52 protein-coding genes and 1 pseudogene (2 of these 53 only partly in view) are annotated in these 57,346 nt (G+C 67.2%); 27 read left to right on the top strand and 26 right to left on the bottom strand.

Annotation, left to right across the window (positions count from 1 at the left end; translation table 11 throughout):
* Window positions 1–320 carry the 3' end of an SDR family NAD(P)-dependent oxidoreductase gene (locus tag NNX37_RS09475; protein ID WP_255792237.1) on the top strand. Its footprint begins 430 nt before the window's first position, so 320 of the gene's 750 nt are visible here — the last part of the coding sequence; its start codon lies beyond the left edge, outside the window; it ends in the stop codon at window positions 318–320.
* A gap of 11 nt (window positions 321–331) precedes the next feature.
* On the opposite strand, the gene NNX37_RS09480 is transcribed toward NNX37_RS09475, so the two are convergent.
* The 4 genes from NNX37_RS09480 to NNX37_RS09495 form a co-directional block, all read right to left on the bottom strand.
* Window positions 332–1,669, bottom strand: a complete 1,338-nt coding sequence (locus tag NNX37_RS09480) for an alpha-amylase family glycosyl hydrolase (protein ID WP_255792238.1) — start codon at window positions 1,667–1,669, stop codon at window positions 332–334.
* Window positions 1,670–1,770: 101 nt separating this feature from the next.
* Window positions 1,771–3,861, bottom strand: coding sequence for a transglycosylase domain-containing protein (locus NNX37_RS09485; protein ID WP_255792239.1), 2,091 nt, complete (start codon window positions 3,859–3,861; stop codon window positions 1,771–1,773).
* A gap of 287 nt (window positions 3,862–4,148) precedes the next feature.
* Window positions 4,149–5,780: a ribonuclease J gene (locus tag NNX37_RS09490; protein ID WP_255792830.1), complete on the bottom strand. Its 1,632-nt coding sequence runs from the start codon at window positions 5,778–5,780 to the stop codon at window positions 4,149–4,151.
* 300 nt (window positions 5,781–6,080) lie between these two features.
* Window positions 6,081–6,314, bottom strand: coding sequence for a zinc-ribbon domain-containing protein (locus tag NNX37_RS09495; protein ID WP_255792241.1), 234 nt, complete (start codon window positions 6,312–6,314; stop codon window positions 6,081–6,083).
* Window positions 6,315–6,410: 96 nt separating this feature from the next.
* Between NNX37_RS09495 and NNX37_RS09500 the strand changes: the two genes are divergently transcribed.
* The 5 genes from NNX37_RS09500 to NNX37_RS09520 all read left to right on the top strand — a co-directional run bounded on the left by NNX37_RS09500 (window position 6,411) and on the right by NNX37_RS09520 (window position 13,627).
* Entirely contained in the window at window positions 6,411–7,451 is a 1,041-nt protein-coding gene (locus NNX37_RS09500; RefSeq protein WP_255792242.1) for a glycosyltransferase, read from the top strand.
* Window positions 7,452–8,152: 701 nt separating this feature from the next.
* On the top strand, window positions 8,153–9,769 hold the full coding sequence (locus NNX37_RS09505) for an HNH endonuclease (RefSeq protein WP_304659255.1): 1,617 nt from the start codon (window positions 8,153–8,155) through the stop codon (window positions 9,767–9,769).
* Between the two features lie 142 nt (window positions 9,770–9,911).
* The gene (locus NNX37_RS09510) at window positions 9,912–10,532 is read left to right on the top strand and encodes an L-threonylcarbamoyladenylate synthase (RefSeq protein WP_255792243.1); all 621 of its coding nucleotides are present in this window, start codon (window positions 9,912–9,914) and stop codon (window positions 10,530–10,532) included.
* A gap of 149 nt (window positions 10,533–10,681) precedes the next feature.
* Window positions 10,682–12,985 carry an alkaline phosphatase gene (locus tag NNX37_RS09515; RefSeq protein ID WP_255792244.1) on the top strand — a complete coding sequence of 768 codons (2,304 nt, stop codon included), beginning with the start codon at window positions 10,682–10,684 and terminating at the stop codon, window positions 12,983–12,985.
* Between the two features lie 93 nt (window positions 12,986–13,078).
* Window positions 13,079–13,627 (top strand): SRPBCC family protein, encoded by a 549-nt coding sequence (locus tag NNX37_RS09520; protein WP_255792245.1) that lies wholly within the window; start codon window positions 13,079–13,081, stop codon window positions 13,625–13,627.
* Here the strand turns inward: NNX37_RS09520 and NNX37_RS09525 are convergent.
* From NNX37_RS09525 to NNX37_RS09550, 6 genes are all read right to left on the bottom strand, one after another.
* Window positions 13,576–14,307, bottom strand: a complete 732-nt coding sequence (locus NNX37_RS09525) for a YqjF family protein (protein WP_255792246.1) — start codon at window positions 14,305–14,307, stop codon at window positions 13,576–13,578. The genes NNX37_RS09520 and NNX37_RS09525 overlap by 52 nt on opposite strands.
* A 57-nt stretch (window positions 14,308–14,364) precedes the next feature.
* Window positions 14,365–15,669: a cation:proton antiporter gene (locus NNX37_RS09530; protein ID WP_255792248.1), complete on the bottom strand. Its 1,305-nt coding sequence runs from the start codon at window positions 15,667–15,669 to the stop codon at window positions 14,365–14,367.
* 62 nt (window positions 15,670–15,731) lie between these two features.
* Window positions 15,732–17,321: an ABC-F family ATP-binding cassette domain-containing protein gene (locus NNX37_RS09535; RefSeq protein ID WP_255792250.1), complete on the bottom strand. Its 1,590-nt coding sequence runs from the start codon at window positions 17,319–17,321 to the stop codon at window positions 15,732–15,734.
* 76 nt (window positions 17,322–17,397) lie between these two features.
* Entirely contained in the window at window positions 17,398–18,369 is a 972-nt protein-coding gene (locus NNX37_RS09540) for a LysR family transcriptional regulator (protein ID WP_255792251.1), read from the bottom strand.
* A gap of 54 nt (window positions 18,370–18,423) precedes the next feature.
* Complete coding sequence (locus tag NNX37_RS09545; RefSeq protein ID WP_255792252.1) at window positions 18,424–18,696, bottom strand: hypothetical protein; 273 nt, start codon at window positions 18,694–18,696, stop codon at window positions 18,424–18,426.
* A gap of 129 nt (window positions 18,697–18,825) precedes the next feature.
* Window positions 18,826–19,278 carry a Fur family transcriptional regulator gene (locus NNX37_RS09550; RefSeq protein WP_255792253.1) on the bottom strand — a complete coding sequence of 151 codons (453 nt, stop codon included), beginning with the start codon at window positions 19,276–19,278 and terminating at the stop codon, window positions 18,826–18,828.
* A 148-nt stretch (window positions 19,279–19,426) separates the two neighbouring features.
* On the opposite strand from NNX37_RS09550, the gene NNX37_RS09555 reads away from it, so the two are divergent.
* The 4 genes from NNX37_RS09555 (at window position 19,427) to NNX37_RS09570 (ending at window position 22,859) form a co-directional block, all read left to right on the top strand.
* Complete coding sequence (locus tag NNX37_RS09555; RefSeq protein ID WP_255792254.1) at window positions 19,427–19,891, top strand: GatB/YqeY domain-containing protein; 465 nt, start codon at window positions 19,427–19,429, stop codon at window positions 19,889–19,891.
* A gap of 68 nt (window positions 19,892–19,959) precedes the next feature.
* Entirely contained in the window at window positions 19,960–20,541 is a 582-nt protein-coding gene (locus NNX37_RS09560) for a TetR/AcrR family transcriptional regulator (protein WP_255792255.1), read from the top strand.
* A gap of 88 nt (window positions 20,542–20,629) precedes the next feature.
* Window positions 20,630–21,451, top strand: coding sequence for an SMP-30/gluconolactonase/LRE family protein (locus NNX37_RS09565; RefSeq protein WP_255792256.1), 822 nt, complete (start codon window positions 20,630–20,632; stop codon window positions 21,449–21,451).
* A 139-nt stretch (window positions 21,452–21,590) separates the two neighbouring features.
* On the top strand, window positions 21,591–22,859 hold the full coding sequence (locus NNX37_RS09570) for a D-arabinono-1,4-lactone oxidase (protein WP_255792258.1): 1,269 nt from the start codon (window positions 21,591–21,593) through the stop codon (window positions 22,857–22,859).
* On the opposite strand, the gene NNX37_RS09575 is transcribed toward NNX37_RS09570, so the two are convergent.
* From NNX37_RS09575 to mftR, 3 genes are all read right to left on the bottom strand, one after another.
* Entirely contained in the window at window positions 22,856–24,085 is a 1,230-nt protein-coding gene (locus NNX37_RS09575; RefSeq protein WP_255792260.1) for an acyl-CoA dehydrogenase family protein, read from the bottom strand. The two genes, NNX37_RS09570 and NNX37_RS09575, sit on opposite strands and share 4 nt — an antisense overlap.
* A gap of 62 nt (window positions 24,086–24,147) precedes the next feature.
* Window positions 24,148–25,725, bottom strand: coding sequence for a mycofactocin dehydrogenase MftG (gene mftG / locus NNX37_RS09580; protein WP_255792263.1), 1,578 nt, complete (start codon window positions 25,723–25,725; stop codon window positions 24,148–24,150).
* Window positions 25,726–25,750: 25 nt separating this feature from the next.
* Window positions 25,751–26,368, bottom strand: a complete 618-nt coding sequence (gene mftR, locus NNX37_RS09585) for a mycofactocin system transcriptional regulator (protein WP_255792264.1) — start codon at window positions 26,366–26,368, stop codon at window positions 25,751–25,753.
* A 94-nt stretch (window positions 26,369–26,462) separates the two neighbouring features.
* Here mftR and mftA point away from each other — a divergent pair, with 94 nt between their 5' ends.
* The 12 genes and pseudogenes from mftA to mftF form a co-directional block, all read left to right on the top strand.
* Window positions 26,463–26,609: a mycofactocin precursor MftA gene (gene mftA / locus NNX37_RS09590; RefSeq protein ID WP_255792266.1), complete on the top strand. Its 147-nt coding sequence runs from the start codon at window positions 26,463–26,465 to the stop codon at window positions 26,607–26,609.
* 18 nt (window positions 26,610–26,627) lie between these two features.
* On the top strand, window positions 26,628–26,897 hold the full coding sequence (mftB, locus tag NNX37_RS09595; protein ID WP_255792267.1) for a mycofactocin biosynthesis chaperone MftB: 270 nt from the start codon (window positions 26,628–26,630) through the stop codon (window positions 26,895–26,897).
* The gene (gene mftC / locus NNX37_RS09600) at window positions 26,894–28,156 is read left to right on the top strand and encodes a mycofactocin radical SAM maturase (RefSeq protein ID WP_255792268.1); all 1,263 of its coding nucleotides are present in this window, start codon (window positions 26,894–26,896) and stop codon (window positions 28,154–28,156) included. The genes mftB and mftC overlap by 4 nt, the downstream gene beginning before the upstream one ends.
* Before the next feature lie 50 nt (window positions 28,157–28,206).
* A complete protein-coding gene (locus NNX37_RS09605; RefSeq protein ID WP_255792269.1) occupies window positions 28,207–29,037 on the top strand; it encodes a mycofactocin-coupled SDR family oxidoreductase in 831 nt (276 codons plus the stop codon).
* A 28-nt stretch (window positions 29,038–29,065) separates the two neighbouring features.
* A complete protein-coding gene (locus NNX37_RS09610) occupies window positions 29,066–29,878 on the top strand; it encodes a mycofactocin-coupled SDR family oxidoreductase (protein WP_255792270.1) in 813 nt (270 codons plus the stop codon).
* Between the two features lie 32 nt (window positions 29,879–29,910).
* On the top strand, window positions 29,911–30,723 hold the full coding sequence (locus NNX37_RS09615) for a mycofactocin-coupled SDR family oxidoreductase (RefSeq protein ID WP_255792271.1): 813 nt from the start codon (window positions 29,911–29,913) through the stop codon (window positions 30,721–30,723).
* A 37-nt stretch (window positions 30,724–30,760) separates the two neighbouring features.
* Entirely contained in the window at window positions 30,761–31,600 is an 840-nt protein-coding gene (locus NNX37_RS09620; RefSeq protein ID WP_255792272.1) for a mycofactocin-coupled SDR family oxidoreductase, read from the top strand.
* A 20-nt stretch (window positions 31,601–31,620) separates the two neighbouring features.
* Window positions 31,621–32,532 carry an AAA family ATPase gene (locus tag NNX37_RS09625; protein ID WP_255792273.1) on the top strand — a complete coding sequence of 304 codons (912 nt, stop codon included), beginning with the start codon at window positions 31,621–31,623 and terminating at the stop codon, window positions 32,530–32,532.
* A 105-nt stretch (window positions 32,533–32,637) separates the two neighbouring features.
* A complete protein-coding gene (locus NNX37_RS09630; protein ID WP_255792276.1) occupies window positions 32,638–33,522 on the top strand; it encodes a vWA domain-containing protein in 885 nt (294 codons plus the stop codon).
* Between the two features lie 31 nt (window positions 33,523–33,553).
* Window positions 33,554–34,750: a pre-mycofactocin synthase MftD gene (mftD, locus tag NNX37_RS09635; RefSeq protein ID WP_255792277.1), complete on the top strand. Its 1,197-nt coding sequence runs from the start codon at window positions 33,554–33,556 to the stop codon at window positions 34,748–34,750.
* Window positions 34,751–35,506 (top strand): mycofactocin biosynthesis peptidyl-dipeptidase MftE, encoded by a 756-nt coding sequence (mftE, locus tag NNX37_RS09640; protein WP_255792278.1) that lies wholly within the window; start codon window positions 34,751–34,753, stop codon window positions 35,504–35,506.
* Window positions 35,503–36,876: pseudogene (gene mftF / locus NNX37_RS09645) on the top strand (mycofactocin biosynthesis glycosyltransferase MftF); the annotation flags it as partial. The gene mftE and the pseudogene mftF, both read left to right, overlap by 4 nt.
* 45 nt (window positions 36,877–36,921) lie before the next feature.
* Here the strand turns inward: mftF and NNX37_RS09650 are convergent.
* The 3 genes from NNX37_RS09650 to NNX37_RS09660 all read right to left on the bottom strand — a co-directional run bounded on the left by NNX37_RS09650 (window position 36,922) and on the right by NNX37_RS09660 (window position 40,488).
* Window positions 36,922–38,424: an MDR family MFS transporter gene (locus tag NNX37_RS09650; protein WP_407079941.1), complete on the bottom strand. Its 1,503-nt coding sequence runs from the start codon at window positions 38,422–38,424 to the stop codon at window positions 36,922–36,924.
* A gap of 145 nt (window positions 38,425–38,569) precedes the next feature.
* Complete coding sequence (locus tag NNX37_RS09655; protein WP_255792279.1) at window positions 38,570–38,896, bottom strand: hypothetical protein; 327 nt, start codon at window positions 38,894–38,896, stop codon at window positions 38,570–38,572.
* 11 nt (window positions 38,897–38,907) lie between these two features.
* Complete coding sequence (locus NNX37_RS09660; protein ID WP_255792280.1) at window positions 38,908–40,488, bottom strand: Na+/H+ antiporter; 1,581 nt, start codon at window positions 40,486–40,488, stop codon at window positions 38,908–38,910.
* Between the two features lie 398 nt (window positions 40,489–40,886).
* Here NNX37_RS09660 and NNX37_RS09665 point away from each other — a divergent pair, with 398 nt between their 5' ends.
* Window positions 40,887–42,053 carry a cupin domain-containing protein gene (locus tag NNX37_RS09665; RefSeq protein WP_255792281.1) on the top strand — a complete coding sequence of 389 codons (1,167 nt, stop codon included), beginning with the start codon at window positions 40,887–40,889 and terminating at the stop codon, window positions 42,051–42,053.
* Between the two features lie 8 nt (window positions 42,054–42,061).
* Here the strand turns inward: NNX37_RS09665 and hrpB are convergent, their stop codons facing one another.
* A complete protein-coding gene (hrpB, locus tag NNX37_RS09670) occupies window positions 42,062–44,695 on the bottom strand; it encodes an ATP-dependent helicase HrpB (protein ID WP_255792282.1) in 2,634 nt (877 codons plus the stop codon).
* Window positions 44,696–44,782: 87 nt separating this feature from the next.
* Here hrpB and NNX37_RS09675 point away from each other — a divergent pair, with 87 nt between their 5' ends.
* Together NNX37_RS09675 and NNX37_RS09680 are read left to right on the top strand one after the other, a co-directional pair.
* On the top strand, window positions 44,783–45,274 hold the full coding sequence (locus NNX37_RS09675) for a CarD family transcriptional regulator (protein ID WP_255792283.1): 492 nt from the start codon (window positions 44,783–44,785) through the stop codon (window positions 45,272–45,274).
* Window positions 45,275–45,456: 182 nt separating this feature from the next.
* Window positions 45,457–46,071: a malonic semialdehyde reductase gene (locus NNX37_RS09680; protein ID WP_255792284.1), complete on the top strand. Its 615-nt coding sequence runs from the start codon at window positions 45,457–45,459 to the stop codon at window positions 46,069–46,071.
* 94 nt (window positions 46,072–46,165) lie between these two features.
* Here the strand turns inward: NNX37_RS09680 and NNX37_RS09685 are convergent, their stop codons facing one another.
* Both NNX37_RS09685 and NNX37_RS09690 read right to left on the bottom strand, forming a co-directional pair.
* Window positions 46,166–46,843, bottom strand: a complete 678-nt coding sequence (locus tag NNX37_RS09685; RefSeq protein WP_255792285.1) for a maleylpyruvate isomerase family mycothiol-dependent enzyme — start codon at window positions 46,841–46,843, stop codon at window positions 46,166–46,168.
* Window positions 46,844–47,024: 181 nt separating this feature from the next.
* Window positions 47,025–48,800 (bottom strand): glycerol-3-phosphate dehydrogenase/oxidase, encoded by a 1,776-nt coding sequence (locus NNX37_RS09690; protein ID WP_407079951.1) that lies wholly within the window; start codon window positions 48,798–48,800, stop codon window positions 47,025–47,027.
* A 216-nt stretch (window positions 48,801–49,016) separates the two neighbouring features.
* On the opposite strand from NNX37_RS09690, the gene NNX37_RS09695 reads away from it, so the two are divergent.
* Window positions 49,017–49,925: a sugar-binding transcriptional regulator gene (locus tag NNX37_RS09695; RefSeq protein ID WP_255792833.1), complete on the top strand. Its 909-nt coding sequence runs from the start codon at window positions 49,017–49,019 to the stop codon at window positions 49,923–49,925.
* Window positions 49,926–49,957: 32 nt separating this feature from the next.
* Window positions 49,958–50,509, top strand: coding sequence for a DUF4334 domain-containing protein (locus NNX37_RS09700; RefSeq protein WP_255792287.1), 552 nt, complete (start codon window positions 49,958–49,960; stop codon window positions 50,507–50,509).
* 122 nt (window positions 50,510–50,631) lie between these two features.
* Here the strand turns inward: NNX37_RS09700 and NNX37_RS09705 are convergent, their stop codons facing one another.
* From NNX37_RS09705 to NNX37_RS09735, 7 genes are all read right to left on the bottom strand, one after another.
* The gene (locus NNX37_RS09705; RefSeq protein ID WP_255792290.1) at window positions 50,632–51,459 is read right to left on the bottom strand and encodes an SDR family NAD(P)-dependent oxidoreductase; all 828 of its coding nucleotides are present in this window, start codon (window positions 51,457–51,459) and stop codon (window positions 50,632–50,634) included.
* A gap of 74 nt (window positions 51,460–51,533) precedes the next feature.
* Window positions 51,534–52,481 (bottom strand): RNA polymerase sigma factor SigJ, encoded by a 948-nt coding sequence (gene sigJ, locus NNX37_RS09710; RefSeq protein WP_255792293.1) that lies wholly within the window; start codon window positions 52,479–52,481, stop codon window positions 51,534–51,536.
* Window positions 52,415–53,575 (bottom strand): NAD(P)/FAD-dependent oxidoreductase, encoded by a 1,161-nt coding sequence (locus NNX37_RS09715; protein WP_255792295.1) that lies wholly within the window; start codon window positions 53,573–53,575, stop codon window positions 52,415–52,417. The genes sigJ and NNX37_RS09715 overlap by 67 nt, the downstream gene beginning before the upstream one ends.
* A 104-nt stretch (window positions 53,576–53,679) precedes the next feature.
* Window positions 53,680–54,408: a M15 family metallopeptidase gene (locus NNX37_RS09720; protein ID WP_255792296.1), complete on the bottom strand. Its 729-nt coding sequence runs from the start codon at window positions 54,406–54,408 to the stop codon at window positions 53,680–53,682.
* A gap of 137 nt (window positions 54,409–54,545) precedes the next feature.
* The gene (yjfF, locus tag NNX37_RS09725; RefSeq protein ID WP_255792297.1) at window positions 54,546–55,559 is read right to left on the bottom strand and encodes a galactofuranose ABC transporter, permease protein YjfF; all 1,014 of its coding nucleotides are present in this window, start codon (window positions 55,557–55,559) and stop codon (window positions 54,546–54,548) included.
* Window positions 55,559–56,590: an ABC transporter permease gene (locus tag NNX37_RS09730; protein WP_255792298.1), complete on the bottom strand. Its 1,032-nt coding sequence runs from the start codon at window positions 56,588–56,590 to the stop codon at window positions 55,559–55,561. The genes yjfF and NNX37_RS09730 overlap by 1 nt, the downstream gene beginning before the upstream one ends.
* Window positions 56,587–57,346, bottom strand: the final stretch of a protein-coding gene (locus NNX37_RS09735; protein ID WP_255792299.1) for a sugar ABC transporter ATP-binding protein. Its footprint extends 764 nt past the window's final position; 760 of the gene's 1,524 nt are visible here — the last part of the coding sequence; the start codon falls outside the window, past its right edge — the gene reads right to left on this strand; its stop codon occupies window positions 56,587–56,589. Before NNX37_RS09735 ends, NNX37_RS09730 begins: the two co-directional genes overlap by 4 nt.

The raw sequence follows: 57,346 nt of genomic DNA on the forward strand, positions 1-57,346 counted from the left end.
AGGGCCTGCCGAACCAGGTGGCCTACGCAGCGGCCAAGGAAGCCATCCGCGCCATCTCCCGCACCGCGGCCAATGAATGGGCCGTGGACGGCATCCGCGTGAACGTCGTCTCCCCCGTCGCGCTCACTCCCGGCATTGTCCAGTGGAGCAAGGCGTTCCCGGAGGCCTACCAGGAAGTTGTCGACGGCGTCCCGCTGGGCCGCCTGGGCGATCCCGAAACGGACATTGCCCCCATCGTCGTCTTCCTGGCCAGCGAGGATTCGCAGTACCTGACCGGCCAGACCCTCATGGCCGACGGCGGCACCATCAAGCTGTACTAAGCCAAGCTGTACTAAGACGCAGGGCCGAGAACGGCCCAGCCCAACGCCTGCAGGGCCAGCCGCCCGCTCGTTCCGTCCAGCCCGCCTGCGCCGGCGAGGACGTCCCGGGCGGCGGCCGGCACCTGCACGGTGACCGAGGTGTCCGCGAGGTTCATGGCCACGAAGAGCGAGTGGCCGGCGTCGTACACCTCGTAGACGAGCTGCTCGTTGGCCAGTGTGTGCACCCGGGTGCGGGCGGCATGCACCCAGTGGTGCCGGCGCCGCAGCCCGATCAGTTCCTGGTGCAGATGGTAGAGCGGCTGCCCGACCGCCGAGAGTTCGTCCGGCGAAGCGGGGAAGGACGGACGGATGTCGTCGTCTCCCCCGGCGCGGTCTTCCTTGATGCCGCGGTACCCCTGCTCGTCGCCGTAATAGACCACCGGCGTGCCCGGCAGGGTGAACAGGAGCACCAGTGCGTGTGCCAGCGTGCCGGAGGGATCCAGCCGGCTGGCAATGCGGGTCACGTCATGGTTGCCGATGAACGTCAGCGGAACGAAGGTGGCCAGGAAGGTGTTGTGCCGCTCCAGCGCGGCCGCCAGTTCATAGAAGTTCGCCTCGGCAAGGGAACTCCAGACCGCCTTCCACAGTTCATACTGGGTCACCGAATCCAGATGGCCGGCGAGCACGTCCGCCGGATAGTCGCCGTGGATGTACTCCCCGACGAAATAGGCTTCGGGGAACTCGCTGCGCACATCGTCCAGCACTGTGGCCCAGAACGATGACGGCACGGCGTAGGCGGCATCCAGGCGCCAGCCGTCCGCGCCGCGGCGCAGCCAGTGCTTCATCACGTCGGCCACGAAGTCCGCCACGGCCGGCTCGGCGTGGTTCAGGGCGACCAGGTGGTGGTGGCCCTCGAAGTCCGCGTAGTCCGGTTCGGTCCCGGGAGTCCAGCCCTGCGGCCAGGTGATGCCGAACCAGTCCGCCGTCGCCGCCTCCGGGCCCTGCTCCAGCGCCTGCCGGAAGGGTGCGAAGGAGCGGCCGGTGTGGTTGAAGACGCCGTCCAGCAGGACCCGGATTCCGCGGGCGTGCGCCTGCGTCACCAGTTCGTCGAAATCTGCGTCGTCGCCCAGCCGAAGGTCGATGCGGTAGTAGTCCGTGGTGTCGTACCCGTGGGTCTCGGAGGCAAACACCGGCCCGAGGGCGAGCCCGGAGGCGCCCATCTCCACGAGGTAATCCAGCCACGGCACCAGCTTCGCCAGCCCGTGCTGCGCGGGGGCCTGCTCCGGAAGTGCTGCCTTTTCGGAGCCGGCGAAGCCCAGCGGGTAGACCTGCCACCACACCACGTGATCCACCCAGTCCGGCGTCGTCATACGATTTCTTCCCTTCGCGTGGTGGAGTAATGCCCCTTACAGTCTGCCATCAGCACGCTTACCTTCGGGAATTTCCTCCCCGCCGGCTGGTTTCCGGCGCCCTAGCGCAGGCGGTCGGGGACCGAGGGGAAGTCCTTCGCCTCGTACAGCTTGGCGGCCGAGCTCATGTACTCGGTCCACTGCGCGCCGGCGATGGCGGAGCCGTCAACATAGGAACGGGTCACGCCGTTGATCGACTGGTTGTTCAACGTGGAGTACGAGTTCCAGTTGCCCACCCAGGACGCGGTGGAAATGCCGGTGGTGTAGCCCACGGTCCAGGTCTGCTCGGACATGTCGGTGGTGCCGGTCTTGGCCGCCGCCGGAACGCCGATCGGGTGGATGCTGCCAGGGGAACCCTCGACCAGTTTCTGCAGCGGCTGCGTCACGGCAGCGGCTACGTCCGCACTGATGGCGCGGGTGCATTCCCCGCCGGCGACGTCGTAATCATTGCCGGAGCCGTCGGTGACCTCGGTGATCGCGGTGGGCGTGCAGTACTCGCCGCCGCTGGCGAAGGTGGCATAGGCCGAGGCCATGGTCAGCGGCGAGACTTCCTGGCCGCCCAGGACGAAGGACGGGCTGGTGACCTCCAGCGGTTCTCCGTCGACGGCCCGGTGCACGCCCATGCTGGTGGCGGTATCGCGGATGTCGCACAGGTCGAGCCGGGCAGCCTGAGCCACGGTGGCGGTGTTGACGGACTGCGTCAGGCCCTCGGCCACCGTCATCTTCTTTTCATAGCCCTCTGAGGCGTTCTTGAATTTCCATTCGTCGAACTCCGCGTTCGCGCCGAGGCAGCTGGCCTTCCAGTCGAAGCCGGCCGGGTAGGACGTACGCGTGGCGTCGATGGTGTCGCTGAGCTTGTGGCCGGCTGCCAGCCAGGCAGCGGTGGTGAACGGCTTCATGGTCGAGCCGGGCTGGAACCCGTAGGGGGTTCCACCCATGTCCGCGTCCACGTTGAAGTTCAGCTGGGTTTTTCCGTTGCCAAGCTCCGGGGTGTACTCGGTGTTCTGTGCCATGGCCAGGATCTTGCCCGTGCCCGGTTCTACGGACACGATGGCGGAGCCGGCGCCGGAGGCGTCCCCCACCGGAACCTGTGCCTCAATCTGCTTCTGCGCCTGCGACTGCAGCCGGGAGTCCAGCGTGGTCCTGATGGTCAGCCCGCCCCGGGCCAGGAGCTTGGCGCGGTCCTTGACGTCGGCACCGAAGGCTTCGGACTGCAGGACCGTCTGTTCCACATAGCTGCAGAAGTACTGGGCCATCTCGGCTCCGGTGCAGCCCGAGACCACTGTCTGCGGGTTCAGGTCCAGTCCGGAGGCCACTGCCTCGTCATACTCCGCCTGGCTGATCTTGTCGTTCTTCAGCATGGCGGCAAGCACGGTGTCCCGACGCGCCTTCGTTGCTTCGGGGTTGGTGAACGGGTTGAAACGGCTGGGTGACTGCACCATGCCGGCCAGCATGGCCGACTGCGCCGGTGTCAGCTCCGCGGCGGAGATGCCGAAGAAGCTGCGGGCGGCTGCTTCAACCCCGTAGGTCTGCCCGCTGAAGAGCACGATGTTCAGGTACCCCTCGAGGATTTCCTCCTTCGAGTACTCCTTTTCCACTGCCACGGCCAGCTTGGCTTCCCGGAGTTTGTCGCCCAGGTCCTTGGTGCCGCTGAGCGTGAGGTCGCTGCCGCCCTTGCCGGAAGCGATGTCCCGGCTGATGAGCACGTTGTTGACGTACTGCATGGTCAGGGTTGAGGCGCCCTGGGTGTCCGAGCCGGACGCGTTGGAGGCAACGGCGCGGGCAATGCCCTTGAAGTCGATGCCGTTGTGCTCATAGAAGCGCGCATCCTCAATGGAAACGATCGCATCCTGCATGCTCTGCGACATCTCGTCCAGCTTCACCGGAACCCGGTTCTGGGCATAGAAGGTGGCCAGCAGGACGCCGTCGGCGCTGTAGATCTTCGATCCCTGGTCGAGGGGGCCGGTTTCCAGCTCATCCGGCAGCTGGTCCAGCACTCCAACGGCCATATCCGTTCCCGTGGCCGCCACAGCAGCAATGGGAATCAGGGTGCCGGCTGCCAGCACGCCGGCAAGCACGCTGACGAGGAAGAACGCAACGAGCCGTCCGGGCACGGAGAGTTTCCGGAAGAATGAGGATTTGGGGGGACGCATTCGCCCAATTTATCGACACTGCCTGTGAAGCCTCTTGACCGTCCCTGTGCCGAAAGGTATAACGCGCGGATGTGTGCATGGCCTGCAGGACCCGCGAAATCCGCGCCGTTACTGGGAAGCGGAGCAGGCTTCGGGTCTGCGGCGGAGAACCCGAGGGGCACGGGAGGCGTGTTACGCAGAGAATAAAATCACACGAAACCCGCATAGCAAAGGGAGGGGCCGCCGTCGAATATTCGACGGCGGCCCCTCCCTTTGCGGTGAGGCGGGCGCCTCACATGAACGGCTCTTTAGGCGTCGACGACAATCGCGGTGATTGCCGGGGTGCGGTTGTAGAAGCGGCGCATCCAGTTGGCGACGGCGCGTTCAATGACGTCTTCGAGCTCCTCGCCCTTCGGTCCGCGGCCGGTGGCGGCGTTGGCCAGGGCCTTCTCCACCGCCTCCTCCGCCTTGCGCAGGTCCTCGGACTTGACGGTGAAGCCCTTGGTGAAGAACTCAGCCGGCTCGGCGATGGTGCCGGTGTCGGCATCGACCAGGGCCAGCACCGTTACGGCACCTTCCTCGGCCAGCTGCATGCGTTCCTTCAAGGTTTCCTCGGTGGTGTGGCCGACGCTGTCGCCGTCCACGAAGACCAGGTCCACCTGGTGCTTGCCGGAGATCGTTGCCCGGCCGCGGCGCAGGTCAACGGTCATGCCGTTTTCCGCGATGACCACGTCGCGGGCATCCATGCCGGTCTCCACCGCAATGGCTCCGTTGGCCTTGAGGTGGCGCCATTCGCCGTGCACCGGCATCACGTTGCGCGGCTTGACGATGTTGTAGCAGTAGGCGAGTTCGCCGGCGCTGGCGTGGCCGGAGACGTGCACCTTGGCATTGCCCTTGTGCACGACGTTGGCGCCGATCTTGGTCAGGTTGTTGATGATGCCGTAGATGGCGTTCTCGTTACCCGGGATCAGCGAACTGGCCAGCAGCACGGTGTCGCCCTCGTGGATGCGGATCTGGTGGTCCTTGTTCGCCATCCGGGACAGCGCGGCCATCGGCTCCCCCTGCGAACCGGTGCAGATCAGCACCACCTTGTGGTCATCGGTGCGCTGCAGCGACTTGAAGTCCACCAAGATGCCCTTGGGGATGTTCAGGTAGCCCAGTTCCTCGGCGATGGTCATGTTGCGGATCATCGAGCGGCCCACGAAGGAGACCTTGCGGTTGTAGCGCGATGCCGCGTCGATGACCTGCTGGATGCGGTGGATGTGGCTGGCGAAGCTGGAAACGATGATGCGGCGCGGCGCGGTGCGGAACACCGTGTCGATGGCCGGGGCCAGTTCCTTTTCCGAGGCCATGAAGCCGGGAACCTCGGCGTTGGTGGAGTCGGTGAGGAACAGGTCCACGCCCTCCACGCCGAGCCGGGCGAAGCCGGTGAGGTCGGTGATGCGGCGGTCAAGGGGGAACTGGTCCATCTTGAAGTCGCCGGTGTGCAGTGCCATGCCGGCCGCCGTGCGGATGGCAATGGCCAGGCCGTCGGGGATGGAGTGGTTCACCGCGAGGAACTCAAGGTCGAAGCCGCCGATGGTGCGGCGGTCGCCTTCCTTGACCTGGATCAGCTTGGGCTTGATCCGGTGTTCCTTCAGCTTGGCTTCGATGAAGGCCAGGGTCAGCTTGGAGCCGACAATGGGGATATCGGAGCGCTCACGCAGCAGGTACGGCACGCCGCCGATGTGGTCTTCGTGGCCGTGCGTCAGGACCACGGCGACGACGTCCTGCAGACGGTCGCGGATGGCAGTGAAATCAGGCAGGATCAGGTTTACGCCCGGGTGTTCTTCTTCGGGGAAGAGCACGCCGCAGTCAACGATCAGCAGCTTGCCGTCGAATTCGAAAACGGTCATGTTCCTGCCGATTTCGCCAAGGCCGCCGAGGTTCATGACGCGCATGGTTCCCTTGGCTAGTTCCCGGGGGGCTTTCAGGACGGCAGGTGTTCTATTCACGGATGAGGGTTCTTTCGTCGGGGATGGGATTTGCAGGTGGAACGGCAGCCGTGCGGCGGCATTCCGGAAGTCTGTGGTGCGGCCAGAACAGGGCCGGCAGCTGTTGTGCTTCTTTCATTCTATTGACTTTTCCGGCGCGCCGGGGACACCGGGCTCTCCCGGAGAGTCTCAGGGTGCTTCGGCGGGGATCCTGCGGGCGATCGGCGGAGACGTGCGGGCGGCTTTCGGTGCTGCTTTTGCCGGCCCTCAGGCCCGCTGGAGCGCGTTCTTCTGCGACCGGTTGATCCCTGTGCTGCGGCCGCAGTTGGTGCAGGTAAACGCATAGCGGCGGCTGGTGGTGAAGATCGGGATGAAGAAGAGCGTCAGGCGGTTGGCACGTTCCTCCACCTGCTGCTCCGCGTAGACACCGCAGTACTGGCAGGTGGCGGGGCGGGAGAAGAGGGTGCGGAGCACGGTTTTGAATCCAATGAGCACGAACATCCGACCAGCCTACGTCGCGGGGGCAGGCCGGGGAACGGGGACACGCGGGCTTTACTAAGGTTGCTTAGCAATGATTGGGGTGGATATCTTTCCCGCATGGACGACCGCTCTCCGCATTTGGACCCTCCGCGTCTGGAGTACCTGCTGCCGCTGAAATGGAGCGCGGACACCGGCCTGGCTGAGCTGGCGGACTACTTGAAGCTGCTCAGTGCGCATGTCCGGGTCCTGGTGGTGGACGGCTCCGGCGACGAGCTGTTTGCGGCACACGCCCGGTCCTTCCCTGCCGGGGTGCGCCATTACCGCCCCCGGCACCCCGAGTGCCGAAACGGCAAGGTCAACGGCGTCCTCACCGGCGTCGACATGGCCGAGGCTGAATACCTCGTGATTGCCGACGACGATGTCCGCTACACCCCGGAGCAGCTGGAAAGAATCTGCGCCCTCCTGGGGGACGCCGACGTCGTCCGTCCACAGAACTACTTTGCTTCCCTACCTTCCGCGCGCTCGTCCCTGCCGTCCTCCGTACCGTCTTCCGTGCACCCTCGCCTTCCCCTGCCGTGGCACGCCCGGTGGGACACCGGCCGGACCCTGCTGAACCGTGCGTTCGGCGCCGATTACCCGGGAACGCTCGCGGTGCGGACAGAGGTGCTTCGGCGGACGGGCGGTTACAGCGGGGACGCGTTGTTCGAGAATCTCGAGCTGTTGCGCACTGTCCGTGCGGCCGGCGGAACCGAGGTGCGCGCCGACGACCTGTTTGTTGCCCGGCTTCCCTCCTCCACGTCGCAGTTCTTCCGGCAGCGGGTACGCCAGGCCTACGACGATCTGGCCCAGCCGCTGCGGTTGGCTGCCGAGCTGTCTCTGCTCCCGGTGCTTTTGCGCAGCGCCCGCAGGCCTGGACGACTGGCGGCTCTTTCTGCTGCCGTTGCCGCAGCGGCCGAATATGGACGCCGGCGCAACGGCGGGCGGCAGGTGTTCGGGCCGACGTCGGCCCTTTGGGCTCCGTTGTGGATTCTCGAGCGGGCGGTGTGTGTCTGGCTCGCGGTGCAGTGGCGGCTGCGCGGCGGGGTGCCGTACTCCGGTGTGCGGCTGAAGACTGCAGCGCATTCGGTCCGCCGGATCCGACAGCGAATGCTGGGCTAAGCCTCCGGGTTCCTGCGAGCGCTGCCGGGTTTGCTGCCGGGTTTGCAGGCGGGTTTATGGAGGTGCCTCTTGGTGGCGTTTGGGAGAGCAACTCACCGAGTCAGGACCGTAGATCGCCTGCAGGTGTTTGGCTCGGGGGTTGGCCGGTTGCCTTGGTCCGGTTGTCGTGGTCAGGTGCGTGTCGCGGTTCCTGTCGTGCGTTGGTTTCGGTGCTGCGAGCGCGATCGGACACCCCCTGCGCAAGGGTTCTTCGAGAGCAGATGAGATCCGCGGGTCAGTACGCCGGGTCCACTCCTACGGAATAGTGCCGCGTGGAGCTCCACGGTTAACGGCGGGTCGAAGGAGTAGCCACGCTGGGTTTGGCCTCCCACTCAGGATTTGGCCTCCCACACCGGGGATGGCATTCGTCCGGGCCCGGCATGGGATTCCCCCGGGGCCCGGCATGGCTCGGATTCAGCTGAAGTGCCGGCGACCACGGGCTCCGTGCCCTGCGCGCCGTACTCGCACCGGCGTCGGCGTCGGCGTCGGCCGGACCTCCCTGCGCCGTACTGGCGGGCGTCGGGCACCGTGCCCCTATACACCGTGCAGATCACCGGATTCCTGCCCCAACGCCGAACACCACCCTCGCCCGGCAAAAACAGGTAGTACATCGCGTATTTAGTTCCTTCCTCTTGCCGTCCGGGACCGATAAACTCGAACACATGTTCGAATATTCACCTTCTCAACGGCACTACGGACCGGACAAGTCCCGTGTCAGCAGCGTGCTGGTGAATACGTGGGTTGGCGCGCTCAGCGACGAGAGCGAGACCGAACCCGCACAGCAGCCTGATGCCGAACTCATCGACCGGATACGTGCCCTTGAGGAATTGAAGGCAGCGGCATCGGCGGCACAGGCCCGAGCGGCTGCGGCGTTCGATGCCTCCCAGCGCCGGAAGCAGGCACTGGCGGAAGTGCCAAAGGACAAGCAGGGCTGTGGAGTGGCGTCGCAGATCGCTTTGGCCCGGAGGGAATCGGCTAACCGCGGCGGCCGGCTGCTGGGGTTCGCCAAGGCGCTGACGCAGGAAATGCCCTGCACCCTGCAGGCGCTGAGTCAGGGAAAGATCAGCGAGTGGCGGGCAACATTGCTGGTGCGGGAGACGGCGTGCCTCAGCGTCGAGGACCGGCAGCGTGTTGACCGGGAGATAGCAGGGAATCCGGAGTTGCTGGAGACTCTGGGTGATCGGCAGATCATCTCCCGCGCCAGGACGGCGGCCTACCGTCTGGACCCGCGGGCCGCCGTGAACCGGGCTGCGAAGGCCGCCTCGGAACGTTTCGTGTCCTGCCGTCCGGCTCCGGACACCATGACCTACCTGACAGGCCTGCTCCCAGTGGCTCAGGGGGTGGGCGTTTACGCTGCCCTGTCACAGGAGGCTGACCGGCTCACCGCTGCCGGCGACGGCCGCACCCGGGGACAGATCATGGCGGACACCCTTGTAGGACGGATTACCGGCCAGGCACACCCGGACTCGATGAAGGTGGAGGTCCAGCTGGTGATGACGGACCGGACACTGCTCGCCGGAGAGTCGGAACCGGCATTCGTTCCCGGGTACGGCCCGGTTCCGGCGCAGTGGGCCCGGGATCTTGTCCGGAGCCGGAGCCGGGGAAAGGGCAAGGGCAAGAGTTGGGGTCAGGACAAGGGCCAAGGTCGGGGCCAGGACAAGGGCCAGCAGGAGAGCCAGACTAAACGTAAGCAAGAAGGTCGGGGGCAGGACAGGAACGTCCAGACCTTCATTCGCAGGTTGTATGCGGCTCCCGGAACCGGTGAGCTGGTGGCCATGGACGCAAGGGCACGCCTGTTCCCGACTTCCCTTGCCCGCTTCATCGCCGCACGGGATCAGACCTGCCGGATGCCGTGGTGTGGCGCACCAATCCGGCACTTCGACCACATCCGCCCGCATAGCAGGGGTGGTCCCACCAAAGCCGAGAACGGACAGGGACTTTGCGAGGCGTGCAACCATGCCAAGGAAGCCCCGGGCTGGTCAGCCGAGGTAGTCAAACCTCCGGGCACTGGGGGCATCGCAGGGGCGTTGGGTGGTAACGGTGCAACAGGGGCAATCGGTGCGCCGGGTGCGCCGGGTGCAGCGAGCGCAACAGGTGCAGCAGGGGAAATCGGGATGGTCGGCGGGCCCGGGATGGTCGGATCACCCGGACACACCGTGGAGACCTCCACCCCAACCGGGCACACTTACCGATCCACCGCGCCACCCTTGGTAGGCACGCCGGAGGACGTCTCGGCTGTTGTTGATCGGGTGATGGCCGACCTCGTTTGGGCAGCATAAGGCTGACTCCCCCGGCGCTCGCCGATCCGACCCCCGACCCGACCCTGCCCCCACCTGCCACCCTCTGCCCGACTGGAACGCCTGCAGGTAGCAGGGGTCCCGGTCAGTCCCGGACAGCGGCCGCCGCCGGTAGGCTGGTGGAATGGCCAGATACTTTGACGTACACCCGGATAATCCGCAGCCCAGGGCCATCAGCCAGATTGTGAACCTGCTCGAATCCGGCGGTTTGATCGCCTACCCCACCGACTCCTGCTACGCACTGGGGGTACAGCTGGGCAACCGCGAAGGGCTGGAACGGATCCGGCAGATCCGCCAGCTGGACGACAAGCACCACTTCACCCTGGTCTGCCGGAACTTCGCCCAGCTGGGACAGTTCGTGCAGCTGGACAATTCGGTGTTCCGCAGCATTAAGGCCGCCACCCCCGGAAGCTACACCTTCATCCTGCCCGCGGTTAAGGAAGTCCCCAAGTGGCTGCTCCAGCCCAAGAAGCGGACCGTCGGCGTGCGCATCCCGGACAACACAGTGGTGCAGTCGATCCTGGACAGCCTCGGCGAACCGCTGCTCTCCAGCACACTGCTGCTGCCCGGCGACGAAGATCCGATGACGCAGGGCTGGGAAATCAAGGAACGGCTGGACCACCAGGTGGATGCCGTCATCGATTCCGGGTTCTGCGGCCCCGATCCGACCACCGTCATCGACTTCTCGGGTGATTCCCCGGTGATCGTCCGGCGCGGAACCGGAGATCCAGCACCCTTCGAATAACCCCTGCGGCCGGTGTCCCTTTATCGGCCCCTGCGGTTGACTCCACCCTGGCGCGCACTGAGTCTGGCACGCGTCAGGGGGAACCATCGCTAGGCACTCGCAGGGGAATCCACATGAAGAAAACGGCCACAACACTATCAACGGCGATATTGAGCATCTGTGTCCTGGCGGGATGCGGTGTAGGTACCGGGCTTCCGGGCACAATCGGCGGACCAAGCGATCCCGCCGATTATCCCGGGCCCACCAAGACCTCCACACCCACTCCCACCACGTCGCCCACCGGTACGTCGACGTCGACACCTCCCGCACCGACATCCACCCCGTCGCCCACGCACGACGAAGGCGACGGCGGAGGGCACGGGGACGGCGACGGCGGTGGCCATGGCAACGACGAGGCCGTCAATGTGATCCTGATGGTCGGCGACGGAATGGGCACCGCGCAGCGGGACGCCATCCGGCTGGCCTCGGTGGGACTGACCGGAGAGCTGGCCATGGATTCGCTTCCCGAAGTGGGACGGGTACATACCAACTCCGCGGACCCCGGCACGTTTATCACTGACTCGGCCGCCGCCGCCACGGCCATGGCCACCGGGGTGAAGACCTACAACGGTGCCATCGGCGTGGACCTGGACCAGCAGCCGGTCACCACGGCCCTGGAAGTCGCCGAACGGCTCGGAAAGTCCTCCGGCCTGGTCACCACCGCACAGGTCACGGATGCAACTCCTGCTGCCTTCGGCTCGCATGTGCTGGACCGGGATGAGCAGAGCGCCATTGCCGCCCAGTTCCTGCGCAGCTCCCGCCCGGAAGTGATCCTGGGCGGCGGCGAGGATTACTGGTACCCCGCGGGAGACCCGGGGCGGCTTCCCGACAACCCGGCGGAAGACGAGTCCGAGGAGAGCGCCGGCACAGAGGGCAACCTCGTGGAAGAGGCCCGGGAGCAGGGATACGAATATGTCTGGGACCTGCCCGGCCTGCAGGCGGCACAGGGCGACATGCTGCTCGGACTGTTCGCCAACGAGGAAATGTTCCAATACGGAGACGACGTGGACGAGGTCTACAACCCCACGGTTCCGCTGACCGAAATGACCCGGAAAGCCATTGACGTCCTGAACGGCAACCAGGACGACAACGGCTTCTTCCTCATGGTCGAAGAAGAAGGCATTGACGCCATGAGCCATGTCAATAACGGGGCGCTGACCATTGAGTCCGGCATCGAGTTCGACCGTTCCGTGGCCCTGGCCAAGGAGTTCGCCGAGAAGGACGGGAACACCCTGCTGATCACCGTGGGCGACCACCAGACCGGCGGCATGACCATCGAACCCCTGGGCGACGACTCCAACCCGGACAGCCCGGTGCAGGAAGGACCGTTCGACGTCGCAGGCTCGGACCAGCAGTTCCGGATTGACTGGACCACCGGCGGCCACACGGGCGACGACGTCCCGCTGACCGCCATGGGGCCGGGCGCGGAAATGCTGACCGGTGTCTACGAGAACACCCGCATCTTCGACGTGATGGTCTCGGTCATGCGCTCAGGCACGGACCGTGGCTTTGACCTCCAGTCCCACCGCGGCGGCCGGGGTGAAGTAACCGAAGAATCCCTGGCTGCCTTCGCGCACTCGCTGGAACTCGGCGTCACCACCCTGGAACTGGATGCCCATCTGACCGAGGACGGCCGAGTGATCGTCTGGCATGACGACATCATCCTGGACACGAAGTGCGCCGATACCGCGCCTGCAGTGGCCGAAGATCCGGAATACCCGTATGTGGGCGACCGCGTGGCGGACCTGAGCCTTTTGCAGCTCCAGACCTTGAACTGCGGCTACCAGCCGTTGCCGGGCTACCCGGAGCAGGATGTCGCGGAGGGCAACCGGATTGCGGAGCTGAGCGATGTCTATCGCCTCGCCCGGGAGTACCGGGCCCGCAAAATCCAGTTCAATGTCGAAACCAAGGTCGAGGATGGCCAGGCCGGCGGACCGCGCAGCGTCGCCCTGACCGAGGCAGTGGTGGACGTGGTCCGCGATGCGAACCGGGAGCGCCGCACCACCATCCAATCCTTTGACTGGTCCACCCTGAACCTGCTCGAGCGGATCGCCCCGGAACTGACACGGGTGGCGCTGGCCGGCACCGCGGAGGATCTCGGCGTTGGCCAGCCCGGAGCTGCCCCGGAGCTGGGCGGAATCGACATTGACGACTTCGGCGGTTCCGTGGTCCGTGCCGCCCATGCCCAGGGCTATGACGTACTCTCCCCCGTTTTCACCACCGTCACGGCGGAGATGGTGGCCGACGCGCACAACCTCGGCATGACGGTGATTCCCTATACCGTCAACGAAGTGGCCGACATGCACCGGCTCATTGACCTGGGCGTGGACGGGATCATCACTGACTACCCCACCAGGCTGCGCGCGGTGATGGCGGAACGGGGCTTCGATCTGCCCCGGGCCTACCAGCGCTAAGCGTCAACGCAGCACCGTGCCGGGACCACAGCACCGGTCCCGGCACGGTGGCCCGTTTCGGCACGCAGCAAGTACCAATGGCATGCTGAAGGGATGCCCGGTCTCTACATTCTTCCTTCCAGCTGGCTGCTCGATGCGACCCCGGAGGCGGTCTGGGAGACCGTTGCCAGCCCGGAGATGAGCTGGCCCCGCTGGTGGCCGGGGTGCACGCTGCAGGACCTTGCCACCGACCCCTCTGCGGACGCCGCGGATCCGGTCACCCGGCTGCTCGGCACCACCGTCCGCCTGCAGTTCCGCGCCTCCCTGGGCTACCGGCTGTCCATCACCGTCCATCCCACGTCTGCGGCCCGCCCCCGGATCATAGAGTTCGACGCCGGCGGCGACTTGGCGGGCACCGGACGGATCCGCCTGTTCCCCGTCGCGTCCCCGGCCCCGGGTGTCCCGGCGCAGACCCGGATGGACATTGACTGGCGGGTCCGGCCCACCCGGCGCTGGATGCGTGTGCTCACCCCGGTGGCCCGGCCCGTCTTCACGGCCGCCCATGCCCTGCTGATGCGGCAGGGCGAACGCGGGCTGCGCCGGGAACTGGCTCAGGCCACCCGCCGCGGACAGCCGAACAGCGTCCTCACTCCGGGCGAGTAATGCACCGCGTCCGGCGGCCCTTCGACGGGCAGCCCCGCGGCCGGCACCAGCTCGTCGTGGAGGTGGGTCAGCCGGGCCGGATGCAGCGGCCACGGCCGGTGCGAGATCGGAATAAAAACCGTCCTGCCCGCCAGGCAAGCATGCAGCCCGAAACGTGCGGTGAGCAGGATGGACAGATCGTCGTCTGCGGTACGCCCATAGTCCGGCACCACGGCGAAGGATGAGCGGGCCTGCCTGCCGAACCGGGCGACGTCGTACCCCAGCCCCCAGCCGGAACGCCTGGGCCGGCACCGGGACCAGACGTACGGAATGTGCAGCGAACGGGCCGCCAGCACCGGGGCGAGCCGGGAGGCGTCCAGGCTCCGGAACAATACCCCGCGGCTGCCGTCACGGCCCCGCGAGTACAGGCGTACGTTGATCTCGGTGTAGGAACCGAAAAACGGCACCGGAACCCTCCCGAGCCGGGTCTCCGGTGCGCGGAAGCCGATGAGCCCCACCCACGTGGAGCCGTGGAAAACATCGGGTTCGACGCCGGGCGGCATGTAGGGCGCTGCCAGGGACGGATCGATGCGCCAGTGCAGGAACACAGCCGCGGCCCAGGTCTGGGCCATGAGGACCGGCGGGGGAACCCGCGGTCCGGCAGGCGGGGGGTCCGGCACGCGGCGCGCGTGTGAAGCCATGGCGCCAAGGTAACAGCGGGACCGCCGGGCGAACAGCGCAGACCCGGCGGCCGGAGTCTAGACCGCGGTGTCCGGCCGTTCTTCACCGAAGCGTTCCACTGCCGTCTTCTTCCGGATCCGGTCCAGCCGGTTGATCAGCGGCGCCGCCGTGACGCCGTGCAGCACGACGGATGACGCCACCACCAGGCCAACCAGTCCCCAGAGCTGCTCCGCATGGTCGAAGTGTCCCTTGCCAAGGGCATAGCCGAGGTAATACAGCGAGCCGATCCCCCGGACTCCGAAGAAGGCGATGGCCATCCGCTCGCGGGGGCCCGGCTTGCCGCCCAGCAGGCCCAGCCATCCGGCGAGGGGACGGACTGCCAGCAGGAACGCCGCCGCCACCACCATTTCACGCCAGCCGATGCCGGACAGCAGTCCGCGGGCAATGGCGCCGCCGAGCAGGAGCAGCAGGACCACGGTCAGCAGCCGTTCCAGCTGCTCCACGTAGCTGTGCAGCACGCGGTGGTAGCCGTGGGTACGTTCCGCGGCCCGGATGGTGACTGCGCAGACAAAGACGGCGACAAACCCGTACCCGTCCAGCATTTCGGTGATTCCGTACGCCAGGAAAGTGGCCGCCAGGGCCACGAAGCCTTCGGAGTGGTTGGACAGGCGGATGCTTTCCAGCCGTGCGGAGAAGAAGAGCCGGCTGAGTACTTTGCCGGTCAGGAAACCCAGAAGGACGCCCATGCCGATCCGCCAGGAGACGTCGACGGCAATCCAGTGCGGGAACCAGTCGGACGGCGCCGTCCCCACCAGGCTCATGCCGATGGCGAGGTACACGAACGGGAACGCCAGGCCGTCATTGAGTCCCGCTTCGGAGGTCAGGCCGAACCGGACCTCGTCCTCAGCTTCACCTTCGGAGTCCTCCTCTTCGTCGTCGGCGGGTTCGCCCACCTGGACCTCGGAGGCCAGGACCGGATCGGTCGGGGCCAGCGCGGCGGCCAGCAGGATGGCCGCGGCGAGGCCGACGCCCAGGACCCAGAGGTTCAGCAGGGTCAGGCCCAGCAGGCTCAGCGGCATGGCGATGCCCAGCATCCGCCAGGTGGTGGACCAGCGCCGCCAGCCGACCGGACGGTCCAGTGCCAGTCCCGCACCCATCAGGGAAATGATCACGCACACCTCGGTCAGGTGCGTGGTGAATTCCCCGTAGCGCACCGGATCCGGGTCCGGCAGGTCCTTCAGAAGGCTGAACGCCAGGATCCCGGCACCCAGGAAGACCATGGGCATGGACACCGGAACATTGCGCAGCAGTTTGGGCAGCACGGCGGCAAGGAAGACTGCAAGGCCGGCGGCGAAGAATACGAGGCTGGGTCCGTCAAACACCCCCCGAGATTACTCGGTTCCGGGCGCGCTGACAGGTGCCGCGCCGAACCGGCGCGGGCGGTTTACGCCTCGCGGATGTCGACCTGCCCCGGTTCCGCTCCTTCGGCCCCGAACACGAGCCAGCGGGTGGCGATCTTTTCGGTGAAGAACCGGTCGTGGCTGACCACAATGACGGCGCCGGGGAAATGCAGGAGGGCGCGTTCCATTACCTGGGTGCTGGACATGTCCAGGTGGTTGGTGGGTTCGTCCAGCAGCAGGACGGGAGCGCCCGAGAGCAGGCACTGGGCCATCGCGACGCGGGCACGCTGCCCGCCGGAGAGATTGCCGATCTTGGAGGTCAGGTCCGCCTCGGAGAACTGGAACATGGTCAGGAACCGGTTCACGGACTTTTTCGTGGCACTGAACGCCAGCGAACCCGGTAGCGAGTTCACCGCGTGGGTGACGGTGTCGGCGTCGTCGAGCTCCGTGAGCATTTGGTTGTAGGACACCATGGCGGGGCCCTTCGGCCAGGCGACGTCGCCGGCGTCGGGCTTCTCCTCGCCGGTGAGCACGCGCAGCAGCGTGGTCTTGCCGCTGCCGTTGGTGCCGGTCACGGCGATGCGGTCGCCCTTGTTCACCTCGAAGCTCAGGTCCTCAAAGAGCACCTTGTCGCCGTAGGACTTGGACACACCGCGGACTCGGCCCAGGACGTCCTTGACGTGAAGTCCGTCGTAGATTCCGGTGATGATTTCATCCACCGGACGCGGCGCCCGGGATTTCTTGATGCGGGCCAGCTGGGTGCTCAGCCGTCCGCCGGCCTTGGCTGCCTCGCGGCGGTCCGCGATGCCCTCGGCTTCGAAGGCCAGCAGCTCCGCCTCATGCACGAACTGCGCCTGGAGGTTCTTGAGCCGGAACTGTTTCTGCACCACGTACTCGGCAAAGTTGCCGGGGTATTCGTGCAGGTGGAAGTTCTCCACCTCCACGATGCGGGTGACGACGGCGTCCAGGAACTTCCGGTCGTGGGAAACGATGATGGCCGCTCCACGGAAGTCGCGGAACCAGCCCTCGAGCCATTCGACGCCGGCCACGTCCAGGAAGTTGGTGGGTTCGTCGAGCAACAGGACATCAGGCTGTTCCAGCAGGATTTTTGCCAGTGCCGCACGGTTCCGCCAGCCGCCGGAAAGCGCATCGATGGGGCAGATGCGGTGTGCGGCAGTGAATCCGAGCGTGGTGAGCACGGTATCGATGCGGCGCGGGTAGTCCCAGCCGTCCAACCGGTCCATGGTTTCGAACAGTTCCGACTGGCGGCGGATCAGCCGGTCCATTTCCTTGTCCGCGGGATTGGCGGCGATGGCTTCATCAATCCCGGCCAGCTCGGCCTCGACGTCCTTGATCTCCGTGAAGACGGCGTCCAGGATCTCGGCGATGCTGGCCTGTCCGTCCAGTTCCGAGAACTGGGAGAAGTAGCCGATCCTGACTCCGGGCTCCACGGTCACGGTGCCGGAATCCGGCTGGACCTGGTCCAGGACCAGTTTCAGGAGGGTGGACTTGCCGGAGCCGTTCCTGCCGATCAGGCCGATCCGGTCCTTCGGCTCGAGCCGCAGGAACGCTTCGCGCAGGACCTGCTTGTTCTCGAAGGAAGTGTTGACGTCCTGCAGCCGGATCAGGCTCATGGTGTCCTCTCAAAGGGGTTGGGTTTTCTCGCCCCGCGGGACTTTCGACCATTCATCCTACCGCCGCAGCCCGGTGCTAGCCGACGTACGTGACGCGGGCATCCCCGAGGCCGACCGCCACGGGATGGACCACGGCGGGCCACTGCTCGGGCAGGCGGTAGCAGGCCCGGTGCACCACCGACCGGAGCCACATGCTGGCGGGGTCCTCCGCCAGCGAGGGGTGCCAGTAGAGCGCCTCGACCAAAGCGGCGGCACCGCTGTCCGCCAGTTCGAGGATCGCGATGTCTGCGCCGCGCTGCGACCGTGCGGCCAGCATCCGCGGCACCAGGGCCACGAGGTCCGTGTCCTCCACCAGCGTGGGCAGGGCCAGGAAACCGGAAACCACCGCTGCTGTGTTCCGCTTCAGGCCGCGGTCGTCGAAGAGCCGGTCGGCGGGGGTCAGGATGCCGTCGCCGATGTAGCCCACAGCCTGGGGTACGGACGCCAGGTCCAGGAGGGTCAGGGATTCCCGGGCCAGGAGTTCGTTGCCGGTGCCGGTGACCGCCACGAATCCGTCGCGGAAAAGCTCCCGGTGGGTCCCCTGCATGCCGTAGCCCACGGGACCCACCAGGAGGTCCGTCCGCGTCAGTTCGGCCAGTTGCCCCGTAAAACCGGAATTCGGCACGAAGTCAACGGAAACTCCTGGCGCCTCCTCACGCAGAATGCGGCGCAGCGGCCCCACGATGAGGGCGGAGGCATAGTCCGACGCCGAAATCGTGAACCCCCGGGTGCTTGTCAGCGGCTCGAAACCGGACCGGATACGGATGGCGCGCCGGATCTGCAGCATCGCTTCGTCAACCACGGGAACAAGTGCCTGGGCGAAGGGGGTGAGCTCATAGTGGCGGCCGCTCCGAACCAGCAGCTCGTCGTCGAAATGCCGGCGGAGCTTCGCCAGCGCAGCGCTCGTGGCAGGCTGGCTCAGCTTCAGCCGTTCCGCGGTCCGGGTCACGTTGCGCACTTCGAGGAGCACCTGCAATAAAGGCAGCAGGTTCAGGTCCATGTTCTTCATGCCGTTACAGTACCCAGCAGCACCCCGGCAGGCGGTTTATGGCCGGCCGCGGGCTTAGCCGCGCAGGGTGTAGGCGCCCTCGGGGCGGCGGTTGCGGTACGCGGAGGTGTCTACGTAGCTCCCCATGTTCCGGGGGCGGGTAACGGCGCGGCGGCCGAGCGAGACGTAGCTCCCGGCGGGACGCGGGGTTCCCTGCGGGCTGTCATAGCAGGTGGTGTACGTACCCCGGCGGCGGGTCCGGGCAGCCGGAGCCGCGGCGGTGTATTCGTTCGACGCGGCGCGTTCGGCAGTGTGGGTCGTAGTCGGTCGGTTCATCAGGGTGGTCATGGTGTCTCCTCAGTTGACGCTAGCGGGGTGAGACTCGGGCCACCGCGGCGACGGATTCCGGGCAGCGTTAAGCCCGGTAGTGTGTCGCCGTTGAATAGTGCCCGCCCTTAGTAGTGGCGGTAATGCGCCTTAGCGGGCGGAGGTCTCCGCCTGCTGTGCGCAGGTGCTGCAGATGCCGCTGAAGGTTACTTCGGCAGCCAGTACGGTAAAACCGGAATCGTCGGCCGGGGTCAGGCAGGGCGCCTGGCCAATCACGCAGTCGACGTCCTTGATGGCTCCGCAGCGGATGCAGACCAAATGGTGGTGGTTGTCCCCCACCCTGGATTCGTACAGTGCAGGCGAACCGGCGGGTTCAATCCGCCGTGCCAGTCCGGCCTCGGTGAAGGCGGACAGGATGCCGTAGACGGCCTGGGCGGAAATACCCGGCAACTCCGATCGAACGGAAACCAGAACGGTGTCTGCGCTGGAGTGCGGTGCCTGCTGCAGCGCTGCCAGGACGGCAACGCGTTGTGACGTGGACTTCAGCCCCGCGGACCGGATATTCCCGGCCAGGGTTTGTGCTGTGTCCGCCGCTTCCTGCATAACAAAAACCCTATCAGTTGTTTTGATTGGCTCAAGACAACTAGCGGCCTTTTGCGCTGTGATTCCGGACGCTGTGACCGTTGCCGCAGGAGACGCCCGGGTAGGGGACGATAGAGGGAAGTGACGAAGAACCAACAGAAGGAACACCATGGGCACTTTGAAAGAACAGCTGCAGGCGGACATGAAAACCCACATGAAGTCGGGCAACCGGACGGCCCTGACCACCGTGCGCAACGTCCTGGGTGAAATCACCACCCGGGAAAAGTCAGGCAAGACCCCGGTGGAGCTCGATGACCTCCAGATTGTGTCCCTGCTGCAGAAGGAAGCCGCGAAGCGCCGCGACACGGCCCGGATCTACACGGAGGCCGGCGAGGCTGACCGCGCTGCCTCAGAGATTGCCGAAGCGGAGATTATCGAGGCCTACCTGCCCGCTCCCCTGACCCGGGCCGACGTCGAAGCCATTGTGGACGAAGCCATCGCGGCACTGCGCGCGGGCGGCGAAGAACCCTCGATGCGCCAGATGGGTTCCGTGATGAAGCCGGTTACCGCCAAGGTGGCAGGGCGGTTTGACGGCAAGGCAGTGAGCGAGATTGTCCGGTCCCGTCTGGCCTGACCGCAGCGCGATCCCCCGCTGTTACTCTGGTTGCTGAACGCTCATTCCGCTCACCAACGGAGGTACAGGTGCCCGCAACCGGCACGGGCCAGCGCCTGCTGGATTCCGCTACGGAAGCCTTCGCAGCAAAAGGTTTCCACGGCACCACCACCAGGGACATTGCGACGGCGGCGGGGGTCACCCCCGGCGCCGTCTATGTGCACCACCGCTCGAAGGAAGAGCTGCTGTACAGCATCTCCCGGGTCGGTCATGAGCGCACGCTGGACCTGGTGCGCACCGGGGTGGCCTCCAGCACCGATCCGGTGCAGCAGATCCGCACCATGGTGCGCGACTTTGTGGAATGGCAGGCGGCCAACCGCACCAAGTCCAGCGTGGTGAATTTCGAGCTCGCGGCCCTCACGGAGGATCACCGGGCCGAGGTCCTGGAAATCCGGCGGTCCGTGGACGCCGAGTTCCGCGCCGTCGTCGACCGCGGGCGCCGGCAGGGACTGTTCGACGTCGAGGACACGGGCCTTGCGGTCCTGGCCCTGCTCTCGCTCTGCGTGGACGTGGCCCGCTGGTACCGGGGGGACGGACGGCAGACGGCCGCCGGCATCGGCGAACACCACAGCCGGCTGGCGCTGCGGATGCTGGGCGCCGCGTCGTCGTAACCGGCCGGCAATACCTCCGGGAGCCTGTTGTCCGCTCCGGAGCGCGCGGCATACTGGAAGCCGGATCCTCTGGAAATCGAGGTGCAGCATGGCGGAACTTACGACGCTGGTCTCCGGGATCGGCATGGGCGAATCAGCCCGGTGGCATGCCGGCGAGTTCTGGTTCGCGGACTGGACGGCCGGAACCATTTCAGCGCTGGATTCCTCCGGCAATGTGCGGCGGGTGACGGCGGTTCCGTCATTTCCGATCAGCTTTGACTGGCTGCCGGACGGCCGGATGGCGGTGGTCTCCGGAACGGACGGAACGGTCCTGCTGGAAGTACCCAATGCCGGCCTGGTACCCCATGCGGACCTGGCCGGACTGTCGGATTATCCGTGGAACGAGATCGCCGTGCACCCCTCCGGCGGCATTTACGTCAACGGCATAGGCTACGACTATTCCGCCGACCCGCAGGCCAGCGGGGTGATCGCACTTATCCGCCCGGACGGGTCCGTGGAACAGGTGGCGGACGGCCTTGCGTTCCCCAACGGCATGCTGGTCTCCGACGACGGCGGCACACTGGTGGTGGCCGAGTCCAATGCCGGCTGCCTCACGTCCTTCGCAATCAACGACGACGGCGGCCTCACCCCCGCCGGGGAATGGGCCGCGGTCTCCGGCAGCGCACCTGACGGCATCTGCTGGGACGGCACCGGCGGCATCTGGTTCGCAGAGGTGCCGGGGGAACGCTGCGTCCGCGTCCGTGAGGGCGGAACGGTCGTGGAGACGGTGCAGCTGGACCAGGGGTGCTTCTCCTGTGCCACCGGCGGCGTTGACGGCGGACTGCTGTTTATGATGACTGCCCGGTGGCCGGAAGTGATGGATCCCGCAGCCCCCGGCAGCGGCCGGGTGCTGGGGTTGCGGGTCCGCTAGGCACTGCCCGCCCCTCAGTACTACGGCTCCGCTCCCGCGGGTCAATGCACGAAAACCCGCCGCAGCCTACTATCGTCTGCTCCAGGGGTTAGGAGCCGTACGCCGGCAACCGCCATCACATCATTCGAAGGACGGCTGCGTGCTAGAGGAATACAACTGGGCGGGAAACCTGCGTTACTCCCCCGAAGAGATCACCCAACCCGCCAGCATTGACGAAGTGCGCGAAACCGTCGCGGCGGCTGCCGCGGTCCGCACCCTCGGCACCCGGCACTCGTTCAACGGCATTGCCGACACCCCCGGCGTCCTCGTGAACCTGGAAAAGCTCGGCGGCCCGATGGTGCTGGATGCAGACGCCCGCACCGTAACAGTGAACGCAGGCACCCGATACGGGGAGGTCGCCGGCTTCCTCGTGGAGCACGGCTTCGCGCTGCACAACATGGCCTCTCTGCCGCACATTTCCGTGGGCGGGGCCGTTGCCACTGCCACTCACGGTTCCGGCACGGGCAACCTGGCGCAAGCCGTCGCGGCCCTGGAACTGGTCACGGCAGACGGCGGCCTGCTCCGGGTCGACCGCAGCAGTCCCGACTTCAGCGGCATGGTGGTGCCCCTGGGCGCCCTGGGAGTGGTCACCCGGATTACGCTGGACATCGAACCGGCGTACGAGGTCCGCCAGGATGTCTTCACGGACCTGCCGTGGGCGGCTGTGGAGGAGCACTTCGACACCATCACCACTGCCGCATACAGCGTGAGTATCTTCGGGAACCTCACCGGCGCCGCCGCCTCGCAGGTGTGGCTCAAGAGCCGGATGGACAGGGAGCAGCCCTATGCCGGCAGGCAGGACTTCTTCGGTGCAGCTGCCTCCGACGTCCCCCGGAACCCGGTGCCGGGCATGAGTCCGGTGAATTGCACCGGGCAGCTGGGTGTTCCGGGATCCTGGTCCGACCGGCTCTCCCATTTCCGCCTCGGCTTTATGCCCAGCAACGGAGATGAGCTGCAGAGCGAATACCTGGTGGACCGGGCGTCCGCGGTCGAGGCACTCCGGGCACTGCGTGCCATGTCCGGACGGATAGCGCCCCTGCTGCTGGTGGCTGAAATCCGGACCGTGGCCGCGGACGATTTATGGCTGAGCACCAGTTACGGCCGGGATACGGTGGCCTTCCACTTCACCTGGAAACCCCGGCAGGACGCCGTCGAAGCCCTCCTGCCGGAGCTGGAAGCCGCTCTGGCCCCCTCCCGGGCCCGCCCGCATTGGGGGAAGTTGTTCACTCTGGAGCACGCGCAGCTCCTGCAGCTGTACCCCCGGCTCGGCGATTTCCAGCAGCTGGCCCGCCGGCTGGATCCGGAGCGCAAGTTCGTGAACCCGTTCCTCGCCCGGAAAGTCCTGCCGGCAGGCCTCCTCGCCGGCTAGGCGAACGCCGACAGGCCGGTGATGTGCCGGCCCAGGATCAGCGACTGCATGGAATCGGTGCCCTCGTAGGTGAACACCACCTCCATGTCGGTCAGGTGCCGGGCCACGTGGTTTTCCAGCAGCAGGCCGTTGCCGCCCATGATGTCGCGTGCCTCCGAGCAGATCCAGCGGCCCTGCCGGGCGGCGAACATCTTGGCCATGGACGCCATCGGGCCGGTCATCTTGCCTTCGTCGCCGAGTTCGTTGAGCCGGAAGCAGGTCAGCTTGATCGCGGTCAGCTGCGCAAGCATATTGGCAAGCTTGTTCTGCACCAGCTGGAACCCGGCAATGGGCCGGCCGAACTGCACCCGGTCCTTGGCATAGGCGACGGCAATCTCATAGGCGGCCACCGCGTGACCCAGTGCCTCCCACGCGACTCCCCCGCGGGTCGCCGCCAGCACCTTGTTGACATCCTTGAAGGAGTTGCAGTTCTCCAGCCGGTTCGCCGCGGGGATGCGCAGGTCCTCAATGAGGATGTCCGGCTGCAGCACGGCCCGCTTGCCGATCTTTCCGGTAATCACATCCGCGCGGTAGCCGGCGGGGTGGTTGCCGTCCGCATCCTTTTCCATCACGAACGCCTTCACGGCGCCGTCGGCTTCGTCGCGGGCGTAGATGATGACGACGTCGGCAAAGCTCGCGTTGCCGATCCACCGCTTGCTGCCGTTCAGGATGTAGGAATCGCCGTCGCGCCGGGCGCTGGTTTCCAGGGAGACCGAGTCGGATCCGTGCCCCGGCTCGGTCAGGGCAAAGGCCCCGATCTTCTCGAACCGCGCCATGGCGGGCAGCCAGCGCTTCTTCTGTTCCTCGCTGCCGAGCATGTCTATGCTGCCCATGGCCAGGCCGGAGTGGACGCCGAAGAAGGTGTTGATGGAGCCGTCGCCCCGGGCAAGCTCGGCGGCCGCCGTGGAGGCGGCGATCCGGCTCAGCCCCGGGCAGCCGTGGCCGGAGATGGTGCCGCCGGCAATGTTCAGCGCGGCGAGCTTGGGGACCAGTTCGAACGGGAACTCGGCCCGTTCCCAGTAGTCGTTGATGACCGGCAGCAGATCATTGTCCACGAATGCGCGGACCCGGTCCCGGACGTCGCGGGCCTGGTCATCGAGCAGCTCATCTAGGAGGTACAGGTCGGCGTCGATGCCGTCCAAAGCGGTGGGGTCGAAGGCGGCACGCGCGGACTGTGTGACGGTCATGGGAGGCTCCTGGGGTTCAATAACTAATCGTTCAGTTAGTATGACCGGCATCACACCCGTGGTCAACGGCGATTCCTGCCCGTGCGGATGTGGCCGGCGACGAGTTCGCCTATCAGGACAGCCGTGGCTGCCGGTCCGCGCCGCGGTGCCGTAGGCAGGATCGAGGTGTCCGCCACCCGGAGTCCGCGGACACCGTGGACCCGGCCGAAAGGGTCAACAACGGATTCCGGATCATCCGCCGGTCCCATCCCGGCCGTTCCGCTCATGTGCAGGGCCGTCCCCAGGCGTAACTGCATCCACTCATCAAGAAGCTCGTCCCGGGCCAGGGTGCCCGGCAACGGTTCCGTGATCCGGGCGACCAGCGGCCGGAATGCACGCGTCGAAAGGAGGGCCACCGCCGTCCGTACCGCGTACCGCATCCGCTGCCGGTCGGATTCCACGGACAGGTAGTTGTACTCCAGCCGCGGCTGCATGTCCGGGCTGGAGGACGTAAGGGTGAGCCGGCCTCTGGCATGCTCGTCCTGGAGGGCAACCAGGAATTCCAGGTCCTCGCGGCCACTCCCTCGGCCCACCCGCGGGTTGCCCGCTGACAGCAGATAACCCATCGGCTTCACCAGAGGCAGAATCTGCAGGTCACCCGCACCGCGCACCTGCTGCCCGCCGGCATTGAAATTCAGGGAGCTTTCCATAATCCGCGGAACCGTGGTGTCCACCACGCCCCGCCGAGGGGACCACTGAACCGCGACCTGCGGATGATCGGTAAAGCCGGCACCCACACCGGGCCTGTCGGCTATGACCTCGATGCCGTGCGCCCGCAGGGCCGCTGCCGGCCCGATCCCCGAGAGCAGCAGCAGATGCGCCGACTGGATGGCGCCGGCGCAGAGCACTATCTCGTCGCCCCGGAGAACCGATACCTTCCCCGCGCACTCCACCTCGACGCCCACTGCACGGGCACCCTCGAAGAGGACCCGGCGGACCAGGGTCTGCCCCCGAATGGTCAGGTTCGTGGGGACGCGCCCGGACACCAGATAGGCGAGCGCTGTATTCCACCGGAGGCCTCCTGCCACGTTCATGGGTACCGGCCCGACGCCGGGTTCACCGTCGCCGTTCTTATCCGGCTCCTCGGGGAACCCGAGCTCCCGGGCGGCCTGATGGAAGGCACGGGTGACGGGGTGCGACTGCGGCGGCCGCTGCACCGGCACCGGGCCCGCCGACCCGTGTCCCGGCAGGGTTCCGAAGTCCTGGTCCGACTCGAGCGCCGCATACAGCTTCGTTGCCTCGGCAAAGGACCACGCCGGTCCGCCCACTCGGGCCCACTGGTCAAAATCCCCCTTCGGTGCACGGACAAAATAGCCCCCGTTGAGCGCCGTCGAGCCTCCGAGGATCCTGCCCCGGGCAATTGAGTACGGCCTGCCGGGAGTGAGCTCACCCAAAAAGGACCAGTTGTTGGGATGCCCGGGCATTGCGCCCTGCACAGTGCCCGCGTCCAGAAGCTCCGATGGGTACCCGGCGCGGCCTCCCGGAGCCAGACCTGCCTCAAGCAGCAGCACCCGGCGGTCCGGATCCTCAGCCACACGGGCAGCGAGGGGTGCTCCGCTGCCCCCGCCGCCCACCACAATCACGTCGTAGTGCTCCGGCATGTCCATCCCCCCGTGTCCGTACCGGCTAAACCCCGGCCTGTCCGTCCAGAACATCAGGAAACAGCTTCAGGGATTCCTGCAGGATCCCGGTAAGTTCCGTGTCCGTTGTTTCCAGCCACTGCTCGTACGCTGCCAGGCATAACCCCAGGAGCGCCCAGGCGATCGCCTGCGGTTTGAGGCTGCCCTCCGGCAGATCCAGCCGCTTGCCCGCAAACCTGGCCACCACCCGCCGCCAGGCAGCGTACCTCAGCGTCGAGTGCGCCTGCAGCGTAGGAACGCCGAGCAGGAGTTCCATCCGCTGCCGGTGATACGGAACCTCCTCGGGCGGCAGCCGGTTGAACTCAATGACTGCGCTGCAGAGTCCGCCGGCCAGCGGCACGGTTTCCGGCAGCGAATCCAGATATCCGTCCATCCGGGCCAGGAGCTCCTCAAAGTCTCCCCACGGCAAATCGTTCTTCGACGGAAAGTACCGGAAAAAGGTCCGTCTGCCGATGCCCGCTGCAGCGGCGATCTCGTCCACGGTGACCTGGTCAAAACCCTTCCGGTCAAAGAGGACCAGCGCCGTATGGCTGAGCTCTGCCTTGGACGTGACCGGTTTCCTTCCGGCTCGTTCCGGTTTCCCCAACGCCGCTGCAGTTGCCACGAAATTACCTCTTCCCAATGGCACTCGGTGCCGTTACTCTCGCCGGCACACAGAGTATCGCCGCCGAAGCCGGATTCTGCCAGAAGGAGCACCCATGCGAGCCGCCCAAGACCCGATTGCAACCCCGCTCACCGAAGATTCCGTCCCCGAAGGAGCCGTACGCACCGGAGCGGAACCGGAGGCAACGGAGGACCTGCTGGTGGAGGAAGTCTCCATCGACGGTATGTGCGGCGTTTACTAGGGCCGGCGCGGAATGCAGATGTTTGATCTCAACCGCCCCTGGCGGCTGCACCCCCAGGTCTCGGTCCGTCCGGAACCTTTCGGCGCGCTGCTGTACCACTTCGGCACCCGCCGGCTGTCCTTCCTCAAGGACAGGACCCTCCTGGCGGTCGTGCAGCAGCTGCGCACTGAACCGACTGCCGGCGCGGCCTGCACATCGGCCGGCGTCGGCCCCGCGGACCTCCCCCGCTACCAGCGGGCCCTGGGCGCACTGGCCTCCTCAAATATGGTGATCGAGAGGACGCCATGACGGTGCTTTCCACTCCCCGGCCGGGAACCCTGGTCGATCTGTTCGAGACCGGCCTCGACGCCCCGATCTGCCTCACCTGGGAACTTACCTATGCCTGCAACCTCTCCTGTGTCCACTGCCTCTCCAGCTCCGGCCGGCGGGACCCCCGGGAACTGACCACCCAGGAGTGCAAGGCAGTGATCGACGAACTCGAACGAATGCAGGTGTTCTACGTGAACATCGGCGGCGGGGAGCCCACGGTCCGCCCGGACTTCTGGGAACTCGTCGACTACGCCACCGCCCACCACGTGGGCGTGAAGTTTTCGACCAACGGCGTGAAGATCACCCCCGAGGTGGCCGCCCGGCTGGCGGCGAGCGACTACGTCGACGTGCAGATTTCGCTTGACGGGGCCACCGCGGACGTCAACGACGACGTCCGCGGTCCCGGTTCGTTCGACACGGCGCTCCGTGCCATGCAGAACATGGCCGACGCAGGGTTCACCGGCTTCAAGATCTCCGTTGTCTGCACACGGCAGAACATTCCCCAGCTGGACCGGTTCAAGGCCATTGCGGACAAGTACCAGGCCCAGCTGCGCCTGACCCGGCTGCGGCCCTCCGGCCGCGGCGCCGACGTCTGGGACGACCTGCATCCCACGGCCGCGCAGCAGCGGGAACTCTACGACTGGCTGGTGGAACACGGCGAGGACGTGCTTACCGGTGATTCCTTCTTCCATCTGTCCGCGTACGGCGGATCCCTGCCGGGGCTGAACATGTGCGGTGCCGGCCGGGTGGTCTGCCTGATCGATCCGGTGGGAGACGTCTACGCCTGCCCCTTTGCCATCCACGACGAGTTCCTGGCCGGCAGCATCCGCAATCCCGGCGGGTTCTCCGAGGTATGGCGGCACTCGGAGCTCTTTACCCGGCTGCGCTCCCCGCAGACCGGCGGGGCCTGCTCCGGTTGCCCGTTCTTCGACACCTGCCGCGGCGGGTGCATGGCGGCCAAGTTCTTCACGGGGCTGCCGCTGGACGGGCCGGATCCGGAGTGCGTCCGCGGACTGGGCGAGGCGGCCCTCGAGGCCCGGGCGGGGGAAGCCCTGCCCCGTCCCGACGGAGACCATTCCCACCGCACCGCTCCCCCGCGGCCCCGGAGCGGTGCCGTTCCGGTCACCATTTCCCGGCGCCGGCCCGCTGCCGCGCCGGTCAGTGCCTGTGCTGAAGATCCGCTCGCAGGCTTCAACCCTGCTGAACCATCGGGCTGCGGCGGGAGCTGCGGCACCTAAGGTCCGGGCCGCACCCGGCGGCCCGCCGCAAAAGAAAGAAGGTACACGCAATGGGGCGTGTTGAAGGCAAAGTCGCATTCATTACCGGAGCCGCCCGCGGTCAGGGCCGCAGCCATGCGCTGCGGCTCGCGCAGGAGGGGGCGGACATCATCGCCGTCGACATCTGCGGCCAGGTGGACACCGTGCACTATCCCATGGCTACCCCTGAGGATCTGGCGCAGACCGTCAAGGATGTGGAGGCACTGGACCGCCGCATCGTGGCTATCGAAGCCGACGTCAGGGATTACGGCACGCTCAAGGCGGCGGTCGACGACGGCGTGGCCCAGCTGGGCCGGCTGGACATCGTCAGTGCCAACGCCGGGATAGCGGGCTTCGGCGCCGTCGAAGAGCTGACTGACGAGGAATGGCGGGACATGCTGGACATCAACCTGACCGGTGTCTGGCACACGGCGAAGGCCGCCATCCCCCACCTGCGGGCCGGCGGCAACGGCGGATCCATCATTCTCACCAGCTCCACCGCCGGACTGATGGGCATTGGAAACCTTGCGCACTACGTGTCGGCAAAGCACGGCGTCGTCGGGTTGATGCGCGCGCTGGCGCTCGAACTCGCGCCGGACATGATCCGGGTCAATTCGGTTCACCCCACGAGCGTGGACACGGACATGATCCACAACAGTGCCACCTACAACCTCTTCGCACCCGATCTGGACAATCCGACACGGGAGCAGATCGGGGAACGTTTCCAGGCCCTGAATGTGCTGCCGATCAAGTGGGTGGACGCGGTGGATATCTCCAACGCCGTCCTGTTCCTCGCCTCCGACGAAGCGCGGTACATCACGGGCGTGACCCTGCCCGTCGACGCTGGATCCACCGCCAAGTAACCCTTTCGACCATCAGAGGAGGCATGCCATGGGGCGTGTAGAAGGAAAAGTCGCTTTTATTACCGGAGCTGCCCGCGGGCAGGGCCGCAGCCATGCAGTCCGGCTGGCGCAGGAGGGCGCGGACATCATCGCCGTGGACCTCTGCGACACCCTGCCGGGGGTCGGCTACCCGTCCGCCACGGAGGAAGACCTGGCCCAGACCGTCAAGGAAGTCGAGGCACTCGACCGGCGCATCATCGCCGCCAAAGCCGACGTCCGGGACCGCGGCGCCCTGCAGAAAGCCATCGAGACAGGCGTCGCGGAGCTCGGCCGGCTGGACATTGTGGTGGCCAACGCCGGCATCTGCATCATGAAGCCGTGGAACGAGGTCACCCCGGAAATCTGGAACGACACCGTGGGCACCAACCTGACCGGAGTCTGGAACACGGTACAGCTGGCGGCGCCGCACCTGGTGGAAGCCGGCGGCGGCTCCATCATCCTCACCAGCTCCGCCGCGGGCCTGAAGGGACTGCCGTTCCTGACCCCCTATGTCGCCGCCAAGCACGGCGTGGTGGGCATCATGCGTGCCTTCGCCACGGAGCTGGCCGAGCACAACATCCGGGTCAACACGGTCCATCCCACCGGCGTCGACACGGCGATGGCGTCCGGCGACGGAATGGCGGCCATGGGCGCAATGCTGGAGGCCCACCCGCGGATCGGCGGCATGATGACCAACCTGCTGCCGGTGGACATCACGCAGCCGGTGGACATATCCAACGCCGTCCTTTTCCTGGCCTCGGATGAGGCCCGCTACGTCACCTCGCTCGCGATGACGGTCGACGCCGGCAACACCCAGTACTAACCAACCAACCGAATCGTCGAAAGGAGCGCGTCATGGGGCGTGTGCAGGGAAAAGTTGCTTTGGTCACGGGGGCGGCCAGGGGTCAGGGCCGCAGCCACGCCATCCGGCTGGCGCAGGAGGGCGCGGACATCATTGCCGTGGACCTCTGCGACTCCGTGCGGGGCGTAAGGTACCCGGCTGCGACCGAGGAGGACCTCGCGCAGACGGCCAAGGAAGTCGAAGCCCTGGACCGGCGTGTCGTCGCGGTCAAGGCGGATGTCCGGGACCGGGGCGCCCTGCAGAGCGCCATCGATGCGGGTGCGGCGGAGCTGGGCAGGCTGGATATCGTGGTGGCCAATGCGGGCATCATGATCATGCGGCCGTGGGACCAGACAACCCAGGACATCTGGGATGACACCGTGGGAATCAATCTCACCGGTGTCTGGAACACCGTGCAGCTGGCCGCCCCGCATCTGGTGGAGGCCGGCGGCGGTTCGATCATCCTCACCAGTTCCGCCGCGGGGCTGAAGGGACTGCCGTTCCTGGCGCCTTATGTCGCCGCCAAGCACGGCGTGGTGGGACTGATGCGGGCCTTTGCCACGGAGCTTGCCGAACACCATATCCGGGTCAATTCCATCCACCCCACCGGGGTGATGACTCCCATGATCAGCGGTGAGGACATGCAGTCCTTTCCCGTCTGGCTGGAGGAGCACGCCCGGCTGGGCGGCATGTCGACCAACCTGCTGGACGTCCAGGCGGTCCAGCCGGCGGATATTTCCAATGCGGTGTTGTTCCTGGCCTCCGACGAGGCCCGCTACGTCACGTCCCTGGCCATGACCGTGGATGCAGGGGTTACCCAGTACTGAACAGACCGGCAACACACTCCCAGGAAAGGAAAGCACCATGGGAAACCTTGACGGAAAAGTAGCGTTTATCACCGGCGCAGCCCGCGGCCAGGGGCGGGCGCACGCCCTGCGGCTGGCCCGCGAGGGGGCGGACATCATCGCCGTCGATCTCTGCGGGCCGGTGGAGACCGTGACCGAGTTCTATCCCCCGGCAACCCCGGAGGATCTGAAGGAAACCACGCGCCAGGTCGAAGCTCTGGACCGGCGCATTGTCGCGGTCGAGGCCGACGTCCGCGACATCGAGGCGCTGACTGCGGCGGTGAACGACGGGGTCGCGCAGCTGGGCCGGCTGGACATCGTGGTGGCCAACGCCGGAATCTTCACCTTCGGTCCCGCCACCCACAAGGTCGACGAACAGTCCTGGCAGGACCTGATGGACATCAACGTCACCGGCGTCTGGCACACCTACAAGGCGGCCGCCGAGCACCTGATCGCGTCCGGACCCGGCGGCTCCGTCGTCATCATTTCCTCGCTGGCCGGGTTCAAGGGGCTGGCAAACGTCGCGGCGTACACCACCACCAAGCATGCGGTTGTGGGCCTGATGAAGGTGCTTGCCAACGAGCTCGGCCCGTACGGGATCCGGGTCAACACCATCCACCCGAACTCCGTGGACACCCCCATGGTGAAGAACCGGAAGACCTACCAGTTGTTCCGGCCCGAACTGGATGATCCGCAGGCCGCGGACGCCGAAGCGGCATTCGCGGGCACCAATCCCATGGGCAAGGCATGGATTGAGCCCGAGCATGTGTCCAACGCCGTGGCGTGGCTGGCCTCCGACCAGTCCTACTACGTCTCCGGCGGCCAGATCCCGGTCGACGCCGGCGGCGCCGTCCACTGACCGGCCGGGAAAGGAACCCTGTGCAGACCACGGATATCGGGGCCACCCGGGACCGCATCGCCGCGCACCTCGTCGGCCGTGAGCGTGAGCTGGAACTTACGCTCGCGGCCGTCGCGGCCGGCCGCGACATTGTCCTGGAGGGCCCTCCGGGCACCAGCAAGACCACCATGCTCAAGGCCATCACGGCAGAATGGGGCATTCCACTGCTCTTCGTCGAGGGGAACGCGGATCTGACCCCGGCCAAACTCGTAGGACACCACAACCCGGCACGGGTACTGCGCGAGGACTACAGCGCCGACAACTTCGTAGCAGGCCCCCTGGTGGAAGCAATGCAGACCGGCGGATTCCTGTACATCGAGGAGTTCAACCGGGCTCCGGAAGACACACTGAATACGCTGCTGGCTGCCATGGCGGACCGTTCCATTGCGGTCCCGCGCGTCGGCAGCATCCCGGCCAAGGACACCTTCCGGGTCATCGCGTCCATGAATCCCTACGACAACCAGGGCACCACCCGGCTTTCCACTTCCGTGCATGACCGGTTGAACCGGCTAGCCGTCGGCTATCAGGACGACGACGCCGAACGCGGCATCGTGGCCCTGCGCACCGCCGCGCCGGGGGCGCTTGGAGAAGCGCTCATCGCCGATGCCGTGGCGCTGACGCGCGCCACCCGGGACCATCCGGATATCCGCCAGGGCTCCAGCGTGCGCGGCGCCATCGACTGCGTGCTGGTGTCCGGCCAGCTCGCCGGCCTCCGCGGGATCACCGACCCCGGCGACGCCGGCTACCGCGAGTTGGTCTACGACGCGATGACAGTCTGCCTCTCCGGACGCATCCACCTGGACGAAGCCGCCGAGACGACTCCGGAACGGGTGCTGCGGGAGATCTGGGAGGACCACTTCATCCTTCATCCTGCGGCGGCGGCACCCGGTTGAAGAGAAGTTTCCGCCGATTCGCCGGTATCCCGCCGCACCGGACGCCGACCCGAACGGCGCCCGCCGTTGCGCCGTGCCCCCAAACAGCTGACCGAGGATCCCGCCGTGTTTGAGCCGGCGCCCGGTTCAGGGCCGGGCGCAGTGATCCAGCCCGTCGGGGCACGCCGCCGCACTCCGGCCGGCGCGGCCCCTCCGGGGTCATCCCGCCCGGGATTCACCGACGAGGCTGCTGCACCGGCGGAAGCCGGGACGGCCGCGGTACCTGTCGACCCGGCGGTCCGCGCACGGGTCCGGCATATCGCCGCACTGCTGTCCGTGCCCCGTCCGCGGGCGGACGCGGTGCCGCGCCGCGGCAGCGGATCGCTCGCCAGCCTGCCCTACCGGGGCGGCAGTGATGACATCGACCTGGACCGGACCCTGGAGGTGCTGGCCGAGCGGCCGGTCCCCGACGACGAGGACATCGTGGTCCGGGACCGGGTGCGCACCCGCCGGTCCGTGGTGCTCGCGGTGGATGTTTCGGGGTCGATGAAGGGCGAACGCCTCCAGACGGCCGCTGCCACGGTGGGGGCGCTGGCCGCCGAACTGCACCGGGATGCGCTGGCCGTCATTGCCTTCTGGTCCGATGCCGCGCTGCTGCTGCCGCTGGGCGCCGAGCTGAAGCCGATGGAACTGCTGGACACGCTGCTGCGCATCCCGGCCCGGGGGCTCACCAACATCAGCTTTCCGCTGGAGCTCGCCCACCGTGAACTGCTGCGGATCCCGGTTCGGGACGCGAGGGTGCTGCTGCTCTCGGACTGCGTCCACAACGCCGGCCCGGATCCCCGGATTGCCGCAGCACGCCTGCCTCGGCTGGACGTCCTGATCGACACCAGCGCGGAAACCGACGTCGAACTGGGCCGCCAGCTCGCCCGGGAAGGACACGGTACCGCCCGAACCATCCATACCTACCGGGACGTTGCGCCAGCCGTAAGCGCAGTGTTCGCAACCTGAAGGTCCAGTCTCAACCACGAAAGGCCGTGCCATGTTCACCAATCCCTGGTTCGAAACCGTTGCCGAGGCCCAACGCCGCGCCAAGAAAAACCTGCCGAAATCCGTCTACGGCGCGCTGGTCGCCGGGTCGGAGCGAGGTGTCACCGTGGAGGACAACATTGCCGCGTTTTCGGAGCTGGGCTTCGCTCCGCATGTGGTTGGACAGTCCGCAAAGCGTGACCTGAGCACCACGGTCATGGGACAGCAGATCGCCCTCCCGGTGATCATCTCCCCCACCGGCGTGCAGGCCGTGCACCCCGAGGGTGAAGTCGCAGTGGCGCGTGCTGCCGCAAACCGCGGGACCGTGATGAGCCTGAGTTCGTTCGCCAGCAAACCCGTGGAGCAGGTTGGAGCGGCTGCTCCCCAGTTGTTCTTCCAGATGTACTGGAGCGGAACGCGGGAGGCGATGATCCAGCGCATGGAGCGTGCCCGGGCGGCCGGTGCCACGGGACTGATCTCCACCCTGGACTGGTCCTTCTCCAACGGCCGGGACTGGGGCAGTCCGGTGATCCCGGAAAAGATGACGCTGAAGGCCATGACCCGGTTGGCTCCGGAGGTGCTTCCGCATCCCCGCTGGCTGCTGGCCTTTGCCCGGTCCGGCCGGGTACCGGACCTGACGGTGCCGAACCTGGTCCCGCCGGGAGGCGAAGCCCCCACCTTCTTCGGGGCGTACGGCGAGTGGATGCAGACGCCGCCGCCCACCTGGGAGGACGTGGCCTGGCTGCGCGAGACGTGGGGAGGGCCGTTTATGCTCAAGGGCGTCAGCCGCGTGGACGATGCCCGCCGGGCGGTCGACGCCGGCGTCACCGCACTCTCGGTCTCCAACCACGGCGGCAACAACCTCGACGGCACCCCGGCCACCATCCGGCTCCTCCCCGCCGTTGCCCAGGCGGTCGGCGGCCAGGTTGAGGTGCTGCTCGACGGCGGTATCCGGCGCGGCAGCGACGTGGCCAAGGCGCTGGCCCTGGGTGCCCGGGCCGTGATGATCGGCCGGGCCTACCTGTGGGGGCTGGCCGCGAACGGCCAGGCAGGGGTGGAGAACGTCCTGGACATCCTCCAGGGCGGCCTCGACTCCGCCCTGCGGGGGCTGGGAAAAACCTCCATCCATGAACTGCGCCCCGAGGACCTGGTCATTCCGTCCGGGTTCACCCGGTCAGTGGGAGACCCGCCCAAGGACCGGGAGAGCTGAGTGGCCCCGTCCGCGCCCTTGCCGCCGTCGGCGCCGCCGTCGTGGAGTCTGGCGGCACGCACCTGGCCGGAGGTGCGCAGGGGTGCCACGGTCCTGGTGCCCACCGGCTCCACCGAACAGCACGGCCCGCACCTGCCCCTGGACACGGATACCGTGATTGCGGCGGCGGTCGCGGCCGAGGCTGCCGCGAGGACCGGACGGGCCGATGTCGTCGTCGCCCCGGCGCTGGCCTACGGCGCCAGCGGGGAGCACCAGGACTTTCCGGGCACGGTGTCGCTGGGGCATGAGGCACTGAGCCTGATGCTGGTGGAACTGGTCCGCTCGCTTTCGACCTGGGCGCACCGGGTTGTCTTCGTCAACGCGCACGGAGGAAACGCTGCGGGACTGGTCCGGGCGGTGGGGCAGCTGCTTGCCGAAAACCACTCGGTCGGATGGGTGCCCTGTACCTTCGGACCCGGGGATGCCCATGCGGGCCGGACGGAAACGTCGCTGATGCTGTATTTGGTGCCCGGGAGCGTCCACCTGGACCGGGCAGTCTGCGGGGACACGCGCCCGCTTCCCGAGCTGATGCCGGTGCTGCGGTCCGGCGGAGTGAAGGCTGTCTCCCCGCTCGGCGTCCTGGGCGACCCGGCCGGGGCCTCCGCGGCCGAAGGTCATGAGCTCCTCGCGGGCGCCGCCGGGGCCGTTGCCGCCCGCCTGGCCGGCGCTCCGGATCGGTACGGGTGCCTCCAGCCGCTGCCGGCGGCAGTTCCGTGACCGGCCTTCCCGTCGGCTTCGGCATTCGGCTCTCCGAAAGCGTGCGGGTGGGCGGCAGGGCGCAGGTACTCACCGGCGGCTCTCCCCTGCGCGTACTGTTCCCGGGAGCGGCGGCACGGGAGCTGCTCGAAACAGGCGGGTTCTCGGTCAGCGACGGTCCTTCCGCAGCGCTGGCGGAGAAACTGCTTGCCTTCGGCATGGCCGACCCCGCAGCCGCTACCCTTGCGGTACCGGCCGGCCAGGCCGTGACGTTCGTGGTGCCCGTGCGGGACCGCCCGGACAACCTGCGCCGGCTGCTGCAGAGTATCGGTCCGGGACAGCGGGTGGTGGTGGTGGATGACGCTTCGCTGTCCCCGCAGCCGATCGCCGACGCCGCTGCCGGCTACGCCGCCGAGTATGTCCCCCTAGCCGTGAACGCGGGGCCGGCCGCTGCCCGCAATGCCGGGCTGGCACGGGTCCGGACACCCTACGTGGCGTTTGTTGATTCGGACATGGTGCTGGATCCCGGGACCGTTCCTGCGCTGCTGCGGCATTTCGCCGATCCGGGCGTAGCCCTAGTTGCGCCGCGGATCCTGGGCTGGAATCCGGGCAATGACGCCGGGTGGATCTGCCGGTATGAGGATTCCCGCTCCTCCCTCGATCTCGGCAAGCGCCCGGCCCTGGTGCATCCGCGCGGGACGGTGTCATGGCTCCCCGCGGCGTGTCTGGTGGGACGCGTCGAGGCCCTGGGCAGCGGCTTCAGCGCCGAGCTGCGCGTCGCGGAAGACGTGGACCTGGTCTGGAATCTGGTCCGCCAGGGCAAGCGCGTGCGGTACGACCCGTCGGTGGCTGCGCGGCACGAGCACCGGCGGGAGCTTGTGCCGTGGCTGGCCCGCAAAATGTTCTACGGGACCGGGGCGCACGAGCTTTCCCGGCGGCACGGCAGCAACGTGGCCCCGGCGGTGCTGGCACCGTGGAGCGTCGGGTTCCTTCTTGCCCTGCTGGCCCAGCGCCGCTGGTCACTGCCCGTGGCCGCCGTTCTGGCGGCGGCCACGGTCCTGCGGCTGGCCCGACGCCTCCGGCGCAGCCCGAAGCCCCTGCAGCTGGCAGCAGTCCTCGTGGGACAGGGGGTCCTGGCTGCGCTGGGGCAGGGATCGGCACTGCTGCTGCGGCACTGGTGGCCGCTGACAGCCGCGGGCAGCCTGTTCTCCGCACGCCTGCGCCGGGCAGCGCTTCTCGCCGGAGTGGTGGACGCCGCCGTGGAGTACCGGCGCACCGGGGCCGATCTGGATCCCGTGCGGTTCGCTGTTGCCCGCCGCCTGGATGATCTGGCCTACGGCGCCGGAGTGTGGCTCGGGGCGGTCCGAGGACACTCAGTGGGAGCGCTGCTGCCCGAAATCACCGGTCTCCATGCTTTCCGACGGCGGCTGCGGCCGCTAGTGGATGGCCACGCCTTCGGGCAGTTCGTTGGTGGGCCGGCGGACGAAGAACGACGCCGCGACGGCGACAAGGGAGACCACCGCACCCCAGAAGAACGCCGTATGAACGCCGGAGGCGGCAGCGGAGACCGCTGACGCGCCGTCGGCCAGGGCCGCCGTCGTGCCGGTGGTCATCAGGGTGATGAAGACAGCAGTGCCGGCGGCGCCGGCAAGCTGCTGCAGCGTGTTGATGATGGCGCTGCCGTGCGAGTACAGGGACTTGTCCAGCGAGCCCAGTGCCGAGGTGAACAGCGGAGTGAAGATGAAGCCCAGCCCGGCGTTCAGCAGGCAGTGCATCAGGATCACGAGGCCCACCGGGGTTTCATCCGTCAGCAGGGTCATGCCCCACAGGGCGGCACTGAGCACCACGGCGCCGGGAATCACCAGCGGGCGGGGACCGAAGCGGTCAAACAGGTTGCCCACGATCGGCGACAGGATGGCCATCACGGCACCGCCGGGAAGCAGCAGCAGCCCGGTGCGCAGCGTGTCCAGTCCCAGCACGTTCTGCAGGTACAGGGGCAGCACGATCAGGCAGCCGAACAGGGCCATCATGGAGACCAGCACCATAACGATCGCAACCACGAAGGGCTTGCTGGTGAACGTGCGCAGGTCCATCAGGGCACGGTCGGTGCGCTGGAGCACCAGCTGGCGCAGGACGAAGCAGGCCATGGCGAGGACGCCGACGGAGAGCGGGATCCACAGCGGCATCAGTTCCTTGCCCTGCGCGGCCTCGCCGATGCTGCTGAGGCCGAAGATGAGTCCGCCGAAGGCAAAGGTGGACAGCACGATGGAGAGCACGTCGAAGGGCACGCGCTTCGTTTCGGTGAGGTTCTGGACCTTCATTGCGCCCACAGCCAGTGACAGCAGGGCAATGGGCAGGACCAGCCAGAACATCCAGCGCCAGTCCAGGGCGTTGAGGATGATGCCGGAGACCGTGGGGCCGATGGCCGGTGCCACGGCGATAACGATGGAAATGGTTCCCATCATCTGTCCCCGCTTATGTGCGGGAACCGCGTTCAGCACCGTGGTCATCAGCAGCGGGAGCATAATGGCGGTACCGCCGGCCTGGATGATCCGGCCGCCCAGCAGCGTGCCGAACCCGGGAGCCAGCGCCGCCAGCAGGGTGCCGGCACTGAACAGGGACATTGCGGTCAGGAACAGTCCGCGCATGGAGAACCGCTGCAGCAGGAAGCCGGTGGCGGGAATGACCACGGCCATCGTCAGCATAAAGCCGGTGGTCAGCCACTGGGCGGTTCCCGCAGTGATGTCCAGGTCAGCCATGAGCCGGGGCAGCGCCACACTCATGATTGTCTCGTTCAGGATGACCACGAACGAGGAGACGAGCAGCAGCCCGATCACGGTCTTGGTGCGCGGATCCAGCGTGGCCGGAGCCGGCTTCTTTCGTGCGCGCCTGCCGGTTCCGGCAGTGGACACGGGTGTTGCGGAGGGATCGATACTCAAGGAGGCAGAATCCTATTCATGGTGCGCGGGCGCCGCTTGGAGGGCGCAGGGACGGACGGCACTTCAGCGGGCCCGGCCTGCCATCGTACGTGGTTGAAGGATCAAGTGTTCGGGATATTCGCCCAACGCGGAAAGCCGCGGTGCGCTAGAACCCGGTGACAAGGAGTCCGAACCCCAGCACAAACAGCACCACCAGCCAGCAGCCGCCCGCGATGGCGGACGCTGCGGTCAGAACCAGCGACACCCAGGGACGCTGGAACCGCTGACGCAGCCACTCGAAAACCAGCGGGGCGGAGAGCAGCAGCATCACCGCCGAGCCCAGGATCAGACCGAGCAGGACGGTGGCCTGCACCGTTTCGGGAAAGATCCACAGCTGCAGGACGACGACGGTGACCGCCAGCACCGCCGCCGCTGCGGACTGCACGATCCAGGCAACGCCGAGATGCGGCCAGGCTTCCACGTTCTTACTCATGTTGGGGAAGTCTAGTGGCGTTCCGGGCGGTCCATGGTAACGGTGCGCAGATCCAGGCGGCGCAGCACGCGGTCCACGGCCTCCGGATCCATGCCGCGCTGCCGGCGGGCCTCGAGCACTTCCCGGCGCGCTGCGTCCATGGCTTGGCGCTGGACCACGTCCATGACCTCCAGGGTTGCCTTCCGGTCCAGCATCTTCTGCGATTCATCCTCTTCGTCGCTCTCCAGCATGGAGTGCAGCGAGGCCATCCGTTTGGCCAGTGCGGCGCGGCGGTCCGGCGGCAGCTGCTGGATGGCTGCCGAACGCTTCATGGTCTCGACGGCGACCCGTTCGGCCCGGAGCGCGAGTTCGCGTTCCATCCGGTCGGCCTCTTTATGGTCGTTGGGCAGCTTCAGGGCCCGCATCAGCCACGGCAGCGTCAATCCCGGTACCACCAGGGTCACCACGAGGACCGCGCAGGCGCAGGCGACCACGAAGTTCCGTCCGGGCAGCGCGTCTCCGGCAAGCGTGGTGCCCGGCAGGGCGAGGGCAAGCGCCAGGGTTGCCAGGCCGCGCATGCCGCACCAGGAAAGGACCAGGACCTCTTTCAACGAACCCGGGACATGGTTCTTTTCGGTCCCGCCCATCCGGTAGATCGCCATCATCCACAGGAACCGGACCAGCAGCACGGCCGCGCACACGGCCAGGATGCCGGGGATGAAACTCAGCAGCTGGGCACCCTCGTCCTCGATGATGTACCGCATCTCGATGCCCACCAGGCCGAACGCGGCGCCGGTGGTCAGCAGCTCCACCACGTCCCAGAACGCGGTGCGGGTCAGGCGCTCCTCCGAGTCCTGCGGGCGGGCACGACGGCCCAGTTCCAAGGCGGTGACGACGACGGCGACCACTCCGGAAAAGTGCACTTCTTCGGCCAGCAGGTAGACGGCGAAGGGTGCAACGAGGGTGGAGGCCGAGCGGGCCACCAGGTTCGGCACGAAGCGGTTCAGGCTGCCGACAACCCAGGCCATCGCCAGACCCAGCACCACGGCACCGGCCGCGGCGATGAGGAAGTCCGGCACCACGTCCCAGCCCACGTGCCCGCCGCTGGTACTCGCCGCAACGGCAGCCTGGAAGATGACAATGGCGATCGCGTCGTTGAACAGGCCCTCGGTCTGCAGCACGGTGATCAGCCGCCGCGGCATCCGGACCTTCCCGGCGACCGCTTCCACGGCCACCGGGTCGGGCGGGGCAACGATGGCGCCAAGTGCAATTGCGGCGGGCAGCCCGAGCGCCGGAACCATCGCCCAGGCGACGCCGGCCACCACGGCGACGGTGACCGCGACCAGCGCCACGGCCAGCAGCACCAGGGAGCGCCAGCGCAGCCGGAAGACGGACCAGGAGCTGCGTTGCGCGGCGGCGAAGAGCAGCGGCGGAAGGAAGAGGGGAAGGATCAGTTCCGGGTTGATATGGACTTCGGGAATGATCGGCAGGAACGCGATGAGGGCCGAGGAAATCAGCATCAGTACCGGATACGGCAGCCGGATGCGTTCACCGATGCCCGCGGCCAGCACGGTTCCGAAAAGCAGCCCGATCAGGAGTATCAGGAAATCCACCGGTTCAGCCGTCCGCTCGGAGCTTGCTTCGGACCGACCGCGCCGCGTATTCCATCTCCGCACCTGCTTCTTTCGGATGTGTAAGTATTTCGTTAATTATTGCATTGAGTGCAGATAATGCCGGGGAGGTTTGCGGTGTGGGCGCGGCCCGCGGAATGTTCCCCGGGCGGGCGGGGAGATCATAGGGGCGGGTTACTGAGATCACCGAAAACCAAAGCCCGGGGCTCTTCGCGCCGCACTCGAAAGCGGCTAAAATTGAACGGAAGTTTTGTGCGTCCAAGGACGCCTCTGCGGCGTCCACCAGCGACATAAGCAAGATCCCGGTGATATGAGTTGAAGGTCTTCTTCTCCCCCGTTGCATTAGCTCCTTCCGCCGTCCCGAAGGGGGCGCTGCATCCATGACTGCCGTCTACGGAGTGGTGAGGGAAACCCACAATCCTTCCGCTGCGGTGAACGCGTTGAAGGGTGATGCCGGCACAGCCGTGCAGCACGGAAAAGATGACCGGCACAGCGCTCCTTCCGCTACCGGTGCCGTCATTGCCTGGGATCCCGATGACCTGCCCGGGGCCCTCGATCGGCTCATTGCAGCACACCCGCGCCATTTCACCGCTCCGGAGGCACTGCCGGTGCGCCCTATCCCTTTCCGGATGCACCTCATGGACGCGGACGTACCCAAGTCCATCCAACTGCACCCGCAGCCGGACCAGGCGCTGGCCGGCTACGTTCGTGAGCAGACCCGCGGGGTCCCCCTGGGCGCAGGAAACCGGAACTATAAGGACCGGTACGCCAAGTTCGAAGTGGCGGTGGCAATCACTCCCCTGCGCGTGCTGTCCGGACAGCGCACCAGGGAAGAACTGCGGACCATTGCCGACGGAGTCGACCTTCCGTGGCTCCACGCCTTGCTGACGTTCCGCCACGAGATGCCGGTGCATGCTCTCCTCCGCATGGAGCCGTCCGAGGTTGCCCGGGCACTCCGGGAAACCGAGGCTGCCCTGGCCGCCGTGACGGAAACCGAGGGTCTTGCCGCAGATGCTGCTGCCGTCTTCCGCCGGCTGGCGCCGCTTTTCCCCGGCGACCGCGGGATCCTCATAGCCATCTGCATGAACCTCATCAAGCTGGCCCCGGGGCAGGCAATGGTCACGCCTGCCGGCTGCCTTCACTCCTATCTGTCCGGGCAGGCGATGGTGGTGATGGGCCTCTCGCACAATGCCTTGAAGGCAGGGCTGACCAAGGACTACGTAGACATCGCCGAGCTGCAGCAGATTCTGGGCAGCGGCCAGCCCGGTCCGGCTCCCCTGGAGGTGGCCCGCATCACTGAGTGCCAGGAACGTATTCCGCTCTGGAGCGACGATCTGGACCTGCGTCGGACGGTGATCGACGGCGGCACAGCATCCATCCCGCTGGAACGTTTCACCGTTGTGCTTGCCGCACTGGGCGGAGCGGTGGTTACGGTGGGCGACGTGAGCACGTTCCTGGAGCAGGGCGCGAGCATGCTCTACCTGGGCGACCCGACCACGGCCGACGTCGAGGGCTCGGCACAGCTCTTCAGCGCGTCGGCACGCTAACGCCGGGGTTACATCCGTGCCTTTGTCCTGGCGGTGGCCTTGGCCGACCACGGATCCTCCGGCCACGGGTGCCGGGGATACCGCCCGCGCATTTCGGCCCGAACCTGGGCATAAGGACCGGACCAGAAGGACGCCAGGTCATCGGTAACAGCCAGGGGCCGGCCGGCCGGGGACAGCAGATGGAAGAGCACCGGCACCCGCCCCTCCACCAGCCGCGGCGTTTCGGCCCAGCCGAAGCATTCCTGCAGCTTCACCGCAACCACCGGCCGACCGCCGTCGTCCTCCGCCGGCGGGTAGTCGATGCGGACCCGGGAACCGCTGGGAACCTCAAGCCGCTCCGGGACCAGGCTGCCCAGCCGGGATGCCTCCGGCCAGGGCAGCAGGCGCCGCAGCGGATCGGTGAGGTCGATGCTGTTGGCGGATGCGCCGCGCGCCAGTGCGTCCAGCTCGGGAGCGAGCCAGTCCTGCAGCCGGGCGAGCAGGGCCGGCTCGCTGACGTCCGGCCACGGATCCCCAAGTTCCCGGCGCAGCAGGGCCAGGCGCCGGCGCAGGGCATCGGCGCCGCCCGAGAAACCGACCAGGTCCAGGCCCCGTGCCGTCAGGGCGCGGGCGACGGCGGCGCGTCCCTCCTCGGCGGACGGACGTACCGGGGTGGAGCCAAGCAGGATCGAACCGAGCCGGTGTTCCCGGCGAGCGGTGACCCGGCCACCGGCGAAGTCTGCCTCCACCGCATCCGTCACGAGGTGTTCGGCAGCCGCTTCCGCGGTGTCCAGGGCCAGGGGTGCGGCGGCCCGGATGACAGCACCTGTGCCGGCGGCGTCGCGCCCCTCGGCCCGGGCGACATCGGCGACGGCCAGCCAGTCAGAGCCTGTGAGGGAGCTGCCGGAGGGAAGTCCGGCGCGGGTTCCGGAGGCCAGCAGGTACCGCTCGGGACCTGAGCCGGGAACGCGCCGCGCAATCCGGTCCGGGAACGCCAGGGCAATCACGTATCCGAGGGCTTCGCCGTGGGAAACTTGCGCCGCGGCCGGCGCATCTCCCTTCTCCCGGCGGGCCAGCTGCTCCAGCCGCCGGACGTCGTCGGACCAGCGCCGTTCCCCGGGATCGCGGCCGGTCCGCAGCCCGGCGAGCAGGCGGGTCAGGTCCGCTCCGGGTGCCCGTATGTCCCCCGCGAGCAGGGCAACGGCTTCGGCCGCAGTTCGAACGCCCACCGCACCGGCGCCGTCGAGCAGGGCGCGGGCCAGCCGCGGATCGGCCGGTACGTGTGCGAGGGCCTTGCCCCGGGCCGTCGCCTGCCCCTTCGCGTCCACCGCGCCGATCCCGCGCAGCACTTCGGCGGCGTCCCGCATGGCCGCCGGCGGCGGCGCATCGGGCAGGGACAGGCCTTCACCCGCAGGTGCACCCCAGCAGGCCAGCACCAGGGCCGCCGCGGTGAGGTCGGCGACGGCGATTTCCGGCGTCTGGTGTGCGGGTGCAGCACCGAATGCCTTGTCGTCGTAGCAGCGGACCACTGTTCCGGGGCCGAGCCGGGCGGCGCGGCCGGCCCGCTGCTCGGCGGAGGCGCGTGAACAGGACAGGGTGACGAGGCCGGACATGCCGCGCAGCGCGTCCCGGCGCGGTTCCCGGGCCAGACCCGAGTCGATGACCAGCCGCACGCCCGGCACCGTCAGCGAGGACTCCGCCAGGGACGTGGACACGATGATGCGGGCCGGCTCGCCCGGACCGCGGCCGGAGACCGCCCGGTCCTGCTCGGCCGGAGGTATCTGCCCGTGCAGCTCGAGGACTTCCGTTCCGGCCGGCACCCGCGAACGCAGCCGGCCTGCCACAGTGGACACCTCGCGTGCACCGGGCACAAACACCAGGGCATCGGTCCCGGGGTTCCTGCTGACGGCCCGTAAGTGTGCGGCCAGGGCGGTGTCCGCGACATGGTCCAGGAAGCCGCGGGTAACTCCGCGGTCGTCGAGCCGCGGCACCGGCGGGGGCGCCCAGACGGTTTCCAGCGGATGGAGCGCCGAGGGACAGCCGACGACGGGAGCCGGTCCGCCGCCGTCGGGCGCCCCGATCAGTGCGGCAAAACGCGGCGCATCGAGGGTGGCGGACATGGCGACGAGAGTCAGGTCTTCGCGCAGCTGGCGGACCTCGGTGAGCATGCCGAGGAGCAGGTCCGTTTCCAGGCCGCGTTCGTGGACCTCGTCCAGGATGACCGCGGCGGTTCCTTCGAGGCCCGGGTCTGCCAGCAGGCGGCGCAGCAGGATGCCCGGGGTCACGAATTCGACCAGCGTGGAAGGGCCGGTGCGGCTCTCGCCCCGGACCGTGTAGCCGATCCGTCCGCCGAGGGCAGTGCCGTCAAGGGCTGCGAGCCGGCGGGCCGCCGAGCGGACGGCCACGCGGCGGGGCTGGGTGACCACCACCCGCGGGCGGGTCCCGCCGCCGGCAAGGATATTCGCCACGAGCGGCGGCACCAGCGTGGTCTTGCCGGTTCCCGGCGGCGCCTGGACGACGGCGGTGCCGCCCCGCGTATCACCGGCACCGCCGCCCAGCACCGCCGCGAGCTGCGGGACCGACTCGGCAAAAACCAGTCCGCGGCCGATGCCCGCAAGGTCGAAGGGCGGGTCGGTTGGGTGCGGAGAGGCCGGAGAAGTCACTCTTCCATTCTGCCTCCTGCCGGAAGCGGTAAAATGTTAAGGGTCTCGTCACTCGCCCCTGCCTTTCCTCTTCCCTGGAGGTAGCAGTTGCCATTTTCCAAAGGCCAGATCCTGGTCCACCCCCATCACGGCCCCGCCGTTGTCAGCTCTTTCCAAACCCATCCGCGCATGCAGAAGAACTGCATTGTCCTGGAGGTCCAGTCCTCCCACCTGATGGTCTGGGTGCCCGTTGACCAGGTGGACCACGTCGGCCTCCGCCCGGTCCTGGACCGGACGGGACTCGACACCCTGTTTGGCGTCCTTCGCGCTCCGGCGGACAAGGAAGACCCCCAATGGTCCCGCCGGTACAAGGACAACGCGGAGAAGATTGCCACCGGTGATCCGATGGTGATAGCCGCCGTGGTCCGCAACCTGATGCTTCGCGAGGCGGACCGCGGTCTCTCGCAGGCCGAGCGGGAGATGCTCCGGCATGCCCGCCGGCCCCTGCTGACAGAAATCTCGCTGTCGCTTGGGCTCTCCGAAGGAGCAGCCGGGGAGAAACTCGACGCTGTGTGGCGTCCGTCCACCGCCGTCGCCTAGACGTATCTGTCCGGTACAGAACGGCACATCCTTCGGGATGTGCCGTTTCTACTGCCTCCGTGCACCCAGACGTGTGAGGGACATCACCGTCGATGCCGCCCTCGTTCCGCCCTCCACGGGGTTTACTTGAAGCGTCAAGTGTCTAGGGACACGAACCGTTACCCCAAGGAGGTGTGCTGCGTATGAACGACGGCACTCTGGAATCCATCCCCGCCATCGATGCCGCAGCCCTCGGCCTCCTCTTCCGTGACGCGCGCACGGTCTCGGAATTCACTTCGGCTGCTGTCACAGACGAGCAGCTGCAGTCCATCTACGACTTGACCAAGATGGGCCCGACGGCGATGAACATCCAGCCGCTGCGGATCACCTGGGTGCGCTCTGCCGCGGCTCGGCAGCGGCTGGTGCAGCACATGGCAGAAGGCAACAGGGCTAAGACCGCTGCCGCTCCCATGGTTGCCGTGCTGAGCTTCGACCGCGCCTGGCCTGAGCACTTCCCCACCGTTTTCCCGCCGGCTCCGCAGCAGGGTGCAGTCTTTGCCGCCAACCCGGAGCTGAGTGCCGTGATGGGCAATGACAACGCACATCTGCAGGCCGGCTACTTCCTCCTGGCAGTTCGTGCACTGGGCCTTGCCGCTGGGCCGATGGGCGGTTTCGACGCCGCCGGACTGGACGCTGATCTGCACGCGGGCCGGAACCTGCAGTCTTTCCTCGTTGTCAATATCGGTGTGCCTGCCGGCGAGCCGCGCCACCCCCGCCTGCCTCGGCTGGATTACGCGACGGCGACCACCGAACTCTAGGCCGCAGAAAAACGCCGCCACCCATGCCACCGGGGTGGCGGTCGCTGGTGAACCTCGCCACCGAGCAGGTGGCGCCGGCTGTCGGCGCTGTGGCTTAGTTCAGCCGTTCCCGCAGCGTCGGAACGCCTGGGCCGCTTAGGTCGTCGAGGTATGCCGGCCGGCCTGCCATGCTCATCACCAGGGCCAGGGTCGGTCCGGTAACCAGCGGGCCCCTGCCCGTGGTGAACGGTCCGTCATCGGCGCGCAGGTACAGTCCCGCGATATGCGTCCGGCTGGCCACGGCAAAGTCCCGTCCGGCGAAAAACCCGGCAACCGAGGTCAACGCCTCAACACTGGGCTGCCCGCGAAGGCCCAGCGGCCTGCGGATGTCCTGGCTGTGGACCACCACCTCGCCCAGATACGCTGGAATGTGGCCCGAGGGCGCCGTCGTACTGCCGATAACCGCACGGAACCGACTCAAAGTAGATGCCGGATCCACACCCCGGTGTTGGTCCATCCGCCGCTGGTTGTGCACGTCGGGCCGGAAGCCTGCGCCGGCTATGCTGCGCAACCACTGCCACCGGTTCACGCTTGCTGCGGCAATCAGGTGCGCAACCACTTCTTCGACGTTCCACTCTCCGCACAGGGTGTCGTGTCGCCACTGTTCGGCGTCCAGCTCACCGAGGTCGTCCGCCAGCGCCCGCCGCTCCGCGTGAACCAGCGGCCACAGGGCACTTCGCCGCTGCGCCGTCACGTCCGCCTTCTCGCCGGCTCCTGCTCTAAACCCCGTCACAGAGCAGATGGTGCCAGCTGTCGGCAAGCATCTCAAGGACGTGCGCACATCGGTTCGGCGTTCCGGCGGGTCCCGAGGGATGGCCCTCGGCCGAAGCGGACGCAAACGCAGCAGAGGACGGACACCGTATCGGTGTCCGTCCTCTGTTTTTAATGCTTTATCCCTTGGCTTTACTCCGGGATTAGGAAGCCAGCGCCGGGATCTTCATGCCGTGCATGGTGACCAGCAGGTTGTGCGCGAACTCGACCTGGCGGCGCGTTTCGGCGTCGTCCCAGCCCAGCTGCGGAGCCAGCAGGTCCGCCAGCTCGGTCAGCATTTCCTCGGATACCAGGCCGCGGAAGGCCAGCGAGGTGCGGCGGATCAGGATGTCGGCGAGCTGCGTGATCTGCTCGTTCTCCACCATGTAGGTGAGCTCGCGGGTGCTGAGCTCCTTGGTGGAGGCCAGCAGCTGGTCCCCGCCCTGGGACAGGAACTCCAGGACGTCGACGGCGCGGGTGCCGTAGCGGGTCAGCAGGACGCGGACGCGGTCCCGGTCGGCTACGTCGGAAGCCATGCGGTTGACCCACAGGCGCTCCTCAGCCTCGGTGCGCGGGAAGTCCTTGCCGCCGCCGATCTGGAGTTCCGCCGTCGTCGTCTTCCGCGGCACGCCGAGGGCAGTCATTGCCTCGGTTGCCAGCGTCTCGGACAGGGCACGGAACGTGGTCCACTTGCCGCCGACCAGCGACAGGCTCGTGACGCTGCGGCCGCCGCGGTAGTCCGAGCGCTTTTCCACGCGGTAGTCGCGGGATACGAAGCCGGGCTGCGTGTCGTCGTGCTTGGGCAGCGGGCGGACACCGGAGAAGGTGTACACGATGTGGTCGCGGCGCACGTCAACCGTGGGGAAGACGTGGGCGATGAGCTCGAAGAAGTACTCGATCTCTTCGTCGGTGCAGACCGAGGCCTCGTTGATGTCGGCGTCGATGTCCGTGGTGCCCACCAGGACGCGGTCACCCATCGGGTAGATGAGGACGATGCGGCCGTCGGTGTGCTCGAAGAACATTTCGCGGCCGGCGCAGGCTTCCAGCAGTTCCGGGTGGTCCAGGACGATGTGCGAGCCCTTGGTGCCGCCCATGAAGCTGGTGCGCTTGCCGAAGGAATCGTTGGTCTCGTCGACCCAGGCGCCGGTGGCATTGATGACGACGTCGGCGTCGAAGACGAACTCTTCGCCGGTGACTTCGTCGCGCAGCACGGTGCCGGCGTCGGTGGTGCCGACGGCGCTGACGTAGTTGCTGGCGCGGGACTGCGGGTTGGCTTCGAGGCCGTCGCGCAGCACGTCCAGGGTGAGGCGCTCGGGGTTGTGCACCGAGGCGTCAAAGTAGGTGGCGGTGTACTTTACGTCCGGGCGGAGCTTCGGCAGTTCCTGCAGGGACTTCTTCTTGCCGACGAAGTTGTGCTTGGGGGCCACGCGGCCGCCGCGGGAGAAGAAGTCGTACATCAGCAGGCCGGCCTTGATCAGCACGGCGCCGCGCTCGGTGTGCTTGCCCTGCTTGTGCGTCAGGAAGCGCAGCGGAGCAGCGGTGATGCCCGAGAAGGTGGTGGTGATCGGGATGGTGGTCTGCAGCGGCTTGACGTAGTGCGGTGCCAGACGGAGCAGGGCGTTGCGCTCGACGACGGACTCGTGCACGAGGCGGAACTCGCCGTTCTCCAGGTAGCGGATGCCGCCGTGGATCATGTGGGACGACGCACCGGAGGCGCCCTGGCAGTAATCCCCGCGCTCTACGAGGGCTACGTCCACTCCCTGCAGCGACAGGTCCCGGAAGGTGCCGACGCCGTTGATGCCGCCGCCGATGATCAGCACTGAGGCCTTGGGCCGGTCCTTCAGCTGCTGTACCACCGGACGGGTCCGGGCGGCGGTCTTTGCCTTGCTGGGGTTCACGGAATTGTCCACGTATCTCTCCAAACGCTTCTGTGGCTGCATTGCCATATCTACTCAATGGTCGAAGCCTGCGGCTCCAGGGGCCCAACCAATGCACATACGTGCACCCTGCGATAATGGATTCATGGAGTACGCAGCTGTGTCGATGGACGGCAAATGAACATTGGTGTCAGTGGCAGGTTCCCGGACCCCTCCGGCACCGGGCCGGGAGCGGGCGAGAAGGAAAGCCGCGACCGGGATGCGCTGCGGGCGGCGCAGATGTACTACCTGCAGAGCCTGACCATGGAGGCCATTGCGCGGGAACTGAGGATTTCCCGCTCCACGGTGTCCCGGCTGCTCTCTTATGCCCGAAGCACCGGCCTGGTCCGGATTGAGATCCGCAACCCCTCGGACCGGGCCCCGGCGCTGGAACAGGAGATCGCCTCCCGCTTCGGCATCCAGGCCCATGTGGTCCCCGTTGCCGAAACAGTCTCGCCAGCCCAGGCCCTGCAGCGGGTCGCCGTCCAGGCCGCCCACCTGATCGGTCCGCTCATCGATTCGGACGCGATCATCGGCGTCGCCTGGGGCTCCACACTGACGGCGGTGAGCCAGCACCTGCCCATCAAGAACACGCATGACAGCACCATCGTGCAGATGAACGGGGCCGGGAACTTCCGCACCTCGGGCATCACCTACGCCAGCGAGATCCTGCAGCGTTTCGGCCACGCGTACGGTGCCCGCGTGGTCCAGTTCCCCGTCCCGGCCTTTTTCGACCATGCCGAGACCAAGGAGGCCATGTGGCGGGAACGCCCTGTGAAGCGGGTGCTGGATCTGCAGGCCCGGATGAACACCGCCATTTTCGGGGTCGGTTCCATGGAGGCGGGGGTGCCCAGCCACGTCTACAACGGTGCCTACCTCGATGAAGAAGACCTGGATGAGCTGATGTCCGAGGGTGTGGTGGGCGACGTCGCCACCATGTTCTACCGGGCCGACGGCACCTGGGACGGGATCAAGCTCAATCACCGCAGCACCGGTCCCGACCTTTCCACACTGCGGCAGGTCCCCCGCCGGATCTGTGTGGTGGCCGGGGAAACCAAAACCACCAGCCTGCTGGGTGCCCTGCGTGCGGGACTGGTCACGGACCTGATCCTGGACGAGAACTCCGCGCGGCGGCTGGCGTCGTCGTAGGCGCCGTTCCAACTGATCGAGGAGGAACCCGCGTGGCCAATGAACCCGACCCCGCTGTGCTTCGGCTGCAGGAACTGCAGGCCGGGACCGACGCCGGCACCGCCCTGGCCTTCTTCGATTCCCTGCCTCCGGTGCAGGTGCCGGAACTGAACGGTTCCTGGCGGGGCACGGAAGTGCCCACCGGGCACCGGCTGGCCGGCCTGCTGGAGCCGCTGGGCTGGTACGGAAAGCGGTTCGACGGCGCGGAGGAGGTGTTCCCACTGGTTTTCTCCGGTTCCGGCGGCGGCGTGTTCAACGTCAATCCGGCGCTGGTTCCGCTTTCTGCGGTGCTGCGTTTCGGCCCCTTGCTGCGGAAGCCTGACGTGCTGGCAGCTGTACGCCCTGCGTTGCGGGCGGCGCGGACCCGGCGGCCCGGCGCCCGGCTGCGGATGACCGAGTACCGCGGGGTGTTGAGCGCGTCAATGATCTACGACGCCCTGCCGGTCCTGGACGTTTTCCGCCGGGTCGACGCACGCACGGTGCTCGGTGCCATGGACCTCCGCGGTCCCGGGGCTCCGTTCTTCTTCGCCCTGCGGCGGGACTAGCTGTACGCACGCGATGCCGCATCCATAGTGCAGTAAGTGCTGCCTGCCGACCGGCCAGGCGACATCTACTGCACTATGAATCAGCCTGAGACCCGGCCCGTCATCCCGACCAACAACCCCGGTCACTTTGTGAGCATTGCCACCGAACGGTTCCAGAGGCCCAAAGCCAGCGCGGCGTCCCCGGCCTGCTTGTTGGGCTTAGCCACCTTGCTCCGGACAAAGTACTTGCCGGTGGGATAGTCCGTTCCCGGGGTTCCCTCGGCCAGGAAGACCAGCGTCCTGGCACCCTTTTCCGGCGTCGGCAGCAGCCTGCGCAGCAGCGGCGACTGATAGACCGCACGCATTGCCGATCCTTCCGCGCTGGAGAAACTCGACCCGATCACGCCCGGGTGGAAGGCGGTGGAAGTTGCCCCGTGCGAGCGGTAGCGGCGGTCGAACTCCTCCGTGAACAGGATCTGCTCCAGCTTGGCGTTTCCATAGGCCTTGCTGGGGTTGTACCCGTTTTCATTCTCCAGATCGTCCAGGTCCACGTTGCCGAACAGCCGGTTGGCCATGCTGGAAGTGTTGATGACCGTGCCCTTGGATTCAAGGAGCCGGTCGGTCAGCAGCTGGGTGAGCAGGAACGGCGCGAGGTAGTCCACCTGGAACGTCATCTCGTGTCCGTCCCCGGTGACCTGGCGGACATTGCCGAAAACAGCGCCGGCGTTGTTGGCCAGCACGTCAATGCGCGGGTAACGCTGGAGCAGTTCCGAAGCCAGGGTCCGCACGCTGCCCAGGTCCGCGAAGTCGGCCAGGAAATACTCGCCGCCCGTATCCTTTGCGACGGCGGCGGTCTTCTCGGGCGACCGTCCCACCACCACGACGTGATGCCCGTTTTCGGTCAGCCGCCTTGCCGCAGCGGCACCGATTCCGTCGCTGGCGCCGGTGATCACGATGGTTTTGGGAGACACAAAATCCTGCTTTCCTCAGAGCGCGGCCGTGAGCGGCAACACCGTTCCCACCTTAGCCGGGGGTGCTGCGGAGTCTAGCCCTGGAGCCGGATCAGCTTGTCCGGGTTGCGCACCGCGTACACCGCCTGCACCCGGCCATCCGCCAGTTCCAGCTGGAACACAGTGGTCACAGTGCCGTCTTCCCGGAACGCGACCGCCGGCAGCCCGTTGAGTTCAACGAATTCGGGGACGGACCCGGCGCCGTACTTGTCCGCCAGCCCGATCATCAGGCGCGCCACCTTCTCCGGCCCGTGGACCGGACGCAGCGCGGCGCTGACCTTACCGCCGCCGTCGGATACCAGAACCACGTCGGGGGCCAGCACCTCCAGCAGGGACTGCACTTGTCCAGTCATGGTGGCGGTCAGGAAACGTTCGACGGCGGCGCGGTGCTCGCCGGTGTCCGGCGCAGTCCGGGGCGTGCCCGATTTCAGCCGGGTCCGCGCCCGGTGAACCGTCTGCCGCACGGCGGGCTCGCCCATCTCGAGGGTCGCAGCAATCTCCGGATATCCGAAGTCGAAGACCTCGTGCAGGATGAAGGCGGCCCGCTCCGGCCCGCTCAGGGTCTGCAGGAGTACCAGCATGGCCGTCGACACCTCGCTGGCGGTCAGGGCCGCTGCCTCCGGATCCGCCGGCAGCCGCGCGGGTCCGGTAGGCAGCGGTTCGGGCAGCCACTCGCCCGGATAGTCCTCCCGCCGCCGGGATGCAGTGCGGAGGGAATTCAGTGCCTGGCGGGAGGCGGTGCGGGCCAGGTAGGCCCGTGGGTTTTCCACTGGAGTCTGCACCGCACGCCACCGGAGATAGGTCTCCTGCACCACGTCCTCGGCATCGGCCACGGTGCCGAGGACGTCATAGGCAATGGTGAAGACAATCCCGCGGTGCCTCAGGAATTCGGCGTCACGGCCAGCCCGCGCACCGCTCACCTGCGTGTCATCGGCACGGGACCCGCCGTCGTCGCCCTGCCCACCTGCGGACCTGTTGGCCATGTGTATGCTCCGCTTCGTTTGGCTTCACCGCGGATCCACCGCAGTGTCATCCGGCAGATGATTTCCTTCTGGACGGCCGCCGTCCTGCCGTGCAGGTGAAAGCGGGTCGGAGAATCGTCGGCGGACAGGAACTGCACCGCTCCGTCGCTGCGGCCCAGACTAATGCACAGGCCGCGGAATCCGCTGTCGTGCCGCACGCCGTCGTCCCCGTCCAGTGCCCGGAGGATGTTTCCCGCAGCGTCGGCTCCCATCGGCAAGGCAGCCGCACAGCACATCCGGAGGTAGTCGTAGAAGGGTTCGTCGATCACCGCGGCATCGCCGGCTCCGTAGATGCGGTCCTGGCCGCGTACCCGCAGCGCCGGATCCACATGCAGCCTCCCGCCGTCGTCCACCGGGAGCCCGCTCTCCCTGGCCAGTCCGGGCACCCCGAACCCGGCGCACCACAGCACGACGTCGGCACCCAGCACCGTCCGCACGTCGCCGTCGGCAGGCACCGGCGTGCCGCTGTGCAGTTTCACTCCGGCCCGGCGCAGGCTCTTCTCCACGGACCGGCGGGTTTGTGTGCGCAGCCGAGGAACCACGGGACCGGCGCTGTGCAGGCTGACTTGGAGGTGGGCATAGGACCCGGCGGCTTCAGCGGCAGTCTCCACGGCGGTCAACCCGCCGCCCACCACCGCTACATGTGCCCCGGACGCAAGTTCTCCAAGCCGGCGGCGAGCCGCCGCTGCCCCGCTGAGCTGTTCGATCCGCACTGCACCGTCCGGTGCCGCCGCCGCGGAAGAGCCCACGGCGTACACCAGATAGTCGTACGTAAGGGTTCCCCCGCCGGCCAGCTGCACAGTCCGCTCCCCCGGCAGGATCCGCTCCGCACGGTCGGTGATCCGCCGCACGGCCGGATGCAGGATCGATGTGAAATCAACGGTGGCGTCCGCACGGGTGCCGGCCGTGTACTCGTGAAGCCGAATCCGCTCCACGAACCTTTCCTCCGGGGTGGCCAGGACGACGTCGAGTCCCGGCCTGCCGCTTCCGGCGAGCCGGTTGGCGGCCATGACCCCTGCGTATCCCCCGCCCAGAATGACTGCTGTGGTGCCCATGAGTGCACTCCCTGATATCCGTCGCTTCCGGCTTCCGCGCCGGCTGCACATAGGACACCGCCCGGGAACGCGTTGTGACCGGGTACGGGGAAATTACTCCGAACCTACGGCAGGGGGTCCAGCGACGGGTGCGGCGGCGGCGCCGGCGTTCCCGGCGGGTGGTACAGCCCGGCATACTGCTCCAGCGTGATGCCGGCGTCGTGGATCGTCCCGGCCGCAGCGGGACCCACATAGCGAAGATGCCAAGGCTCGTACGCGTAGCCGGTGACGTGCTCGGCACCTGCCGGGTAGCGGATGATGAACCCGTACCGATGGGCGTTGGCCGCTGCCCATGCCCCGGCGCCCGTCCCCTCGAAGCAGGCCTGCAGGGAGCACGCCCCGTCGGCGGCGCCGATATCCACGGCCAGCCCGGTCTGGTGCTCGCTGTGGCCCGGCTGGGCGGAAATCGATTCAGCCAGGGCGGATCCGTAGCGCCCGGCATAATCGGCGTGCAGCGCGGCCTGGGCTTCGGCCGTCCGGAAGCCGCTCACCGCGGTGATGGTGACGCCGGCCCCGGCGGCATCGGCTGTCATCCGGGCAAACGCATCGGAGGCTTCCCGGCGCAGTGCCACGCCGCCGGCGTCGGCCAGGTCCCCGGGCGCATAGGCGGGGTCCAGGAGCGGACGTTCCTTGTTGACGACCACAAAGACGCTGGCCGGGGAGTCGAAATCCTGTCCGGCAGCCGGAGTCGTTCCGGCCGAGACCGGCTGGTCGAGATGGAAGAGGTAGGCCTGGAGCCCGAGGCACACGCAGCCAAGGATGGCGATGTGTGCGGTGATGTGCTGGCGCGGCATGGTGTTTCCCTCCCCGTCCACTTTCCCATAGGCAGGGGCCCTGCAAAAACCTTGTTTCCCTCAAAAGCCCACGATAAATTTAGGCGGCCGATCCTTTTCCGTTCCACAGAGCCCCTCCGCGGAACCCGCCGTAAAAGCTAGGTGAGCTTCGTTTTCCGGGAGAACACCTTCTGCAGCAGGATGAACAGCAGCAGAAGCGCGCCGATGACTATCCGCGTCCACCAGGAACTCAGGGTCCCCTGGTAGGAGATGAACGTCTGGACGATGCCCAGCACCAGCACCCCGGCCAGGGATCCGACAACATACCCGTAACCGCCGGTCAGGAGGGTTCCCCCGACCACCACCGCGGCAATGGCGTCCAGTTCCATCCCCTGGGCGGCCAGGCTGTAGCCGGAGAGGCTGTAGAAGGAAAAGAGGATGCCGGCCGTGGCGGAGCAAAACCCGCTGACCGTATAGACCAGCACTTTGGTCCGGGGCACGGCCAGCCCCATCAGCCTTGCCGAGGCTTCTCCCCCGCCGATTGCGTAAACCGTCCTGCCGAAACGCGTGTGGTGAAGCAGGTAGAACGCGCCGGCCACGAAAAGGAGGGCAATGATGACGCCGGGCGAGACGAACATGTCGCCCGGCAGCGGGATCCGTGCCTGCGCCATGGAGGTGAAGAAGGGGTCGGTGACCGTGATGGCGTCGAGGCTGATCACGTAACACAGCCCGCGGGCCAGGAACAGGCCGGCCAGTGTGACGATAAACGGCTGGATTTCAAACACCTGGATCACCAGGCCCATGGCCAGCCCGAATGCTGCGCCGGTCAGCAGCACCACGGCGATCACGGCGAAAGGGTTCCAGCCGGCCTGCAGCAGGGCGGCGGCGATCATCATGGAAAGCGCGACAACCGACCCCACGGACAGGTCGATCCCCCCGGTCAGGATGACAAACGTCATCCCCACGGCCAGCACAATCAGGAAGGTGTTGTCGATCAGCAGGTTCAGGAACACCTGTCCGGAAAAGAACCCCGGATAGATCAGGGATCCAGCGGCAAACATCGCGAAGAACAACGCGATGGTCGCCGCGGTGGGGGCGTATTTGGCCTTGCCCTGCAGCCGGCTCATGCGCTGCCGCGTGGCCGGGGCGGAGGGACTGGTGAGGACTGACATCAGAGCGCCGCCTTCGTTGCGGGAAGTGCCGGAGCCGGACGCCTGCGTCGCCGCAGCAGTGTCCGCGCCTTCGGGGACTGAAGCAGGCACACCAGGATGACCACGAGCGCCTTGAAGACCAGGGTCACCTCGGGCGGAATGCCGAGCGTGTAGACAGTGGTGGTCAGGGTCTGGATGATGAGGGCCCCGATCAGGGTGCCCACGAGGCTGTAGCGTCCGCCGGCCAGCGAGGTGCCGCCGATGACGACGGCGAGGATGGCGTCCATCTCGATGAAGAGCCCGGCGTTGTTCGCATCGGCAGCGGTGACGTTGGAACTGATCATCAACCCGGCGACGGCGGCGCAGAAGCCGCTGAAGATGTAGACAATCCAGAGGATCCGCCGTGCGCTGAGGCCGGCCAGCCGGCTCGCCAGGGGGTTGATGCCCACCGATTCAATCTGTGTTCCCAGTGCCGTTCGCCGGGTCAGCAGCGCTGCCCCGGCGAAGGCCAGTGCGGCAATGAGGATGGAAATGGGCAGGGTGAGGAAGAACCCCGCTCCGATCGCGTGGAAGGATTCGTTGGAGACGGAAATGATCTGTCCGTCGGTCACGAGCTGGGCCAGGCCGCGGCCCGCCGTCATCAGCACCAGCGTGGCGATGATGGGCTGGATGCCGATGATGGAGACCAGCAGCCCGTTCCAGGCACCCAGCGCCAGCCCTGCGGCCACCGCGATGGCGACGGCGGTGGCCGCCGTCGAGAACGATCCCGGATTGTCCGAGTTGTAGATGTAGGTGCAGGAGACGGCGCCGGCAATGGCCGCCACGGCCCCCACTGAGAGGTCGATTCCCCGCGACGCGATCACGAGCGTCATGCCCAGGGCAATCAGGAGGGTGGGCGCACCGTTGCGCAGGATATCGATCAGGCTGCCGTACAGGTGGCCGTCCTGAACCCGGACCAGCAGGAAGTCGCTGCGGAATCCCTGGTTGAGCAGCAGCAGCAGGACAAGGGCCAGGACCGGCCACAGCAGCCGGTGCCTGAGTACCCCGGTCATTCGCCTGTCCCGGCAATAATCGTCATGACATCCTCCATGCTGACTCCCTGGTTGGGCAGGTCAGCGACCATCCTGCGGTCCTTGAGGACGGCAATGTGGTCGCTGAGGCGCAGCACTTCCTCGAGTTCCGCGGAAATAAAGACAATGGACATGCCCTGGTCGGCCAAGCTGCTGATATGCATCTGGATCTGCGTCTTGGCGCCAATGTCGATGCCGCGGGTGGGCTCATCGAGAATGAGCAGCGCCGGGTTGGTGATCAGCCAGCGGGCCAGGAGCACCTTTTGCTGGTTACCGCCGCTGAGGTCGCGGATCAGTGCGTCCTTGTTCGCGGGCCGGATATCCAGCGTTTCAATGAACTTGTCCGCCAGCTGGTCCTGCAGCTGGCGGGGAACTTTCCGAAGCCATCCTTTTCGCGCCTGCATGGCCAGGACCATGTTGTCCTTGACGGAAAGGTCGCCCACCAGGCCCTCTTCCTTGCGGTTCTCCGAAGAAAAACCAATGCCCTGTTCGATGGCCGTACGGGGGCTGCGAAGGGAGCGCTCCGCGCCGCGGATCCGGAGTTTGCCGATGTCCGCGCGGTCCGCCCCGAAAAGCAGCCGCGCCGTTTCCGTGCGCCCGGACCCCAGCAGGCCGGCGAGGCCAAGGATCTGCCCCGGGCCGATCGAGACCGTGACGTTCTCCACCGACCCTTTCCGCCCCAGGTTCTCTGCCTGCAGCACCGGCCGGCTGTCCCGGTCGCCAGCTGCCGGCCGGATG

This window comes from Arthrobacter zhaoxinii, from assembly GCF_024385505.1.
GTDB classification, from domain to species: domain Bacteria; phylum Actinomycetota; class Actinomycetes; order Actinomycetales; family Micrococcaceae; genus Arthrobacter_B; species Arthrobacter_B zhaoxinii.

Bases quoted from the DNA above. Each gene is read 5' to 3' on its own strand.
- NNX37_RS09480 (WP_255792238.1), bottom strand. From the start codon at position 1,669: ATGACGACGCCGGACTGGGTGGATCACGTGGTGTGGTGGCAGGTCTAC.
- NNX37_RS09485 (WP_255792239.1), bottom strand. From the start codon at position 3,861: ATGCGTCCCCCCAAATCCTCATTCTTCCGGAAACTCTCCGTGCCCGGA.
- NNX37_RS09490 (WP_255792830.1), bottom strand. From the start codon at position 5,780: ATGCGCGTCATGAACCTCGGCGGCCTTGGCGAAATCGGCAGGAACATG.
- NNX37_RS09495 (WP_255792241.1), bottom strand. From the start codon at position 6,314: ATGTTCGTGCTCATTGGATTCAAAACCGTGCTCCGCACCCTCTTCTCC.
- NNX37_RS09500 (WP_255792242.1), top strand. From the start codon at position 6,411: ATGGACGACCGCTCTCCGCATTTGGACCCTCCGCGTCTGGAGTACCTG.
- NNX37_RS09505 (WP_304659255.1), top strand. From the start codon at position 8,153: ATGTTCGAATATTCACCTTCTCAACGGCACTACGGACCGGACAAGTCC.
- NNX37_RS09510 (WP_255792243.1), top strand. From the start codon at position 9,912: ATGGCCAGATACTTTGACGTACACCCGGATAATCCGCAGCCCAGGGCC.
- NNX37_RS09520 (WP_255792245.1), top strand. From the start codon at position 13,079: ATGCCCGGTCTCTACATTCTTCCTTCCAGCTGGCTGCTCGATGCGACC.
- NNX37_RS09525 (WP_255792246.1), bottom strand. From the start codon at position 14,307: ATGGCTTCACACGCGCGCCGCGTGCCGGACCCCCCGCCTGCCGGACCG.
- NNX37_RS09535 (WP_255792250.1), bottom strand. From the start codon at position 17,321: ATGAGCCTGATCCGGCTGCAGGACGTCAACACTTCCTTCGAGAACAAG.
- NNX37_RS09540 (WP_255792251.1), bottom strand. From the start codon at position 18,369: ATGAAGAACATGGACCTGAACCTGCTGCCTTTATTGCAGGTGCTCCTC.
- NNX37_RS09545 (WP_255792252.1), bottom strand. From the start codon at position 18,696: ATGACCACCCTGATGAACCGACCGACTACGACCCACACTGCCGAACGC.
- NNX37_RS09550 (WP_255792253.1), bottom strand. From the start codon at position 19,278: ATGCAGGAAGCGGCGGACACAGCACAAACCCTGGCCGGGAATATCCGG.
- NNX37_RS09555 (WP_255792254.1), top strand. From the start codon at position 19,427: ATGGGCACTTTGAAAGAACAGCTGCAGGCGGACATGAAAACCCACATG.
- NNX37_RS09565 (WP_255792256.1), top strand. From the start codon at position 20,630: ATGGCGGAACTTACGACGCTGGTCTCCGGGATCGGCATGGGCGAATCA.
- NNX37_RS09575 (WP_255792260.1), bottom strand. From the start codon at position 24,085: ATGACCGTCACACAGTCCGCGCGTGCCGCCTTCGACCCCACCGCTTTG.
- mftG (WP_255792263.1), bottom strand. From the start codon at position 25,725: ATGCCGGAGCACTACGACGTGATTGTGGTGGGCGGCGGGGGCAGCGGA.
- mftA (WP_255792266.1), top strand. From the start codon at position 26,463: ATGCGAGCCGCCCAAGACCCGATTGCAACCCCGCTCACCGAAGATTCC.
- mftB (WP_255792267.1), top strand. From the start codon at position 26,628: ATGTTTGATCTCAACCGCCCCTGGCGGCTGCACCCCCAGGTCTCGGTC.
- mftC (WP_255792268.1), top strand. From the start codon at position 26,894: ATGACGGTGCTTTCCACTCCCCGGCCGGGAACCCTGGTCGATCTGTTC.
- NNX37_RS09605 (WP_255792269.1), top strand. From the start codon at position 28,207: ATGGGGCGTGTTGAAGGCAAAGTCGCATTCATTACCGGAGCCGCCCGC.
- NNX37_RS09610 (WP_255792270.1), top strand. From the start codon at position 29,066: ATGGGGCGTGTAGAAGGAAAAGTCGCTTTTATTACCGGAGCTGCCCGC.
- NNX37_RS09615 (WP_255792271.1), top strand. From the start codon at position 29,911: ATGGGGCGTGTGCAGGGAAAAGTTGCTTTGGTCACGGGGGCGGCCAGG.
- NNX37_RS09620 (WP_255792272.1), top strand. From the start codon at position 30,761: ATGGGAAACCTTGACGGAAAAGTAGCGTTTATCACCGGCGCAGCCCGC.
- mftD (WP_255792277.1), top strand. From the start codon at position 33,554: ATGTTCACCAATCCCTGGTTCGAAACCGTTGCCGAGGCCCAACGCCGC.
- NNX37_RS09655 (WP_255792279.1), bottom strand. From the start codon at position 38,896: ATGAGTAAGAACGTGGAAGCCTGGCCGCATCTCGGCGTTGCCTGGATC.
- NNX37_RS09665 (WP_255792281.1), top strand. From the start codon at position 40,887: ATGACTGCCGTCTACGGAGTGGTGAGGGAAACCCACAATCCTTCCGCT.
- NNX37_RS09680 (WP_255792284.1), top strand. From the start codon at position 45,457: ATGAACGACGGCACTCTGGAATCCATCCCCGCCATCGATGCCGCAGCC.
- NNX37_RS09690 (WP_407079951.1), bottom strand. From the start codon at position 48,800: ATGCAGCCACAGAAGCGTTTGGAGAGATACGTGGACAATTCCGTGAAC.
- NNX37_RS09695 (WP_255792833.1), top strand. From the start codon at position 49,017: ATGTACTACCTGCAGAGCCTGACCATGGAGGCCATTGCGCGGGAACTG.
- sigJ (WP_255792293.1), bottom strand. From the start codon at position 52,481: ATGGCCAACAGGTCCGCAGGTGGGCAGGGCGACGACGGCGGGTCCCGT.
- NNX37_RS09715 (WP_255792295.1), bottom strand. From the start codon at position 53,575: ATGGGCACCACAGCAGTCATTCTGGGCGGGGGATACGCAGGGGTCATG.
- NNX37_RS09720 (WP_255792296.1), bottom strand. From the start codon at position 54,408: ATGCCGCGCCAGCACATCACCGCACACATCGCCATCCTTGGCTGCGTG.
- yjfF (WP_255792297.1), bottom strand. From the start codon at position 55,559: ATGTCAGTCCTCACCAGTCCCTCCGCCCCGGCCACGCGGCAGCGCATG.
- NNX37_RS09730 (WP_255792298.1), bottom strand. From the start codon at position 56,590: ATGACCGGGGTACTCAGGCACCGGCTGCTGTGGCCGGTCCTGGCCCTT.